This window comes from Aeromonas sp. YN13HZO-058, assembly GCF_001921245.1.
Lineage (GTDB): Bacteria > Pseudomonadota > Gammaproteobacteria > Enterobacterales > Aeromonadaceae > Aeromonas > Aeromonas allosaccharophila.
The window spans coordinates 57,064-114,002 of the sequence record NZ_MQSY01000020.1; the positions used below are offsets into that span (position 1 = coordinate 57,064).

Annotated in this window: 47 protein-coding genes, 4 tRNA genes and 1 pseudogene (2 of these 52 only partly in view); 23 read left to right on the top strand and 29 right to left on the bottom strand. The window is 59.5% G+C overall.

The features are described 5' to 3' along the window. Both BSP75_RS04015 and BSP75_RS04020 read right to left on the bottom strand, forming a co-directional pair. Positions 1-652, bottom strand: the 5' portion of a protein-coding gene (locus BSP75_RS04015) for an amino acid ABC transporter permease (RefSeq protein ID WP_148140609.1). 17 nt of this gene lie to the left of the window's left edge; the window shows 652 of its 669 coding nt (coding positions 1-652); its start codon is at positions 650-652; its stop codon lies off the left edge, out of view. Next, positions 653-1,411, bottom strand: a complete 759-nt coding sequence (locus BSP75_RS04020; protein WP_042656878.1) for an amino acid ABC transporter substrate-binding protein — start codon at positions 1,409-1,411, stop codon at positions 653-655. A 311-nt stretch (positions 1,412-1,722) separates the two neighbouring features. Between BSP75_RS04020 and dnaA the strand changes: the two genes are divergently transcribed. The 4 genes from dnaA to gyrB all read left to right on the top strand — a co-directional run bounded on the left by dnaA (position 1,723) and on the right by gyrB (position 7,794). Beyond that, positions 1,723-3,093: a chromosomal replication initiator protein DnaA gene (gene dnaA / locus BSP75_RS04025; RefSeq protein WP_042063291.1), complete on the top strand. Its 1,371-nt coding sequence runs from the start codon at positions 1,723-1,725 to the stop codon at positions 3,091-3,093. 83 nt (positions 3,094-3,176) lie between these two features. Continuing rightward, positions 3,177-4,280 carry a DNA polymerase III subunit beta gene (gene dnaN, locus BSP75_RS04030; RefSeq protein WP_005339306.1) on the top strand — a complete coding sequence of 368 codons (1,104 nt, stop codon included), beginning with the start codon at positions 3,177-3,179 and terminating at the stop codon, positions 4,278-4,280. A gap of 2 nt (positions 4,281-4,282) precedes the next feature. Next, complete coding sequence (recF, locus tag BSP75_RS04035; RefSeq protein WP_005339305.1) at positions 4,283-5,386, top strand: DNA replication/repair protein RecF; 1,104 nt, start codon at positions 4,283-4,285, stop codon at positions 5,384-5,386. Beyond that, complete coding sequence (gene gyrB / locus BSP75_RS04040; RefSeq protein ID WP_075112301.1) at positions 5,383-7,794, top strand: DNA topoisomerase (ATP-hydrolyzing) subunit B; 2,412 nt, start codon at positions 5,383-5,385, stop codon at positions 7,792-7,794. Before recF ends, gyrB begins: the two co-directional genes overlap by 4 nt. A gap of 67 nt (positions 7,795-7,861) precedes the next feature. Here gyrB and BSP75_RS04045 read toward each other — a convergent pair whose 3' ends face one another. The 3 genes from BSP75_RS04045 to BSP75_RS04055 all read right to left on the bottom strand — a co-directional run bounded on the left by BSP75_RS04045 (position 7,862) and on the right by BSP75_RS04055 (position 10,601). Next, on the bottom strand, positions 7,862-8,626 hold the full coding sequence (locus BSP75_RS04045) for a GNAT family N-acetyltransferase (RefSeq protein WP_075112302.1): 765 nt from the start codon (positions 8,624-8,626) through the stop codon (positions 7,862-7,864). Positions 8,627-8,775: 149 nt separating this feature from the next. Next, positions 8,776-9,735, bottom strand: coding sequence for a helix-turn-helix domain-containing protein (locus tag BSP75_RS04050; protein WP_075112303.1), 960 nt, complete (start codon positions 9,733-9,735; stop codon positions 8,776-8,778). Between the two features lie 95 nt (positions 9,736-9,830). Continuing rightward, entirely contained in the window at positions 9,831-10,601 is a 771-nt protein-coding gene (locus BSP75_RS04055) for an MBL fold metallo-hydrolase (protein ID WP_075112304.1), read from the bottom strand. A gap of 279 nt (positions 10,602-10,880) precedes the next feature. Between BSP75_RS04055 and BSP75_RS04060 the strand changes: the two genes are divergently transcribed. Further along, the gene (locus tag BSP75_RS04060) at positions 10,881-11,294 is read left to right on the top strand and encodes an Hsp20 family protein (protein ID WP_005339298.1); all 414 of its coding nucleotides are present in this window, start codon (positions 10,881-10,883) and stop codon (positions 11,292-11,294) included. 92 nt (positions 11,295-11,386) lie between these two features. After that, positions 11,387-11,827, top strand: coding sequence for an Hsp20 family protein (locus tag BSP75_RS04065; protein WP_075112305.1), 441 nt, complete (start codon positions 11,387-11,389; stop codon positions 11,825-11,827). A 72-nt stretch (positions 11,828-11,899) separates the two neighbouring features. Here the strand turns inward: BSP75_RS04065 and BSP75_RS04070 are convergent, their stop codons facing one another. Beyond that, complete coding sequence (locus BSP75_RS04070) at positions 11,900-13,150, bottom strand: valine--pyruvate transaminase (protein WP_075112306.1); 1,251 nt, start codon at positions 13,148-13,150, stop codon at positions 11,900-11,902. Positions 13,151-13,443: 293 nt separating this feature from the next. On the opposite strand from BSP75_RS04070, the gene BSP75_RS04075 reads away from it, so the two are divergent. Beyond that, positions 13,444-13,677, top strand: a complete 234-nt coding sequence (locus BSP75_RS04075) for a hypothetical protein (protein ID WP_075112307.1) — start codon at positions 13,444-13,446, stop codon at positions 13,675-13,677. Here BSP75_RS04075 and BSP75_RS04080 read toward each other — a convergent pair. Then, on the bottom strand, positions 13,607-14,431 hold the full coding sequence (locus BSP75_RS04080) for a helix-turn-helix transcriptional regulator (protein WP_075112308.1): 825 nt from the start codon (positions 14,429-14,431) through the stop codon (positions 13,607-13,609). The two genes, BSP75_RS04075 and BSP75_RS04080, sit on opposite strands and share 71 nt — an antisense overlap. 92 nt (positions 14,432-14,523) lie before the next feature. Here BSP75_RS04080 and BSP75_RS04085 point away from each other — a divergent pair. Further along, positions 14,524-15,638, top strand: a pseudogene (locus BSP75_RS04085) (MFS transporter). A gap of 4 nt (positions 15,639-15,642) precedes the next feature. Here BSP75_RS04085 and BSP75_RS04090 read toward each other — a convergent pair. The 6 genes from BSP75_RS04090 to BSP75_RS04120 form a co-directional block, all read right to left on the bottom strand. Further along, the gene (locus BSP75_RS04090) at positions 15,643-16,326 is read right to left on the bottom strand and encodes a response regulator (RefSeq protein ID WP_075112309.1); all 684 of its coding nucleotides are present in this window, start codon (positions 16,324-16,326) and stop codon (positions 15,643-15,645) included. A 58-nt stretch (positions 16,327-16,384) separates the two neighbouring features. Next, positions 16,385-18,973, bottom strand: a complete 2,589-nt coding sequence (locus BSP75_RS04095) for a sensor histidine kinase KdpD (protein ID WP_075112310.1) — start codon at positions 18,971-18,973, stop codon at positions 16,385-16,387. A gap of 126 nt (positions 18,974-19,099) precedes the next feature. Further along, positions 19,100-19,627 (bottom strand): potassium-transporting ATPase subunit C, encoded by a 528-nt coding sequence (locus tag BSP75_RS04100; protein ID WP_075112311.1) that lies wholly within the window; start codon positions 19,625-19,627, stop codon positions 19,100-19,102. Positions 19,628-19,689: 62 nt separating this feature from the next. After that, the gene (gene kdpB / locus BSP75_RS04105; protein ID WP_075112312.1) at positions 19,690-21,747 is read right to left on the bottom strand and encodes a potassium-transporting ATPase subunit KdpB; all 2,058 of its coding nucleotides are present in this window, start codon (positions 21,745-21,747) and stop codon (positions 19,690-19,692) included. Between the two features lie 67 nt (positions 21,748-21,814). Continuing rightward, positions 21,815-23,509: a potassium-transporting ATPase subunit KdpA gene (gene kdpA / locus BSP75_RS04110; protein ID WP_075112313.1), complete on the bottom strand. Its 1,695-nt coding sequence runs from the start codon at positions 23,507-23,509 to the stop codon at positions 21,815-21,817. Positions 23,510-23,836: 327 nt separating this feature from the next. Then, positions 23,837-24,274 (bottom strand): helix-turn-helix domain-containing protein, encoded by a 438-nt coding sequence (locus BSP75_RS04120; protein ID WP_232100221.1) that lies wholly within the window; start codon positions 24,272-24,274, stop codon positions 23,837-23,839. Between the two features lie 196 nt (positions 24,275-24,470). Between BSP75_RS04120 and BSP75_RS04125 the strand changes: the two genes are divergently transcribed. Genes BSP75_RS04125 through BSP75_RS04135 form a run of 3 tightly spaced genes read left to right on the top strand, consistent with a single transcriptional unit; the run spans position 24,471 to position 27,190 of the window. Then, positions 24,471-25,334 carry an alpha/beta hydrolase gene (locus BSP75_RS04125; RefSeq protein ID WP_075112315.1) on the top strand — a complete coding sequence of 288 codons (864 nt, stop codon included), beginning with the start codon at positions 24,471-24,473 and terminating at the stop codon, positions 25,332-25,334. Positions 25,335-25,345: 11 nt separating this feature from the next. Then, complete coding sequence (locus tag BSP75_RS04130) at positions 25,346-26,350, top strand: NADP-dependent oxidoreductase (protein WP_075112316.1); 1,005 nt, start codon at positions 25,346-25,348, stop codon at positions 26,348-26,350. Positions 26,351-26,401: 51 nt separating this feature from the next. Beyond that, positions 26,402-27,190, top strand: coding sequence for an SDR family oxidoreductase (locus BSP75_RS04135; RefSeq protein ID WP_075112317.1), 789 nt, complete (start codon positions 26,402-26,404; stop codon positions 27,188-27,190). A 370-nt stretch (positions 27,191-27,560) separates the two neighbouring features. On the opposite strand, the gene gorA is transcribed toward BSP75_RS04135, so the two are convergent. From gorA to BSP75_RS04160, 5 genes are all read right to left on the bottom strand, one after another. Further along, on the bottom strand, positions 27,561-28,910 hold the full coding sequence (gene gorA, locus BSP75_RS04140; protein WP_075112318.1) for a glutathione-disulfide reductase: 1,350 nt from the start codon (positions 28,908-28,910) through the stop codon (positions 27,561-27,563). 76 nt (positions 28,911-28,986) lie between these two features. Next, on the bottom strand, positions 28,987-30,954 hold the full coding sequence (locus BSP75_RS04145) for an ATP-binding protein (protein WP_075112319.1): 1,968 nt from the start codon (positions 30,952-30,954) through the stop codon (positions 28,987-28,989). Between the two features lie 117 nt (positions 30,955-31,071). Then, positions 31,072-34,152 carry a multidrug efflux RND transporter permease subunit gene (locus BSP75_RS04150; RefSeq protein ID WP_042656855.1) on the bottom strand — a complete coding sequence of 1,027 codons (3,081 nt, stop codon included), beginning with the start codon at positions 34,150-34,152 and terminating at the stop codon, positions 31,072-31,074. A 15-nt stretch (positions 34,153-34,167) separates the two neighbouring features. Continuing rightward, on the bottom strand, positions 34,168-35,301 hold the full coding sequence (locus tag BSP75_RS04155) for an efflux RND transporter periplasmic adaptor subunit (protein ID WP_042063327.1): 1,134 nt from the start codon (positions 35,299-35,301) through the stop codon (positions 34,168-34,170). Further along, complete coding sequence (locus BSP75_RS04160) at positions 35,298-35,894, bottom strand: TetR/AcrR family transcriptional regulator (protein ID WP_042063326.1); 597 nt, start codon at positions 35,892-35,894, stop codon at positions 35,298-35,300. Before BSP75_RS04160 ends, BSP75_RS04155 begins: the two co-directional genes overlap by 4 nt. A 231-nt stretch (positions 35,895-36,125) precedes the next feature. Here BSP75_RS04160 and BSP75_RS04165 point away from each other — a divergent pair. The 5 genes from BSP75_RS04165 (at position 36,126) to BSP75_RS04185 (ending at position 37,281) form a co-directional block, all read left to right on the top strand. Beyond that, positions 36,126-36,202: transfer RNA gene (locus BSP75_RS04165), tRNA-Arg, on the top strand. A 50-nt stretch (positions 36,203-36,252) separates the two neighbouring features. Then, positions 36,253-36,328 (top strand) — tRNA-His (locus BSP75_RS04170). 20 nt (positions 36,329-36,348) lie between these two features. Then, positions 36,349-36,434, top strand: a tRNA-Leu gene (locus BSP75_RS04175). Positions 36,435-36,509: 75 nt separating this feature from the next. Continuing rightward, a tRNA-Pro gene (locus BSP75_RS04180) sits at positions 36,510-36,586 on the top strand. A gap of 182 nt (positions 36,587-36,768) precedes the next feature. Continuing rightward, the gene (locus tag BSP75_RS04185; protein ID WP_075112320.1) at positions 36,769-37,281 is read left to right on the top strand and encodes a ricin-type beta-trefoil lectin domain protein; all 513 of its coding nucleotides are present in this window, start codon (positions 36,769-36,771) and stop codon (positions 37,279-37,281) included. A gap of 23 nt (positions 37,282-37,304) precedes the next feature. Here BSP75_RS04185 and pyk read toward each other — a convergent pair whose 3' ends face one another. Together pyk and BSP75_RS04195 are read right to left on the bottom strand one after the other, a co-directional pair. Then, positions 37,305-38,783, bottom strand: a complete 1,479-nt coding sequence (pyk, locus tag BSP75_RS04190; RefSeq protein WP_075112321.1) for a pyruvate kinase — start codon at positions 38,781-38,783, stop codon at positions 37,305-37,307. A gap of 72 nt (positions 38,784-38,855) precedes the next feature. Then, positions 38,856-40,193 (bottom strand): MFS transporter, encoded by a 1,338-nt coding sequence (locus BSP75_RS04195; protein ID WP_075112322.1) that lies wholly within the window; start codon positions 40,191-40,193, stop codon positions 38,856-38,858. 314 nt (positions 40,194-40,507) lie between these two features. Between BSP75_RS04195 and BSP75_RS04200 the strand changes: the two genes are divergently transcribed. From BSP75_RS04200 to BSP75_RS04215, 4 genes are all read left to right on the top strand, one after another. Further along, positions 40,508-41,767, top strand: coding sequence for an ABC transporter substrate-binding protein (locus tag BSP75_RS04200; RefSeq protein ID WP_075112323.1), 1,260 nt, complete (start codon positions 40,508-40,510; stop codon positions 41,765-41,767). Next, a complete protein-coding gene (locus BSP75_RS04205; protein ID WP_075112324.1) occupies positions 41,764-44,172 on the top strand; it encodes an ATP-binding protein in 2,409 nt (802 codons plus the stop codon). Before BSP75_RS04200 ends, BSP75_RS04205 begins: the two co-directional genes overlap by 4 nt. Further along, complete coding sequence (locus BSP75_RS04210; RefSeq protein ID WP_075112325.1) at positions 44,156-45,433, top strand: sigma-54 dependent transcriptional regulator; 1,278 nt, start codon at positions 44,156-44,158, stop codon at positions 45,431-45,433. The genes BSP75_RS04205 and BSP75_RS04210 overlap by 17 nt, the downstream gene beginning before the upstream one ends. Positions 45,434-45,505: 72 nt before the next feature. After that, the gene (locus BSP75_RS04215; RefSeq protein ID WP_075112347.1) at positions 45,506-45,820 is read left to right on the top strand and encodes a hypothetical protein; all 315 of its coding nucleotides are present in this window, start codon (positions 45,506-45,508) and stop codon (positions 45,818-45,820) included. 75 nt (positions 45,821-45,895) lie between these two features. On the opposite strand, the gene BSP75_RS04220 is transcribed toward BSP75_RS04215, so the two are convergent. The 8 genes from BSP75_RS04220 to BSP75_RS04260 form a co-directional block, all read right to left on the bottom strand. Then, positions 45,896-46,711 (bottom strand): Cof-type HAD-IIB family hydrolase, encoded by an 816-nt coding sequence (locus tag BSP75_RS04220; RefSeq protein WP_075112348.1) that lies wholly within the window; start codon positions 46,709-46,711, stop codon positions 45,896-45,898. An 89-nt stretch (positions 46,712-46,800) separates the two neighbouring features. Then, positions 46,801-47,841, bottom strand: coding sequence for an alpha/beta fold hydrolase (locus BSP75_RS04225; protein WP_075112326.1), 1,041 nt, complete (start codon positions 47,839-47,841; stop codon positions 46,801-46,803). Next, on the bottom strand, positions 47,838-48,491 hold the full coding sequence (locus BSP75_RS04230; RefSeq protein WP_075112327.1) for a CatB-related O-acetyltransferase: 654 nt from the start codon (positions 48,489-48,491) through the stop codon (positions 47,838-47,840). The genes BSP75_RS04225 and BSP75_RS04230 overlap by 4 nt, the downstream gene beginning before the upstream one ends. Further along, a complete protein-coding gene (trmH, locus tag BSP75_RS04235; protein WP_075112328.1) occupies positions 48,491-49,222 on the bottom strand; it encodes a tRNA (guanosine(18)-2'-O)-methyltransferase TrmH in 732 nt (243 codons plus the stop codon). The genes BSP75_RS04230 and trmH overlap by 1 nt, the downstream gene beginning before the upstream one ends. Positions 49,223-49,266: 44 nt before the next feature. Further along, positions 49,267-51,384, bottom strand: coding sequence for a bifunctional GTP diphosphokinase/guanosine-3',5'-bis pyrophosphate 3'-pyrophosphohydrolase (gene spoT, locus BSP75_RS04240; RefSeq protein WP_042063569.1), 2,118 nt, complete (start codon positions 51,382-51,384; stop codon positions 49,267-49,269). Positions 51,385-51,515: 131 nt separating this feature from the next. Then, complete coding sequence (gene rpoZ / locus BSP75_RS04245) at positions 51,516-51,791, bottom strand: DNA-directed RNA polymerase subunit omega (protein ID WP_005307060.1); 276 nt, start codon at positions 51,789-51,791, stop codon at positions 51,516-51,518. A 79-nt stretch (positions 51,792-51,870) separates the two neighbouring features. Beyond that, a complete protein-coding gene (gene gmk / locus BSP75_RS04250) occupies positions 51,871-52,497 on the bottom strand; it encodes a guanylate kinase (protein WP_042063568.1) in 627 nt (208 codons plus the stop codon). A gap of 300 nt (positions 52,498-52,797) precedes the next feature. Then, positions 52,798-53,853, bottom strand: coding sequence for a glycosyltransferase family 9 protein (locus BSP75_RS04260; RefSeq protein ID WP_075112349.1), 1,056 nt, complete (start codon positions 53,851-53,853; stop codon positions 52,798-52,800). Between the two features lie 200 nt (positions 53,854-54,053). Here BSP75_RS04260 and BSP75_RS04265 point away from each other — a divergent pair, with 200 nt between their 5' ends. Together BSP75_RS04265 and BSP75_RS04270 are read left to right on the top strand one after the other, a co-directional pair. Beyond that, positions 54,054-54,767, top strand: a complete 714-nt coding sequence (locus tag BSP75_RS04265; RefSeq protein WP_042656849.1) for a 3-deoxy-D-manno-octulosonic acid kinase — start codon at positions 54,054-54,056, stop codon at positions 54,765-54,767. 70 nt (positions 54,768-54,837) lie between these two features. Continuing rightward, entirely contained in the window at positions 54,838-55,701 is an 864-nt protein-coding gene (locus BSP75_RS04270) for a sensor domain-containing diguanylate cyclase (protein ID WP_075112330.1), read from the top strand. 6 nt (positions 55,702-55,707) lie between these two features. Here the strand turns inward: BSP75_RS04270 and BSP75_RS04275 are convergent, their stop codons facing one another. Beyond that, positions 55,708-56,562 (bottom strand): carboxylate/amino acid/amine transporter, encoded by an 855-nt coding sequence (locus BSP75_RS04275; RefSeq protein WP_075112331.1) that lies wholly within the window; start codon positions 56,560-56,562, stop codon positions 55,708-55,710. Between the two features lie 39 nt (positions 56,563-56,601). On the opposite strand from BSP75_RS04275, the gene BSP75_RS04280 reads away from it, so the two are divergent. Beyond that, a protein-coding gene (locus tag BSP75_RS04280) for a DUF6314 family protein (RefSeq protein ID WP_082628360.1) crosses the window boundary here: on the top strand, positions 56,602-56,939 show its 5' portion. Its footprint extends 124 nt past the window's final position; 338 of the gene's 462 nt are visible here — the first part of the coding sequence; its start codon is at positions 56,602-56,604; its stop codon lies off the right edge, out of view.

A 56,939-nucleotide genomic window follows, 5' to 3' on the forward strand; every position in this document is an offset into this window, starting at 1 on the left:
GACGGACTTCCAGCAGATGCTGCAAGCGGGTGAAGAAGATCACCACCACCCAGTAGACCAGCGCCACCGCCATGAAGCTCTCGAAGAACTTGAAGGAGGAGGAGGCTTCCATCTGCGCCTTGCCCATGATCTCGGCCACCCCCAGGGTGAAGGCCAGCGAGGTGCTCTTGATCATGTCGATGAAGTAGTTCATCAGCGACGGGGTGGCAATACGTGCCGCCTGCGGCAGGATGATCCGCTGCATCGCCTGATAACGGCTCATGCCGATACTGAGCGCTGCTTCCATCTGGCTTTTATGAATGCCGAGGATGGCTGCGCGGATCGACTCTGCCATGTAGGCGGCGAAGTGCAGGGTCAGACCGACGATGGCGGCGGTAAAGGCATCCATCCCCACGAATATCGGGAATAGTTGCGGCAGTCCGTAGTAGAGCAGAAACAGCTGAACGAGCAGCGGTGTACCCCGAAAGAACGAGATATAGAGCATCGCCAGCCAGTGAATCGCGGGGACGCGAAACACCCGTACTATCGCCAGGGCCAGCGAGAGTACGAGTGCCAGTGCGAATCCCCACAGGGCCATCTCCATCGTGGTGCCCAGATATTTGAGCAGGATGGGAAACAGCCCCAGCGTGTATTCGAGGTCAAATTCCATCATTTATTTGTCGGTGATGTCGGAAGCGAACCATTTTTCGGAGATCTGACGCAGGGAGCCATCCTTGCGCATGGCGGTCAGGGCCTCGTCGACCTTCTTCAGCAGCGCCTGTTTCTCCGGGGTCTTCAGGAAGGGCAGGGCGTTCTCGATAGTCTCGAACGGTGCGCCAGCCTGTTGCAGCGGCAGCTTGGACTCCTTGATCAGCTGGGCGGTGGAGACGCGGTCCATCACGAAGGCGTCGATGCGACCCAGGGCGACATCCTGCTCGAAGGCGGAGTCATAGGTGCGGATATCGATCTTCTTGTTCGGGTCGTTCTTGCGCAGCAGCTCTTCGAAGTTGGAACCCAGGTTCACGGCAACGCTCTTGCCTTCCAGATCCTTGATGCCGTGGATGGTGCTGTTGCCCTTGCGCACCACGATCTGGGCGCCGTCATAGACGTAAGGCTGGGAGAAGTCGTACTTCGCCTTGCGCTCGTCGGTGATGGTGATCTGGTTGGAGATGGTGTCGATGCGACCAGTTTCCAGCATGCCGAACAGGCCGGAGAAGCTGGCCGTCACGAACTCGACCTTGTAGCCGGTGCGCTCGCCGATCTGGTTCCACATATCCACCTCAAAGCCTTGCAGCTTGTCCTGCTTGACGAAGGTGAACGGGAAATATTTGCCAGACATGCCGACCTTGATGGTCTCCTGGGCGATGGCCTGACCGGACAGGGTGGCGAGCAGCATGGCAGCGCCGGAAATCAGTTTGATGGATGTTTTCATGGTGTTTCTCTCTCTCAATGTCTTGTATTTGTAGTTGTAATAACTGGTTTGGCCCTGATGTTATTGGAATAAAATTTAAAAAATAAATGACATTTGGTTATATGAAATAACAGGAGAGAGGGACGGGATCCGTTAATTCAGGCAGTGGATCAAGCTGTGGGTAACTTTGGGGATGAAATCCGATCCAAAGGCGCTGGATCCTTGAAAGTCAAGGATCTTATTTGCCGGATCCACCGGGCGACGGCTGGAGATCCGGCGGCTAAAAACGTAGAATAGCCGGTCTTTAGTTAATCAATCGACAGGAGTTTAGAGTGACTGCTTCGCTATGGCAGCAGTGCCTTAACCGGCTGCAAGATGAGTTGCCCTCGGCAGAATTCAGCATGTGGATCCGGCCGCTTCAAGCGGAGTTGAGTGACAATACTCTGACCCTGTATGCACCGAATCGCTTTGTTCTGGACTGGGTACGAGATAAGTATCTCATCCGGGTTAACGGCATCATCAATGAACTCTATGGGGTCGACGGCCCCACCCTGCGTTTTGATATAGGCAATCGTCCCCATCCCGTCGCTGTCGCCAGAGCGCCAGTGCAGGGGGCCGCGCCTGTGAATAACTTGCAGAAGAGCTGGGAACGCAAGGCTGAAACCAAGCCAGAGCCGAACCACAAGAGCAACACCAACGTGAACTATACCTTCGAGAATTTCGTCGAGGGTAAGTCCAACCAGTTGGCGCGTGCGGCTGCCCGTCAGGTAGCGGACAATCCGGGTGGTGCTTACAACCCGCTGTTCCTCTATGGCGGCACCGGCCTGGGTAAAACCCACCTGTTGCACGCCGTTGGCAATGCCATCAAGGAGAGTAAAAAAGATGCCAAAGTCATCTATATGCACTCCGAGCGATTTGTTCAGGACATGGTGAAAGCGCTGCAAAATAACGCCATTGAAGAGTTCAAGCGTTACTACCGCAGCGTCGATGCCCTGCTCATCGATGATATCCAGTTCTTCGCCAACAAGGAGCGCTCCCAGGAGGAGTTCTTCCATACCTTCAATGCCTTGCTGGAAGGTAACCAGCAGATCATCCTGACCTCGGATCGCTATCCGAAGGAGATCAACGGTGTCGAGGATCGTCTCAAGTCCCGCTTCGGCTGGGGTCTGACCGTGGCGATCGAACCACCGGAGCTCGAGACCCGCGTCGCGATCCTGATGCGCAAGGCCGACGAGAACCAGGTTCATCTGCCGGACGAAGTGGCCTTCTTCATCGCCAAACGTCTGCGATCCAACGTCCGTGAACTGGAAGGCGCCCTCAACCGGGTGATCGCCAACGCCAACTTTACCGGTCGTGCCATCAACATCGATTTCGTGCGCGAAGCGCTGCGCGATCTGTTGGCACTGCAGGAGAAGCTGGTCACCATCGACAATATCCAGAAGACGGTGGCGGAGTACTACAAAATCAAACTGGCGGATCTGCTCTCCAAGCGGCGTTCCCGCTCCGTTGCCCGTCCGCGTCAGCTGGCGATGGCACTGGCCAAGGAGCTGACCAACCACAGTTTGCCGGAGATAGGTGATGCCTTTGGTGGCCGTGACCACACTACCGTTCTTCATGCCTGCCGCAAGATCGAGCAGCTGAAGGAGGAGAGTCACGACATCAAGGAGGACTATTCCAACCTGATCCGTACTCTTTCTTCCTGATAACGGAACGGAGTGGACAGATGCAGCGCGAATATTCCAACCTGATCCGAACCCTTTCCTCCTGATAACAACGGAGAGCACAGATGCAGCTCGAAATTAGCCGTGAGGCCCTGTTACGTCCTCTGCAACTGGTGTCCGGCGCCCTCGGCGGCCGACCGACCCTGCCGATCCTCGGCAACGTGCTGCTTGATGTCAGCAACGGTTTGCTGTCGCTGACCGGTACCGATCTCGAAGTAGAGATGATCGGTCAGGTCTATCTGAACGGGGCCAGTGAAGATGGCCGCACCACAGTACCGGCGCGCAAGCTGCTGGATATCTGCCGTGGTCTGCCGGAAGGCGCCGAGATCCGTCTCAATACCGAAGGTGAGCGCCTGATCATCCGGTCCGGTCGCTCCCGCTTCAACCTCTCGACCCTGCCAGCGACCGAGTATCCGAACATCGAGGATTGGGAATCCGTGCTCGAGTTCGATATCAGCCAGCTGGAGCTGAAGAAGCTGATCGATGCGACCCAGTTCTCCATGGCCAGCCAGGACGTGCGCTACTACCTGAACGGCATGCTGTTCGAGAGCGAAGGTCACGGTCTGCGTACCGTGGCGACCGACGGTCACCGTCTGGCCACCTGCCGCCGCGAGGTTGTCGGGGAATCGCTGCCCGATCATCAGGTTATCCTGCCCCGCAAGGGCGTGCTGGAGCTGGTGCGTTTGCTGGAAGCAGAAGACAAGCCGGTACGGCTGCAGATCGGTCGCAGCAACCTGCGTGCTGCGCTGGACGGCTTCATCTTCACCTCCAAGCTGGTGGATGGCCGCTTCCCGGACTGGCGCCGCGTCATTCCGCGCAACAGCGACAAGGCCCTGATCGCCGGCCGCGAGGATCTGCGTCAGGCGTTTGCCCGTGCCGCCATCCTCTCCAACGAGAAATTCCGTGGGGTGCGTCTCAATCTGCAGGAAAACCTGCTGCGCATCACCGCCAACAACCCGGAACAGGAAGAAGCCGAAGAGCTGCTTGACGTACAATATGCCGCTGGCGAGATGGAGATCGGCTTTAACGTCTCTTATGTGCTCGACGTGCTGAATACGTTAAAATGTGACCAAATTCGGATTAGCCTGAGCGATTCCATCAGCAGTGCCATTATTGAGGATTTTGAACATCAGGATGCTCAGTACGTGGTGATGCCGATGCGGATCTAGTCGTGTCCCTGGTCAAACTCCAGCTCAGCGACTTTCGCAATATCCAGCAAGCCAGTCTCAAGCTGTCGCCCGGCCTCAACATTCTGGTCGGGTGCAATGGCAGCGGCAAGACCAGCGTGCTGGAAGCCATTCACTACCTTGGTCTGGGGCGCTCCTTTCGCACTCATTTGACCGGGCGGGTCATCCGCCAGGGGGAGCGGGCGTTTACCCTGTTTGCCCAGTGCGAACTGGAGGGGCGTCAGGTCCCGATCGGTCTTGCCAAAGACAAGAGTGGCGAGACCCAGCTCAAGATTGCCGGGGCGCAGGCCCAGCGGCTGGCCGATTTGGCGGAGCTGTTGCCGGTGCAGTTGATCCATCCCGATGGTTTCAACCTGCTGACGGGCGGGCCTCAGGCTCGCCGCGCCTGGCTCGATTGGGGCGTTTTCCATCAGGAGCCGACCTTCTTTGCACTGTGGGGGCGAGTGCGGCGGCTGCTGAAACAGCGCAATGCGCTGCTGCGTCAGAGCACCCAATATCGCCAGTTGGCGTTCTGGGATCAGGAGCTGGTGCGGCTCGGGGGTGAGCTGGCCGAGTTTCGCGCCAGTTATTGTCAGGCCATTACGCCCCTGATCAAGGAGATGACGGCGGATTTTCTGCCGGAATTCGATATCAGTCTCGGCTTTTACCGGGGCTGGGAGAAAGATACTCCCCTCGGCGATCTGCTGGAGGCGGGGTTTGAGCGGGATCGGGCGCTGGGCTATACCGGTGTCGGTCCACAGAAAGCCGATGTGCGCCTCAAGGCGAACGGGGTCCCCGCTCAGGATATTTTGTCCCGGGGTCAGCTGAAGTTGCTGGTCTGCGCCATGCGACTGGCCCAAGGGCTCTATTTGAATCAACATAGCAGCCGTGGCTGTATTTTTTTAATTGACGATTTTGCCTCTGAACTGGATGTCGACAAGCGCCGCTTGCTGGCCGCAAGGCTGAAGCAGTGTGCGTCCCAGGTGTTTATCACCGCCATCGACACTGGTCAGCTCGCAGACATGATGGATGCGAATGACTGCAAGTTGTTCCACGTGGAACAGGGTAAAATCTCCGAAACGTTAGAGAAGGCAGAGAGTAAGCTATGAGTGAAAATACTTACGACTCCTCGAATATCAAGGTGCTGAAGGGCCTGGATGCGGTCCGCAAGCGCCCGGGGATGTATATCGGCGATACGGATGATGGCTCGGGTCTGCACCACATGGTGTTCGAAGTCGTCGATAACTCCATTGACGAGGCGCTCGCTGGCTACTGCTCCGATATTCTGGTCAAGATCCATTCCGACGGTTCTGTTTCTGTGCGTGACAACGGCCGGGGTATCCCGGTAGACATGCACGAGGAGGAGGGCCGCTCCGCCGCAGAGGTCATCATGACCGTGCTGCACGCTGGCGGTAAGTTTGATGACAACTCCTACAAGGTATCCGGCGGCCTGCACGGCGTGGGTGTCTCGGTAGTTAACGCCCTCTCTGACAAGCTGCTGCTGACCATTCGTCGTAACGGCCACGTCTACGAGCAGACCTATCATCTGGGGGAGCCGCAAGCGCCGCTCAAGCAGATTGGCGACAGCACCGGCACCGGTACCGAGGTTCGCTTCTGGCCGAGCCCGACTATCTTTACCGATACCCTGTATCACTACGAGATCCTGGCCAAGCGCCTGCGTGAGCTCTCCTTCCTCAACTCCGGTGTTTCCATTCGTCTGCTGGACGAGCGTGATGGCCGCGAGGCGCATTTCTGCTATGAGGGTGGTATCAAGGCGTTCGTTGAATACCTGAACCAGAACAAAACCCCGATCCACCCGAAGGTGTTCCATTTCACTACCGAGCAGGATGGCATCGGCGTTGAAGTGGCGATGCAGTGGAACGACGCCTATCAGGAAGGGGTCTACTGCTTCACCAACAACATCCCGCAGCGGGATGGTGGTACTCACCTGGTTGGTTTCCGTACCGCGCTGACCCGTACTCTGAACTCCTACATGGACAAAGAGGACTACAGCAAGAAGGCCAAGTCTGCCGCCAGTGGCGACGACGTTCGTGAAGGTCTGATTGCCGTTATCTCCGTCAAGGTGCCGGATCCCAAGTTCTCCTCCCAGACCAAAGACAAGCTGGTCTCTTCCGAAGTGAAGACCGCCGTTGAACAGGCGATGGGTGAGAAGCTGGCCGACTTCCTGCTGGAAAACCCGGGCGATGCCAAGATCGTGGTCAACAAGATCATCGATGCGGCCCGTGCCCGTGAAGCGGCCCGCAAGGCTCGCGAACTGACTCGCCGCAAAGGCGCGCTGGATATCGCCGGTCTGCCCGGCAAGCTGGCTGACTGTCAGGAAAAAGACCCGGCGCTGTCCGAACTCTACATAGTGGAAGGGGACTCTGCTGGCGGTTCCGCCAAGCAGGGTCGCAACCGTAAGAACCAGGCCATCCTGCCGCTCAAGGGCAAGATCCTGAACGTAGAGAAGGCCCGTTTCGACAAGATGATCTCCTCGCAAGAGGTGGGCACCCTGATCACCGCACTGGGCTGCGGTATCGGTCGCGACGAGTACAACCCGGACAAGCTGCGCTACCACAACATCATCATCATGACCGATGCGGACGTCGATGGTGCGCACATCCGTACCCTGCTGCTGACCTTCTTCTATCGTCAGATGCCGGAAATCATCGAACGTGGCTACGTCTACATCGCCCAGCCGCCGCTCTACAAGGTGAAGAAGGGCAAGCAGGAGCAGTATCTGAAAGACGAAGATGCGCTGCTGCAGTACCAGACCGCCATGGCGCTGGATGGTGCAACCCTGCACGTCAACGAATCTGCTCCGGCCATCGGTGGCGAGGCGCTGGAGCGTCTGGTCAATCAGCACCGTGCCGTGTCTCACCTGATCACCCGCATGTCCCGCCGCGCGCCGGATGCCGTCCTGACCCAGCTGATCTATCAGCCGGAGCTGAACGAAGCGCTGCTGGCCTGCGAGAGCGATCTGCTGGCCTGGTGTCAGGGTATGGAAGCCGTGCTCAACGAGAGCAACCACGGTATCCAGTACCAGATCCAGGTTCGTCGTGACGAAGAGCGCAGCCTGTACGTGCCGCACGCCGTGGTACGTCAGCACGGTGTCGACCGCGAATACCCGCTCAGCTACGACTTCCTGCAATCCTCCGAGTACCGTCAACTGGTCTCGCTGGGCAAGGAGATCGCCAACCTGATCGAGGAAGGTGGTTACATCAAGCGTGGCGAGAAGGTCAAACCGGTTGCCAGCTTCGTGGAAGCGGTCGACTGGCTGATGAGCGAAGGCAAGCGTGGCATCTACATCCAGCGCTATAAAGGGCTGGGTGAGATGAACCCGGACCAGCTGTGGGAAACTACTATGGATCCGGAAGCCCGTCGCATGCTGCGCGTCACCATCGACGACGCCGTCGGTGCTGACCAGCTCTTCTCCACCCTGATGGGTGATGCCGTTGAGCCCCGTCGTGACTTTATCGAGACTAACGCCCTGCGCGTGGCCAACCTCGACGTCTAATCGACGCAGTCAGACAGCAAAAAGCCGCTCCTTGTGAGCGGCTTTTTTACATCTGCAATCTGCCCGATCAGAGCAGTTTGCTCATGATGACCAGATTGTGGGGGGGCTCGGTGCCATCGCTAGCCATGCGGTGACGCAAGGCTGGCACTATGTGGTGAATGGTCTGGAAGCCCAGTTTGGTATAGAAGGGCTCGGCGGTCTGGGTACCGAGATTGACCTCGCAAACCCCTTGCCGGGTCAGGTACTCCAGCACAGCATTGGCGAGCCGAGTGCCGCTTCCCGTGGGTTGTCCCGGTCGGATCACCACTGTGCCGATATAGGCGTAACGTCGCTCATCCTGGTTCCAGATTGATCCTGACATGCCACCCTGCAATTCACCATTTTCATCGCGCAGCATCAACACAAAGGTTGGCCGGATCTTGGGATCCTGCTCGTTGACGGCCTCGATATAGAGCGTCTTGCCTGCCACATGAGTGCCAGATTGCATCCTGAAGATCGCCGTATGGTCGGGGCCTGCGGGCATATGAACCGCTTCATGCCGATAACCGTGATCGACAAGCGGGGCCTGTACCTGAGGATAAGTGGTGAGTATCACCACCTCATTGATGAGATGACCCTGTTGCTGCTGCGCCGCGATCAGTTGCGCCAGATAATCGAGCGGTGCATTGAGAAAACGGGTTTCCGGGTAGTGGACGATGACGTTTGGATTGAAACCAAACTCCTGTTCACGCAGTTGCAGCAGGGCAAATAGCGCCAGCTGTCGCTCGCTCAGTTCATCGGGGGGGCTGTTGTCCGGCTGGAACAGTTCGAGCGGGTTATGTCGAGTGGTCATTGTTTCTCCAGAGAGTAAGGCGCGGGGATGATAGCACAGACAATGTAGTCAGCCTCCCGACGTTCCACGTGAAACACTTGCAGGAAAAACTTAAGTGGATGCTAGGTTGGTTGGTCAGCTAGCCGGTGGTCGTGCAACTGCGGGCATCATCAGGAGTTATGGCCGCGAAAAGAGCGTCGCCACTCGCTGGGGGAGATGGCAAAGCGGGCGCGGAAGTGATTGCGCAGGGAAGTGGCACTCTTGAAGCCGACCAGTTCGGCGATGCGGTCGATGGAATGGCCGCTTACCTCCAGCAGCTCCTGACTGCGCCTGAGCCGCTCCGCCAATAGCCATTCACCCACCGAGAGACCGGTAGCCTGATGAAAACGGCGGGTAAAGGTGCGTCGGCTCATCAGGGTGTGGGCCGCCAGAGAATCCAGGGTATGGGGTTCGGCCAGATGGGCACGCAGGTGATCGAGCAACTGGTTCATCCGGACATCGCGGGTGGAGGTGGGCACCGGCTGCTCGATAAACTGGGCCTGACCCCCTTCGCGGTGGGGCGGGATCACCAGTCGCCGTGCCACCTTGTTGGCGATGGCCGAGCCGTGGTACTGACGCACCAGATAGAGGCAGCAGTCCAGTCCGGCGGCGGTGCCTGCCGAGGTGACCAGCCCATCGTCATCCACGTAGAGGGCATTGGTATCGAGCTGCACGCAGGGAAAGCGGCGGCAGAAATCCTGTTCGTACTCCCAGTGGGTCGATGCCTTGCGACCATTGAGCAGTCCGGCATAGGCGAGCACATAGGTGCCGAGACAGAGCCCGACCAGCCGGGCACCTCTGGCTCTGGCGGCGATCAGGGCATCGAGCAGCGCCGCCGGTGGCCGTGCTGCCGGGTCGTGCCAGAAGGGGATAACGATGATCTCCGCCTCGGCCAGCACCTCCAGCCCATAGGAGGCCTGAATGGTGAAGCCTTGTGCCGAGTGTGCGTGGCGGTTGCCATCGCCGCAGCAGATCTTGAGCTCGAACAGCGGCTGGCCCGGCAGAATATCGCCGAAGATGAGGCAGGGGACGGCGCAGTGAAAAGGGCTGAAGTGATCAAAGGTAACCACGGCAACGATCGGGGTGGTCATGGTGTTGGCTCCTCTCTGCGCGCAGACCTCTCATCATAAGCGTTCTGCAGTGAAAGCCGAAGGGCCATGCGCGCTGTTCGGCATGGCCCAGTCAGTTACAGCGAGAGAGCCTCGCCATCCGCCGGTATCCGCACCCGATCCGTCATGCCCCATACCGCCAGATAGTCGCGCAGCTCCTGGCGTGACAGCACTGCGTGGTTGACCGCCTCCATATGGCTGGCGATCAGCGTGGCTTGCGGTGCGGCCTGATAAACGGCGGCGACATCCTCCTTGCCCATGATGATGGAACCGAGCCCGGGCACCTGTGCATCGCCACAGTTGAGGATGATGACCTCGGGTTGATGCTGTTGCAGGGCTTGCTCGACCCGGGGATGCCAGATGGTATCACCGGCCAGATAGAGGCACTGTTCATCGGGGTGGGAGAAGACCACGCCGCACACTTCTCCCATGCGCTCGCCCAGTACCGCCATCAACTGGTCGCTGCCGTGCTGGCCACCGGTCTGCTGCAGGCGAATGCCGGCAAACTCGGGCTGGTCGCTCAGCAGGCGCACATCCTCAAAGCCACTGGCACGAATGGCATCGGCATCTTTCTGATGTTGCACCAAGAGCGGCAGATGTTTGGGGATCAGGGCTCTGGCGGCGTCATCCCAGTGGTCGGGATGGTCGTGGGTGACAATAACGGCGTCCACATCGACCAGCGCATCGATCGGCAGTGGCAGCTCGACCAGCGGATTGCGCAGCTGGCTGTTGGCGGTGCCCTCAAAGCCGGGGAAGGCACCCTTGGCCGAGAGCATGGGGTCGATCAGAAAGCGGGTGCCAGCATAGTCGAGCAGCAGGGTGGCGTTGCGAACCTGGGTAATCTTCATGGGAGACTCCATATTGGCTGGTGGATATGCAACCCATTATGGGGGGCGGAGCGAGTTGCCATCAGTGGCCCACGGGTCGATTATCAGCATAATCGGGCCAACAGGTTGATGTGCCAAAGGTAGGCACGGCCATTTAAAAAATTTGAAAAAATCCCCTTGAAAGGAAAAAGTGAGCCCCTATATAGGTAACAAGGCCGGAACGCTCGGCAGAGGTTTCGACCAGGCGCCCGTCCAGAAGGAGGGCAAACAATCCGTTATCGCTCACAAGAGGGTAATACTATGCGTTCTATCGACTTTTCTCCGCTCTATCGTTCTGCCATCGGTTTCGATCGTCTGGCCAATCTCATCGAATCTGCGGCCAGCAATGGCAATGCCGGTTATCCCCCCTACAACATCGAGCAACTGGGTGACAACGACTACCGCATCAGCATGGCGGTGGCGGGCTTTACCCAGGAAGAGCTGGAGCTGAGCTTCCAGGAAAATCTGCTGACGGTGAAGGGCAACAAGCAGGCCGACACCGGGCGCAACTATCTCTATCAGGGGATCGCCGAACGTGGTTTCGAGCGCCGCTTCCAGCTGGCCGACTATGTGCGGGTGAAAGGGGCCGATCTGAAAAACGGCTTGTTGCACATCGAGCTGGTGCGTGAAGTGCCCGAGGCGATGAAGCCGCGCAAGATTGAGATCAACGGCTGATAGCCTGAATTCACTGAAATTTTAAAATTTCCCGGGTGCCGATGACGGGCCTGTGGAGAGTTGAACCTGTTGCTTATTAGAAGGATAGGATTATGCGTAACCTCGATTTTTCTCATCTCTATTCCAATGCCGTCGGCTTCGAGCGGATGGCCCGTGAGCTGGAAGGTCTGTTCGATCAGAAGACCGCCGCTTACCCCCCGTACAACATTGAGAAGCGCGATCAGGATGGCTATCGCATCACGGTCGCCGTGGCTGGTTACGAGCGCGAAGAGCTGGAGCTGGAGACCGAAAACGGCACTCTCAAGGTGAAGGGGCGCAAAGGGGCTGCGGCCGGTGAGCGCCAGTTCCTCCATCAGGGGATTGCCGAACGTGACTTTGAGCTCGCCTTCAAGCTGAGCCAGCACGTGGAGGTGCAGGGCGCCAAGCTGGAGCATGGTCTGCTGACCATCGACCTGGCCCGCGAACTGCCGGAGGCGCTCAAGCCCCGCGCTATCCCCATCGGTAAACCCGACCAGCTGGCGCTGCCCGGTTAAGCAAACCGGATCGCGATAAACGACAAAGGCCTGCATCTGCAGGCCTTTCTGTTTTTGCATCGCCGAACTGGATTAGCTGGCGTAGAGGCGGTTGATCTCCTCTGCCAGAATGGCGATGCCACGGCGCACCAGCTCCTCGCTCTGGGAGTAGTTAAGGCGGATGCACTCCTGACTGTGGCGCCACTCGGGGTCGTCGATGCCGGGGAAGAAGTAGTGACCCGGCACAATCAGCAGGTTCTTCGCCTTCAGTCGCTCGTAAAGCTCCTGACAGTGGATCGGCAAGCCTTCAAACCAGAGCCAGAGGAAGAGGGCCCCTTCCGGCTTGTGGATATGGAAGCGCGGGTCGGGGATCGCTTCGCGCAGCAGCTGCACCGCCAGCTCCACCTTCTGCTGATAGAAGGGTTTCACTACCTGTTCGCTGAGGGCGATGATCTCGCCGCTCTCGATCATCGGGATGGTGATGGCGGGGCCCAGACTGCCCGGCGCCAGATTGATGATGCCGCTCAGGTTGGTGATGGCCTGAATGATCTTCTCGTCAGCGATGACGATGCCGCAGCGGGTGCCCGGCAAGCCGAGCTTGGAGAGGCTCATGCAGAGGATGGTGTTGGCGTTCCAGAACGGCTTGGCTTCGCTGAAGATGATGCCCGGGAAGGGGACGCCGTAGGCGTTGTCGATCAGCAGCGGGATTCCCTTGTCGCGGGCGATCTGGTCGAGGTGTTCGATCTCTTCGTCGGTCAACACGTTACCGGTGGGATTGGTCGGGCGGGAGACACAGATCACCCCGATATCGTCACCCACCTGCAGGCTCTCGAAATCCACATGGTACTTGAACTGGCCATCGGGCAGCTTCTCGATGGTGGGCTTGTAGGCCACGAAGTAGTCGTCGGCCAGCGCCGAGTCGGCATAGCCGATGTATTCGGGGGCGAGCGGGAACAGCACCTTCTTCTTGCGGCCATCGGCAAATTCGCCGGCCAGCAGGTTGAAGAGGTAGAAGAAGGCATTCTGGCTGCCGTTGGTCAGGGCGATATTGCGAGCCGAGATATCCCACCCCAGCTCCTTGCTGAGCAGGGCTGCCAGCGCTTTGGTGAACCTGTCTTTGCCCTGTGGGCCGTCGTAGTTGGCCATCGCTTTGACCAGCTCGCCGTTGTCGAGCAGGCTCTTGGCCTCGGCCTGAAAGCGTTCCAGCATGGCGGGGATGGGGGCCGGATTGCCGCCACCCAGCATGATGGCGTCCGGATTGGTCAGCCCCTGATTGAGGTCATCCATGAGTTGGGTAATACCGGCGTGGCGAGTGAACTTCTCGCCGAACAAGGAAAATTCCATTCAGTGACAGATCCAGATTTGAGTTACGGGGATGTAGCACCATAGCTCAGTTTAAAAGCGGGTGTCGATCAAAAAGATGGGACGTTCCACGTGGAACATGGTGCAAAAATCAAGCGTGGTTAAAAGCACCAACAGTTGGTTTAAAAATGACCGAGCGGAATGCATTTTGCGACTCAATTTGGTATCGCAAGATGGTTAATTTAAACAAAATCATCATGTTATGAATTGCATGAGGATTGGCACAACTATTGGAATAGCTATCTGGTCATCTCAACCATACCGGAGCAAACCAGATGAAAAGCCTGATCGCTACCCTGATTGTGAGTGCCCTGAGCCTGAACGTGATGGCCAACGAAAACCCGCGGCCCGAGCTGGAGAGTGCCCGGCTGGAGCAAGATGTGCAGAGCGAGTTGCAACAGGCATCCCATGCCGTGGTGCAGGATGCGCTGCACAATCTCAAACCGCTGGCGCTGGATACCCTGGTGGTGGAGGCGAGTCAGGCAGTGGCGACTCACCCCGAGAGCTGAGGTAGCGTAAGGGAGTCTGCCCCGTATGTTGTTTGAAGAAGCTGATGAAGGCGCTGTCGCTGGAGAACTCCAGCGCAGCGGCAATCCGGCTGATGGACTCGCTTTCGGCCAGCAGCTCCATGGCGCGCAACAGCCGCCACTGCTGACGCCACGCCTGATAGCTCATGCCGGTCTCCCGCATGAAGATGCGGCCAATGGTCTTGTCACTGGCTCCCACCCGTTCGGCCAGCCGGTTGAGCCGATCGGGCAGGGCATCCCCCTGTTTCAACTGCTGTAGCCAATCGCCCAGTCTGGGATCGGTCGGTAACGGCAACTGCCATGACTCCCGCGGTGCCAGTCCCAACTCCTCCATAAACAGTGTCACCGTTCGCTGCTGTTCCTGTTGTGGTTTGTTCCACGGCCAGAGGGCCATTCGTTCGATCAGTTCGTGTAGCAGCGGATTGACCGCCAGCACCTCCACCGTGCCGGGCAATTCAGGGTGCGGCTGGAAGTAGAGAGAGCGATAGGCCACCACCCCACGCATCAGCACTCGATGAGGTGTACCTGCAGGTAGCCAGGCGGCGCGGGTAGGTGGCAGCAGGCAGACTCTATCTGCTAGCTCCATGGTCATGCAGCCGGATTGGGCGAACAGCAGCTGATGGCGCCGATGCTGATGCAGGCCCGAGTCGTGCCAACCGAGGGCGGAGGCGATGCCGATCACGCTGCCCGTCAGCTGGTCGGGGTCAAAAGGGTGATCGGGAAGAATAAAGGCCATATGTCCGATTTTTGATGTTTACAGTCCTGCTTATTGTAATCAGACAATCGGCATCTCTCTAGAATGGCGACCTCTTGTGAAGGAGGTTTGTCATGAACAACAAGTTGCCACCGCTCTGGCTGGTGGTGGGATTGATGATGTTTCCCCAGATTGTGGAGACCATCTACAGCCCGGTACTGACCCACATCGCCAGCCAGTTTCGGGTGAGCGAGGGGCAGGCATCCCAGACCCTGTCGGTCTATTTTCTGGCGTTTGCGGTGGGCGTGGTCTGCTGGGGACGGCTCTGCGATCTGATCGGGCGGCGTCCCGCCTGCTCACCTATGGCGTCGGCACCCTGCTGGCATTGCTGGCCAATCAGTTTGAGACCCTGTTGTTGGCCCGGATCATCTCGGCTTTTGGCGCCGCCGTGGGTTCCGTGGTGACCCAGACCATGCTGCGCGACAGCTATCAGGGCAGCGATCTGGCACGGGTCTTCTCGGTGATGGGCATTGCACTCTCCCTGAGCCCGGTGCTGGGGCTGCTCAGTGGCGGCCAGCTGGCGAGCGGGTTTGGCTATCTCGGAGTGTTCAGCGGTCTGCTGGTGCTGGCGGCTCTCTTGCTGCTGGTGGCCTGCTGGCAGTTGCCGGAAACCCGTCCGGCCACCACCTTGCGAGTCGCACTCTGGCCGCTGGCGTGCCGGATGATGAAGGATGGCGGGCTCTGGCGCAGCGCTGTGCTGGTCGCCCTGTTCAACACCATGCTGTTTGGCTACTACAGTCTGGCCCCGTTCCTGTTTGCCGGGCTGGGGTTGAGCACTGGCGAGTTTGGTTACTCGGGGATCTTGCTGGCGCTGGCGACCCTGCTCGGCAGCCTGCTCAACAAGCATCTGCTGGGGAAGGGTTGGCAGTCGTCATCCCTGGTCAGACTGGCTTGCGCTCTGGCGCTGGTTGCCGGGCTGCTGGTCTGGGCGAGTCAGGCCAGCCTCTGGTTCCTGTTGCCCATGATGGGCGTGGTGGTGGCTTTCGGGCTGGCGATCCCCAATGTGCTGAGTCAGGCGCTGTTGGCCTATCGCGAGGTGGCAGGCAGTGCTGGCGCTCTGTTCGGGCTTGGCTACTACCTGCTGCTCAGTCTGGGATTGGCGGTGGCGGCCGGATTGCAGGATCTCGGCCTGTTGCTCAGTGGCTGCGGTCTGCTGGCACTGCTGTGCAGCGGGCGCCGTTCCACGTGAAACATCAGTTGCCGATAAAGCGGTAGCCGATACCGGATTCGGTCTCGATAAGCATCGGTTGCTGGGGGTTATCCCCCAGCTTTTTGCGCAGGCTGGCGATGACGATGCGCAGGTAGTGGGTGTCTTCCTTGTGGCTCGGCCCCCAGATGTCGTTGAGCAGCTGGGTCTGCATCACCAGCTTGCCGGGGTGGCACACCAGTGCCTGCAGCAGGGCGAACTCCTTGCGAGAGAGGGGGATCTCCTCCTCCTTCATGGTCACCTTGTGGCTGCTGATATCGAGCGTCAGGCCGCATTGGGGGAAGTGGCGCTGCTCGCCACTGCTGACCCCGGCCCGCTGGCGCAAGAGCACACGGATACGGGCCATCATCTCGCCGATGCCGAACGGCTTGCTCATGTAGTCGTTGGCGCCGGCATCCAGCAGCCGCACCTTCTCCTGCTCCGAATCGCGGGCCGACAACACCAGCACCGGATTGGGGTGGTGCTCGCGAATGGCCTGCAACACCTGAATGCCATCGCCATCCGGCAGACCGAGATCGAGGATCACCAGATCGGGATTGAGGTGGCGATACTGCTCCAGCCCTTCATTGACCCCCACCGCCTCACTCACCTGATGCCCCTCGGCAATCAGGCTGATCCGCAGAAAGCGACGGATCGCCGCTTCATCATCTATGACCAGAATGTGTGCCATCGAACCTCCAGAGGCGAATGGTGGGAGGGGCTGATTGACCCGATCTGGCGGTCAGCCATCAGACCTCCGGTGAATTGAGGGCGAGCGGCAGGGAGATGCGCATGCAGGTGCCGTTGCCATTGGGGCCGGAGAAGGCCCAAATCTTGCCGCCGTGGGCCTCTATCATAGCGCGGGAAATGGCGAGGCCAAGCCCGGTGCCACGGCTGCCGCAATCGCCCACCGGCTGGGTGTAGAAGAGGTTGAAGATCTTCTCCCGATCCGACTCGGCGATACCGACCCCGATATCGATGATGTCGATGATGAGATCGGGCTCGGCCAGCATCACCTTGAACTCGATGGGGGTGCCTGCCGGCGAGTAGCGGGAGGCGTTGTCGAGAATATTGACCAGCACCTGCTCGATCAGAGCGCCGTGCACATAGAGCTGGGGCACATGCTGATCGAAATGGACCAGCAGCTTGTGCTGGCGCCAGGAGGAGTCGAGCCGCTTGCGGGCGCTCTCCACCAGATCCGCCAGATCGACCCAGTCCCGTTTCAGCTGGAAATCGGGGGAGCCGATGCGGGTCATATCCAGCAGATTCTGCACATAGCTGTGGAGGCGGCGCGCCTCTTCCTGTACCGAGTGGAGCAGTTCGTCGCGGTCTTCAGCGGGGATCCGGTCACCATATTCCAGCAGGGTACTGCCAGCCCCCATGATGGTCGCCAGCGGGGTTTTCAAATCGTGGGAGACCGAGGAGAGCAGGGCCGCCCGCATCCGGTCGGTCTCCGCCTGCAACTGGCTGTCGGCCAGCCGTTCGTTGAGGTCGATCCGGGCCAGTGCGGCGCGAATGTCGGTGAGCAGTGCCTGCAGTTGGTGCTCGGCGGAGGAGGAGAGCGGATTGGTCAGAGCTATGCCGATCACCAGATCGTCGCTGAGGTGGTGATACTGCGCCTCAGCGGCATTGAGGGTTGCGGTGTGGGCCCCGGCGCTCTGTTTCTGGGCCAGACACCAGTCGATGGCCGCCTTGTCGGTCTGTCCCGGTCTGTGCTTCTCGTTGCCGAGCCGGTCGTTGAACTCCTTGTCGATCACCACGGTCGGCTGGCCGAGTGCCAGCGAAATGGCCTGGGCACCTTGTCTCAAAACTTCCTCCGGACTGCTGGCGGTGGCCAGCCCCTGGCTGAGGGAGAGCAGGGCATTGCCCAGCTGCTGGGTCTCGCGCAGGCCGATCAGCTGTTGCCGCTGGCGGGAGGCGAGCCGTCCCGCCGTCATGCCGACGATAAGCAGCACGAACAGGGTGAGCAGGTCGCTGTGGTTGGCGACGCTCAGGGAGAAGTAGGGGGCGGTGAACAGCAGATTGTGGGCGATAAAGCCCAGCACCGCCGCCAGCGTCGCAGGCACCAGACTGGTGGTGAGGGCGGTCGCCAGCACCCCCAGCACGAACAGCAGCGGCAGGGCGGCAGGTGGTAGCCAGTAGGAGAGCCCCCAGGCGGCAGCCGAGGTGATCCCCATGATGGCCACCGCCAGCAGGCTGTGGTGGATATCCTTCGGCGTTGCGGAGCGCATCCCCACTCCGGGCTGGTGCTTCCCGGTATCGACCAGGGTGATTTCGAGCCCCTGTGCCTGCTTGAGCAGGTGTTGCACCAGCGAGCGGCGCCATGGCGCCTTGTGGGGTTTGCCGAGCAGCAACTGGGAGACCTGCTGCTGCTCGGCGGTTTCCAGCAGAGTGTTGGCGACCGCCGGGCTGGAGAGGGTCAGCACCTTGGCACCGAGGTGGGAGGCGAGCGCCAGCGCCTGCTCCACATCGGCAGAGCGGCGGCCATTGCTGTCGATATGCACCACCAGCCAGGGCAGCTGGCGGCGCTGGGCAAAGCGGTGGCCATAGCGCACCAGTGCCGAGCCGTGCTGATCGCCGAGGCAGACCATCAGTTTGCCCCGCAGCGGCAGCGTGGTCTTGCCCGCCGCCTGCCACTGCAGTTGCAGATCCCCCTCCACGTGGCTGGCGGCAGTCTGCATCGCCAGCTCGCGCAGGGCGGTCAGGTTGTTGAGGGAGAAGAAGGATTGCAGGGCGGCCTTGGCCTGATGGGGCACATAGACCTTGCCCTCCTTGAGGCGGCCGAGCAGCTCCTTGGGGGGCAGGTCGATCAGCACCAGACTGTCGGCTTCCAGCAGCACCTGATCGGGCAGGGTTTCTTTCACCCTGACCCCGGTCAACTGCCACACCAGATCGTTGAGGCTCTCCAGATGCTGCACGTTGAGGGTGGTGTAGACGTCGATCCCGGCGTTGAGCAGCTCCTCCACATCCTGCCAGCGCTTCTCGTGGCGACTGCCGGGGGCGTTGCTGTGGGCCAGTTCGTCCACCACGGCGATGGCCGGTTTGCGGGCGAGCAGGCCGTCGAGATCCATCTCCTCCAGCCGTTGCTGGCGGTGCATGTGGATCTTGCGCGGCATGATGGCGAGCTTGTCGAGCAGGGCCAGGGTCTCCTGACGGCCGTGGGTCTCCACCACGCCGATCAGGATGTCGACCTCCTCTTTAGCCTGTTCCCGCACCGCCTGCAGCATGGCGTAGGTCTTGCCCACGCCGGGAGCGGCCCCGAGAAACACCTTCAGCTTGCCCTTGTGCTCCTGTTCCAGACTCGCCAGCAGGGCGTCGGCCCTTGCTTCATCACGCATCCCCATGCTCCTGCATCAGACTCGTCAGCAGGGCATCAGCGCTTGCTACATCAGCCATTGTTATCCCTATCGAGCCAACTGCCCGTTTCGAAAATCGAGGTCATCACCAAACCGGAAGGGGCGCCATCAGGCGCCCTTTTTATGATCCAGTTGCAGATTCAGCTGGAGAATGTTGACCACCTGCGGGCCAAGGATACCAGCTTGTGTGGCCGACTTGACCTGCTCCGTCAGTTGGGCGGGATCCAGCCCACGTTCTTTGGCGACGCGGTCCACCTGAGCCAGCACCGCATCGAGCGGCAGGTGTGGATCGAGGCCGGAGGCGGAGCGGGTCAGCATGGCAGGAGGGCGGGTTCCAGGCTGTGCCTTGGCTGCCTGTGCGGCAAACTCTGCCCGCAGCGGTGAGCTCATCCCCAGATTGCTGGCGCTGCCGCCTATGGTGTTGAAATCGCTGGCGGAGGGGCGGGGATGGAAGTAGTCAGCCCGCTCGAATTTCTGCCCCAGCAGGGCGCTGCCGATGAGCTGTTGTTTGCTGTCGGTGAGCTGGCTACCGTTGGCCTGCCAGGGGAACAGCAGTTGGGCCAGCCCGGTGACCACCAGCGGGTAGGCGACCCCCAGCAGCAGGGTCAGGGTCAACAGGGTTCTGATTGCTATCATGATTCTCTTGCTCCAAAAGGATGGCTGGGGATGCGGGTCTGCCCCGCATCCCGGTTACGTCGTTACACCAGACCGAGGCCGGTAATGACCAGGTCGATCAGCTTGATGCCAATGAAAGGCACCAGCAGGCCGCCGACACCGTAGATCAGCAGATTGCGGCGCAGCAGACTGGCGGCCGAGCCTTTCAGATCGACACCGCGCAGGGCCAGCGGCACCAGCGCCACAATGATCAGGGCGTTGAAGATGATGGCCGACAGGATGGCGCTCTGCGGGCTGCCCAGCTGCATCAGGTTCAGTACCCCCAGTTGCGGGTAGGCGGCGATGAACAGGGCTGGCAGGATGGCGAAATACTTGGCCACATCGTTGGCGATGGAGAAGGTGGTCAGGGCGCCACGGGTCACCAGCAGCTGTTTACCGACCAGCACCACGTCCAGCAGCTTGGTGGGGTTGGAGTCGAGATCCACCAGATTGCCCGCCTCCTTGGCGGCCTGGGTACCCTCGTTCATGGCCAGCCCCACGTCAGCCTGCGCCAGCGCGGGCGCATCGTTGGCACCGTCACCGCACATGGCAACCAGACGACCATCGGCCTGCTCCTGTCGGATATAGGCGAGCTTCTTCTCCGGCGTCGCTTCGGCGATGAAGTCATCCACCCCGGCTTCGGCGGCGATGGCGGCAGCGGTTTTCGGGTTGTCGCCGGTGATCATCACGGTGCGGATCCCCATGTGGCGCAGGATCTGGAAGCGAGCCTTGATACCGGGCTTGATGATGTCCTTGAGGTAGACCACCCCCAGCAGTTTCTCCTGAGTGCAGACCAGCAGCGGAGTCCCACCCTGACGGGCGATGCTGTCGACTGACTTGAGCACCAGCTCAGGCACCGCCTTGCGGTCGAGGCTGAGGTAGTTCAGCACGGCATCGACCGCCCCCTTGCGGTATTGATGACCGTTGCGATCCAGTCCGCTCAGGCGGGTCTCGGCGCTGAAGGGGATCACCTTGTCATCATCCAGCTGGCTCGGCTTGGCGATGCTCTTGCTGGCCAGAGTCAGGATGGATTTACCCTCAGGTGTATTGTCACCCAGCGAGGCCAGCATGGCGGCTTGCGCCAGCAGGGAGGGATCTACGCCCGGTGCCGGGATCAGTTCGTCTGCCATCCGGTTGCCGAAGGTGATGGTGCCGGTCTTGTCCAGCAGCAGGGTGCGCACGTCACCGGCAGCCTCGACGGCGCGGCCAGACTTGGCGATGACGTTCAGCTTCACCAGCCGGTCCATTCCGGCGATGCCGATGGCGGAGAGCAGGCCGCCGATGGTGGTCGGGATCAGGGTGATGAAGAGAGCGATCAGGTAGAGGCGCGGTACCTGAGTGCCGTTGTAGTCGAGGAACCAGGGCAGGGTCGCGACCACCAGCAGGAAGATCAGGGTCAGCCCCACCAGCAGGGCGTCGAGCGCCATCTCGTTGGGGGTCTTCTGGCGCTTAGCCCCTTCCACCAGTGCGATCATCCGATCCAGCGTGCTCTCGCCCGGATTGTTGCTGACGCGCACCCAGATCTCGTCAGAGACGACGGTGGTGTTGCCGGTCACACCGCTGCGGTCGGTGCCCGACTCGCGGATGACGGGGGCGGATTCACCTGTGATGGCGGCCTCGTTGACCGAGGCGATACCGGCGATCACTTCACCGTCGGCCGGGATCATCTCGCCGCTGCGTACCAGCACCAGATCCCCCTTCATCAGGCTGGTGGCGGGCACCCACTCGCCCTGACCATCTTTGGCATTAGCCACACGACGGGCCTTGAGCTGGCTCATGCCCGCTTTCAGGCTGTCGGCGCGGGCCTTGCCGCGCCCCTCGGCCAGAGTTTCCGCGAAGTTGGCAAACCAGAGGGTCAGCCAGAGCCAGGCGGTCAGCTGCCAGGCCAGCGAGGGAGCCACACCCGAGAAGGGCTGCCCCAGCAGGGACTCCACGGTCGCCATCACGGCGGCCAGCCAGAGGGTGAACAGAATAGGGCTGCCAAACAGCGCCTTGGGATTGAAGCGATAGAGGGCCTCAACCATGGCTTGCAGGACCTGTGATTTCTGTTTTTTGCCCTTCACCTTAATGGTGTCGGTACTCATTGCAGTGGACTTGCTCATTGGAAAGCTCCCAGCATCAGATAGTTGGCCATTGGCATCCGGATGGTGATCGACAGGGTCAGGTTCATCAGAACGCCCCTCCGATCAGGCTCAGATGTTCGGCCACCGGGCCCAGTGCCAGCACCGGCAGGAAGGAGAGGCCACCTATCAGCAGGACAGTGATGATCAGCAGGGTAACGAACAGCGGGCCGCTGATGGGGAAGTCCCCTTCGCTCGTCTCCTGACGGGGTGCGCGGGCCAGCTGACCGGCGATGGCCAGTACCGGAATGATGTAGCCGAAGCGACCGAGCAACATGGCCAGACCGATGGCGATGCACTGCCAGTTGTCACCGGCTGCAAAACCAGCGAAGGCGGAGCCGTTGTTACCGGCAGCCGAGGCGTAGGCATAGATGAGGCGTGACAGACCGTGTGGGCCATCATGGCCGATGATGGTGCTGGCATCCGGCATCAGCAGGGTGATACCACCGATCACCAACACCCCCACCGGCATCACCAGCATGCTGGCGACCACCCACTTCATCTCGGTGATACCGAGGCGTTTGCCCAGATAGGTCGGGGTGCGCCCCACCATCAGGCCGCACAGGAACACGGTCAGCAGCACGAACAGCATCATGCCGTAGATACCGGCACCCACGCCGCCGAACACCACTTCACCCAGCAGCATGTTGATCATGCCCACCATTCCGGCGAGGGGGGCAAAGCTGTCGTGCATGGCGTTGACCGAGCCGTTGGAGGCGGCGGTGGTTGCCACTTCCCAGATGCTGGAGAGCACAGGGCCGAAGCGGCTCTCCTTGCCTTCCCAGTTGCCAGCCATATTGCTGGCGTCAGTGGTGAGGTGGGCGAGGGCTGGATCCAGTTTCAGCTCCTGAGTGATGGAGACGAAGAGCCCCAGCACCAGCATGAGGGTCATGGCACCGAGAATGGCACGGCTGTGGGCCATGTCTTTCACGTAGCGGCCCAGAGTAAAGACCATGGCGGCGGCGATGGTGAGCAGAGTCACCATCTCCAGCCAGTTGGAGAGGGCTGTCGGGTTCTCGAACGGATGTGCCGAGTTGATGCCGAAGAAGCCGCCGCCGTTGGAGCCAAGCTGCTTGATGGCGATCTGCGAGGCCGCTGGACCGAGCGGCAGCAGCTGCGCCTGACCTTCGATACCATGGAACGGCAGGTAGGCGGAGAGGCTTTGCGGCACCCCTTGCCACACCAGTACCAGCGCCATAATCAGCGCGATTGGCAGCAGCACGTAGAGGCAGAAACGCACCAGATCCTGCCAGAAGTTGCCAAGATTGATGGTCTGCTGGCGGGCGATACCGCGGAACAGGGCAATGGCTACAGCGGCGCCCGTCCCTGCGGAGACGAAGTTCTGGGTGGTCAGGCCCACCATCTGGCTGAAGTAGGAGAGGCTGGCCTCACCGGAATAGGCTTGCCAGTTGGTGTTGGTCATAAAGCTGACCGCGGTGTTGAAGGCGAGTTGCCAGCTCAGACCCGGCAGTTGTTGCGGGTTGAGGGGCAGCAACCCCTGCGCCATCAGGATCAGGAACAGCAGGCCGAAACCGGCGCCGTTGAAGGCCAGCAGGCTGAGGGCGTAGGACTTCCAGTCCTGCTCCCGTCCATCGGTGCCGCAACAGGCCAGCGTGGCGCGCTCGACCGGTGCCAGCCAGCGGGTTTTGCCTTCAAATACCCGGTAGATGTAGTTGCCCAGCAGCGGTGCCGGCAGCAGAACCAGCAGCACGAAGGCCACCGGATAGATCACTTCTTGCCACATATCAGGTCCCTCACTCGTGACTGCGCGTGAGTGCACGCAGCAGGTAGACCATCAAGGCGAGGACGAGCAGCAGATATAGCCAATTCATATCGACTCCATTGAGATAATTAGCTGCGAGAGTCGATGTAAAACCCTATCGACTCTGTTGGTGTCATTGACACTGAAAGGGTATGTAAAACAGGCGTAAAGGCGCCATAAAGCGCCATGGGGCAGGCGTAAAATCGGCGTAAAGAACGGCGGTTTTGCGAGAGAAAGGGCGAGGAGGGATCAAAAAACCCGGCCTGAGCCGGGTTTGGGTGAAAGACGATGCGATTGCCAAATCACCTGTCAGTTTTCATCAGGCATCACCACGCGCAGCGGGCGGGTCCCAATCTTTGCCCCGGTCACTCCATCGACCACGATGGCCTTGATTTCTGTGCCGGCCTCCATATCGAAGAAACGGATCATGTTGTCGTCGCCCCGATATTGGCGACCCCACTCACCAATCATGAAGAGTATCGGTAGAAAATCGCGACCGGCGGCGGTCAGCAGATACTCCTCACGGGGTGGATGTTCAGAATAAAGCCTTTTTTCCAGCAAACCCTCTTCGGTCAACGTCGCCAGTCGGCGGGTCAACATCGTGGGTGCTATCCCCAGACTTTTCCTGAATTGGTCAAAGCGAGTGAGACCGGCATGGGCATCGCGCAAGATCAATATGCTCCATGCATCACCAGCAATCGCCATGCTGCGCGCGATTGGGCATGGGGTATCGTAACTTTTTTTCATGTTCATACTGTTTTGATAGTGACTTGGTTGTGAATTGATAGTAAGTTGATATCAATTTGATAGTAACACTGCAACCACAAACAATCCACCCAACACGGAGATCTCGGACATGGTTACAAAGAAGATGGGGATCGCCTCGATAACCGGGAGATCTGCCAGTCACCGCCCGGTGACCACACTACGTCAGACAGGGCATATGGATTGGAAAGATGTGCCGACCCGTACCCTTGATGTGAACGGAACATCTTTTGCCTATCGGGCGCTGGGCCCCGACACCGGTGTGCCGGTGATCTTTTTGCACCATCTGATGGCGGTACTCGATGACTGGGATCCCGGTGTTATCGATGGCATCGCCGCGAAGCGGCGGGTTATCGCTTTCGATAATCGCGGCGTCGGCGCCTCGGAGGGATCGGTGCCACATACCATTGAGGAGATGGGACGTGATGCCATCGCCTTTATTCGCGCCATGGGATTGCAGCAGGTCGATCTGCTCGGGTTTTCGTTAGGCGGTGGTGTGGCGCAAATGGTGGCGTTGCAGGCGCCGGATCTGGTGCGCCGGATTGTGCTTGCCGGAACCGGCCCGCGGGGTGGTGGCGGTATCGACGAGATCAACAAGGTTGCCGCCACCGCCTACCTCAAAGCGGCATTGACGCTGAACGATCCGCGGCACTTCCTGTTTTTTCCCCGCACACCGGATGGCAAGCGCGCGGCAAAAGAGTACTTCTCTCGCCTGAAAGCTCGCACGACTGACCGTGACCAGCCCATCTCCCTGCAGGCCAGATATGCCCAGCTCAAGGCGATCCGGAGTGCGGGATTGAGTGCGCCGGATGATCTCTCGGTCATCACGCAACCGGTGTTCGTGGCCAATGGTGACCATGATCTGATGGTCGATAGCCGACTGTCAGCGGACATGGCTCGCCGGCTGCCGAATGCTCGACTGACGATTTACCCGGACTCGGGGCACGGTGGCATTTTTCAGCACTATCGGGCCTTTGTGCCCGAGGTGCTGGCCTTCCTCGCGGATGACGCAGACCTGACCCCGATGCACAGCCAAGGATGAATGACCGAACCATGAAAGCACTCACATTCAAACGTTACGGCAAGTCGCCGGAGATTGGGCTCACGGATATCCCGCGTCCCGCACTGAAGGCGGACGAAATACTGGTTCAGGTTTATGCCGCTGGCCTGAACCCGATCGACAACATGATTCCGACCGGCATGTTCAAACCGGTGCTTCACTTTCAGCTTCCCGCCACATTGGGCAGCGATCTGGCCGGTGTCGTGACCGAGGTTGGCAGTCAGGTGATCCGTTTCAAACCGGGCGATGCCGTCTTCGCCAGTATTTTCGATTTCGGAACCGGATCGCTGGCTGAATTTGCGGTGGTGCCTGAGCGCGCTGCGGCGTTGAAACCTGCCAATCTGGATTTCGTGCAAGCTGCCTCGATCCCGATGGTCGGGCTCACCTCATGGCAAGCGCTGAAGGAGCGCGCCAATCTGCAGGCTGGTCAAAAGGTGTTTATCCCTGCCGGATCCGGAGGCATCGGCACCTTTGCTATCCAGCTTGCCAAGCTGCTGGGGGCCAGGGTGGGCACCACCGTCAGCACCGGTAACATCGAGCTGGTGCGCGAGCTGGGGGCCGATGAGGTGGTCGATTACAAGCAACAGGCATTCGAGCACCAACTGCACGGCTACGACGCCGTGCTGGGGACAGTCAGGGGCGATGCGATCGAAAAAGCCATCGATATCCTCAAACCGGGCAGCAAGATTATCTCCCTCACCGGCCCGCTGGATGCTGCCTTCGCGCGTGCCCGGGGGCTGAACGTATTGCTCCGCCTCCTGTTCGGGCTGATGAGCCGAAAAATCAGGTCGCGGGCGAACAAGCGGAACGTCGCCTACTCGTTCCTGTTTGTGCGTCCCGATGGCGAGCAACTCACCGAAATCGGCGAGTTGCTCGATGCTCAACGCATCAAGCCGGTCATCGACAAGGTATTCCCGTTCGACCAGGCCAAAGAAGCGCTGGAGTACCTCGCCAAGGGCCACGCCAGGGGCAAGGTCGTCGTCAGCATCAAGCAGTGATCACTGCCGCATTGGCTCGTTCACCCACACCACCCATATCAAGGAAATAACATGACCACACTTCCTACCGTCTTTATCACCGGCGCCTCCAGCGGTATCGGTGCCACCTATGCCGAACGTTTTGCTCGTCGCGGCCACGATCTTGTTCTTGTTGCGCGCAACAAGTCACGGCTGGATGCGCTGGCCATGCGCCTGCGTGAGCAACACCAGATAGCCGTTGAGGTGCTGCAGGCTGACCTGACCAATTCGGCAGAACTGCCGGCACTGGAAACTCGCCTGCGGCATGACGCACGTATCGGCATCCTCATTAACAATGCCGGTATGCCGCAATCCGGGCATTTTCTGGAGCAATCTCCCGAGGCCATCGAATCTCAGATCGCGCTGAACATAACCGCATTGACGCGGCTCGCCGCAGCGATCGCACCGCGCCTTGCGCAATCCGGCACGGGGAGCATCGTCAACATTGGTTCGGTGGTGGGATTTTCGCCCGAGTTCGGTATCGCTCTCTACGGTGCGACCAAAGCCTACGTGCTGTTTTTGTCGCAGGGGCTGGCTCATGAACTGTCACCCAAAGGGGTCTACGTGCAAGCCGTGTTGCCGGCCACAACCCGCACCGAAATCTGGGCGCATGCAGGTGTGGATGTCAACACTCTCCCCGAGGTGATGGAAGTGGGTGAGCTGGTTGATGCCGCATTGGTCGGGTTCGATCGCCGCGAGTTGGTGACGATTCCGCCGCTTCATGTCGCCGAACGCTGGACCGCTCTGGATGAGGCACGTCAAGGGCTGATGTCGGATCTTCGCCAAGCCCATGCGGCCGAACGATATCAGCCGCAAGCCTGAGCACCTCAATCTGCCAGATTGGACTTGGATGCAATGCGAGGAGATACGATCGTCATGCCATTCAACCTGACAGCCACTGCGTAAGAACCGCAGTGTGATGGCGGTACTGATGCGCAGACCGTGGTCGAATCTCGCCGTGTGGTGATAGCGCTGCTACAGGAAGTGGTTGGCGTGTGGTGGCCCACTCTGTCATGCAGTCGTGAGTAGGGAAGGGAAGCGGAACTGAGTTGTCGAAGCCGGCCTGATGGTGATCAGGCCGGCTTCGACGTGCTTAGCGCATGGTTACAAACTCTTCTGCGCTGGTGGGATGAGGCGTGGGAACGCAGTTGTTGAAGCTGGCCAGATAGTGACAGGCCAGCTTCCAACGTGCCTATCGCATGGTGACAAACTCTTCCGCACTGGTCGGATGGATAGCGACACAGTTGTCAAAGTCCGCCTTGGTGGCACCCATCTTCATGGCGACGCCGAAACCTTGCAGGACCTCGTCCATCGCAAAGCCGATACCGTGCAGACCGACCACCTTCTCTTCCGGGCCGACACAGACCAGCTTCATCCTGGTGGGCTGGCGATGCTGGGTCAGCGCCGAGTACATGGCGGTGAACTGGCTGCGGTAGACCTTCACCTGATCTTCACCGTATTCGGCGATGGCTTCCGGCTCGGTCAGGCCAATGGTACCGATGGGCGGGTGGCTGAACACCACGGTCGGTACCAGATCGTAGTTGAGGTGCTCGTTCGGCTTGTTGTTGAACAGCCGCTCGGAGAGACGACGGCCCGCCGCGACGGCTACCGGGGTGAGCTGGATGCGGCCGGTGTTGTCACCCACCGCATAGATGTTGGCGACGGCGGTGTTCTGGAACTTGTCGGTCGGGATAAAGCCCTTCTCGTCCAGCGTGATGCCTGCGGCAGCCAGATTGAGGTTGTCGGTAGCCGGTACGCGGCCGATGGCCCAAATCAGGCAGTCAACGGTGAGGTGGCGACCATCTTCCAGTTGCAGGGTCAGGCTCTCATCGGCGTTCTTGAGCACGGCTTTGGGAATGGCGTGGGTGTGCAACTTGGGCCCTTCCTGCGCCATGATTTCCACCAGTGTCTCGTGGATCATGGGGTCGAAGTTGCGCAGCGGGGCGTGCTTGCGCACCACCAGATGGGTCTCGGAGCCGAGCGCCTGCATCACGCCAGCGATCTCCACCGCGATGTAGCCCGCACCGACCACGGCAACCCGCTTGGGTTGGTTTTGCAGGTCAAAGAAACCGTCGGAGTCGATACCCAGCTCGGCGCCCGGAATGGCAGGTACTTCGGGACGGCCACCGGTGGCGATCAGAATATGATCGGCAGTGTAGTGCTCGCCATTGACCTCGATGGTGTTGCTGCTGACGAAGCGGGCGAAGCCCTTGATGACGGTGATCTGGTTCTTGCCCAGTACGTTCTGATAGGACTGGTGGATGCGGCCGATGTAGGCCTGGCGGGACTCGACCAGCTTGGCCCAGCTGAATTGATTGAGGGTGGTGTCGAAACCGTAGTCGGCGCCATATTTCAGGGCATCGGCGATCTGGCCGGCATACCACATGGCCTTCTTCGGTACGCAGCCGACGTTGACGCAGGTTCCACCCAACTCTTTGGCTTCAATCAGGGCGACTTTCTTGCCATACATGGCAGCCCGGTTGGCCGAGGCGATGCCGCCGCTGCCGCCACCGATGGCGATATAGTCAAAATGCTGTGCCATTGCGAGGTTCTCCGCTCATTAAGAATGCAATCACAGCATGATGGGGATAAAGCGGCTGGCTCACAAGAGCCAGCGCTCAGTTATGTTGGATCGGCAGGCGAATATGGAACTGGGCACCGTTGCCCGGTTCGCTGGCACAGCTGATACGGCCTTTCAGCAGTTGTACCACCAGGTTATAGATGATGTGAGTGCCGAGCCCGCTGCCACCCTGGCCCCGTTTGGAGGTGACGAAGGGATCGAAGATGCGCGGCAATATTTCGGGCGGGATGCCGCGACCGTTGTCCGAGTAGTCGATAAACAGCTCCTCTCCCTGCTGCTCCACCTTGATGGTGATCTTCTTCGGCTTGTCCCAGTTGTCGAAACCGTGGTTGATGGAGTTGAGGATCAGGTTCGAGTAGATCTGGGTAAAGCTGCCCGGGAAGGAGAAGATCGACAGCTTGGGATCGCACTGGATATCCACTTCGCACTGGCTCTTCTTCAGTTTGTGACCGAGGGAGACCACTACCTGATGCAGGTTGTCGGCGAGGCTGAAGTTGTAACGTGCTTCCGATGACTGATCGACCGCCACCTGCTTGAAGCTGGCGATAAGCTCGGAAGCGCGGCGCAGGTTGCTCTGCAGCAGCTGCATCGATTCGTCGAGGTTGACGGTGAACTCGTTGAGATAGGAGCGCGACAACTGCTTGGAGTCGATATGGGACTTGAAGTCGGCGACCCGCTCCTGCAGATAGGAGGAGGCGGTCACGCTGATGCCGATCGGGGTGTTGATCTCGTGTGCTACCCCGGCTACCAGTGAGCCGAGGGAGGCCATCTTCTCCGACTCCACCAGAGTCTGCTGGGCCTGTTTCAGATCGTCGTAGGCCTTGCCCAGCTGGTTGTTGGCCTCGCTCAGGCTGCGGGTACGCTCCTCCACCTTGCCCTCCAGCTGTTCGTTAAGCTGGATAATCTCCCGCTCGACTGTTTTCAGCTGGGTGATGTCGTAGCCAAACCCGATCTGGTATTTGAGGTTGGGGCCATCGTAGAAGGGAACGAAGGTCCATTGCAGCACCAGCTCGTGGGCCTGCTGGTCATGCATGATGACCTCCTGATCTGCCAGCGAACCCTCTGCGGCCAGGATGTTGTTCAGCTCTTCCCGCTGGGTCGGGCTGACAAACAGATCCAGCCAGTTGTGCTGCAGCAGCTCCTGCTGGTGGTAGCCGGTCAGCAGGATGGCGGCCGGGTTGATGCTGGCAATGGTCAGATCCGGCTCCATGCAGCAGATGACCATGTTGGCCGAGTTGATCAGGGTGGCGGAGAAGTCCCGCTCCTGCTGCAACTGTTCCGCCGCCTGATGGCGGGCAACCAGTTCGTCACGCAGTCGGGTGCGCATCTGGTTGAGGGTGGCGACCAGGGTATCCAGTTCATCGGGTTTCTTGCGCGGTTGCGGGCGCCCCTCCAGCTCCAGCTCCATATCGAGCCGGTCCAGATTGAACTTCTGGGCGTAGCTGGCGATGCGATTGAGGTGCCGCACCACCAGATAGTAAATGATGATCAGGATACAAAATGAGACCACCAGGGTCTTGATGGTCTGGCTGACCATGATCAGCACCGATTTTTCGATCAGGCGCTGGTAAATCTGCTCGAGAGAGGCTGCAACGAACAGCTTGCCGACGATTTCACCCTGATAGGTGAGGTTGAATTCGCGGGAGATATCGTAGCTTTCCCGTTCGGTCCCCTGGGTCAACAGCGGGACTTCGGAGTTGCCGAGCATCTCCTTGACCATCACGAACTGCATGTTGGGCAGGTTCATGATCCCTTCGATCTGCACCTTGACCTGCTCTTCATCGAGGTTCCACAAGCTGGCGGCGATGGGTTGCAGGAAAGAGGCCTCGATCTGGCCGATGCTGTCTTCGATAACGGCCACATCCTTGCGGTAATCCCAGGCGAGTTGCAACACCGTAATGATCATCGCCAATACGGTACTGCACACCAGAATGTAGGAGAGCAGGCGGTATGAGAGTCCGTTGCGGCCTACGGCCTCGGCGGTCTTGGAGATAAGTCCTGACATGGCGTCCTTGCGGTCTGGATGTGATGTTTTTTAGTTTAACTGCTTCATGCACTTATGTCGTCTTTCCTGCGAAGCATAAAAAAGGCCCCGTGTCGGGGCCTTGGCGTGTCGTGATGATCAGTGTCCGCTGTTTGCCTTGGGCGGAATGGTTTCATCGAATACCGGCAACGGTTTGTGCTCGGACGCCAGATAGGTGTAGATCACCGGCAGCACGAACAGAGTGAACAGGGTACCGATGGCGAGACCGGCCACGATGACGATACCGATGCTGAAACGCTGGGCTGCACCGGCGCCAGTGGCGTAGAGCAGCGGGATCAGACCGGCAATCATGGCGGCGGTGGTCATCAGGATCGGACGCAGACGCACCTTGGCGGCTTGCATCACGGCTTCCATCCGGTTCATGCCGCGCAGTAGCTGCTCTTCCTTGGCCACTTCACAGATCAGGATGCCGTGCTTGGTAATCAAGCCAACGAGCGTGATCAGGCCCACCTGTGAGTAGATGTTCATGGTCGCCAGTCCCCATGCCAGGGCAATCAACGCCCCGCTGATGGCGAGCGGTACCGAGACCATGATGACCAGCGGGTCACGCACCGATTCGAACTGGATCGCCAGCACCAGGAAGATGATCGCCAGTGCCAGCGCGAAGGTGGCATAGAGTGCATTGCCTTCGGTGACGAACTGACGGGCTTCCCCCATGAAGTCGTAACGATAGCCTTGTGGCAGCTTCTCGTCGGCGACGGTCTGGAACCAGTTGATCGCATCACCCATGGCCACGCCCGGCGCCGGCACGGCGCCGATGGTGGCGGAGTTCAGCTGGTTGAAGTGGGGCAGGGCGCGAGGCTCGCCAACCACTTCAATGGTGATCAGGCTGCCGAGCGGGATCGACTTGCCGTCTGCGGCCCGCACGTAATAGCCCTTGATGGACTCCGGATTGAGACGGTATTTGCGCTCGACCTGCGGGATCACCTCGTAGGAGCGGCCATCCAGGTCGATACGGTTGACGTAACCGTCCGCCATCATGGTGCCCATGGTGATACCTATGTCCTGCATGGTGATGCCGTAGGCACCCGCCTTGTCCTTGTCGATGCGGATCTTCATGGTGGCGGAGTCGTAGTTCAGATCGAGATCCGAATAGACGAACTGACCGTTACCCTGAGCGGCAGCCAGAATTTCACCGGCCACCAGGAACAGGCTTTCGAAGCTGTTCGGGGTGGTGATGACGAACTGGATCGGCAGACCACTGGAGGCACCTGGCAGTTCCGGGAACTGGAAGGTGGTGATGGCCATACCCGGAATGTCTTTCACCAGATTGGCGACCCGATCCAGCACCTCTTTCTGGCTCGCTTCACGCTGACTCCAGGGCACCATGGAGGCGATACCGAACGCCTGGTTGGCGTTGAATACCCCCGAGAAGACCTGGGAGAAGGCGATTTCCGGCTGCTCATCCAGGATCTTGTTCACATCCGCCATGGTGTTTTCGATGTAGTCCAGGTTGGCGTTGGACGGTGCGGTACCCAGCACCGCCATGACCCCCTTGTCCTCTGACGGGGCCAGTTCACTCGGGATGAACTTGAACAGCAGCGGCAGGCTGCCGAACACGATGACGGCGAACGCCACGATGACGATGCGCTTCTTCATCACCGCATGCAGCATGCTGTCGTAGCGATCGGTCATCCGTTCCAGCAGGTGGTGGACAGTGCTCTCGAATTTACCCGGCGTTTCATTGGCCTTGAGCATCTTGGAACACATCATCGGCGACAGAGTCAGCGCGATGATGCCCGAGACGAACACGGCGCCCGCCAAGGTCAGGGCAAACTCCTTGAACAGGGAACCGGTGATGCCGCCCATCAGGGCGATAGGGGCGTATACCGCCGCCAGCGTGACCGTCATGGCGATGACCGGCACCGCAATTTCACGGGTACCGATGATGGCGGCCCGGAACGGCTCTTCCCCCTCCTTGATATGGCGGTCGACGTTCTCCAGCACCACGATGGCGTCATCCACCACCAGACCGATCGCCAGCACCATCGCCAGCAGGGTCATCAGGTTTATCGAGAAGCCGAACATATCCATCATCATCACCACGCCGATAAGGCTGAGCGGAATGGTAATGATCGGGATGATGACCGCGCGGAATGAACCGAGGAACAGGGTGATGACCACCAGTACGATGGCAGCCGCCTCCAGGATGGTCTTGATAACCTCGTGAATGGACTCGTTGATCGCCACGGTGGAGTCATACATCACGTTGAGATGCATGGTGCTTGGCATGTTGCGCTCAAGGCTCGGCAGCAGATCCAGCACATCGCGGGCGATGTTGATGGGGTTGGCTGTCGGTGCGGCGTTGACCGCCATGACTACCGCTTCGCGGCCGTTGGCGCTGGCACGATAGATGTCGTGGCTCTTCTCCAGGCTCACCTTGGCAATGTCGGAGAGGCGGATCACCTTGCCGTCACGGGTGGCAACCACCAGACGCTTCAGCTCGTCGACATCCTTGACCTGGGTCTCGGCGTTGCCGTTGAACAGGGTGAAGTAACCGGTCGCCTGACCTGTCGCGGACTGATAGTTGTTGCTGTTGAGCACCGTCATCACGTCGCTGGCGGTCAGGTTGAAGGCCGCCATCTTGGCCGGATCCAGCCATACCCGCAGGGCAAACTCGACACCGCCGTAGAGGTCAACCTTGGAGACCCCGCCGACAGTAAAGAGCTGCGGCTTGATAACCCGCTCCAGATAGTCGGTGATCTGGCTGGAGTTGAGCTCCGGGCTGGTAAAGCCAAGGTAGAGCACCGCCGTGGTTGAACCGGTGGAGGAGGTGACCGACGGGTCTTCCGCCTCTTTCGGCAACTGGGAGCGCACCGAGTTCACCTTCGCCAGGATGTCGGACAGCGCGGCGTTGGGGTCGGTGTTGAGCTTCATGTACGCGGTGATGGTGGAGCTGCCCAGCTGGCTGGATGAGGTCATGAAGTCGATGTTGTCGGCTTGCGCGACCGCCTGCTCCAGCGGTTGGGTGATGAACCCCTGGATCAGGTCAGAACTGGCGCCATAGTAGCCAGTACTGACGGTGATCACCGTGTTGGTCACCTCGGGGTATTCCCGTACCTGCATCTTGAAGATGGCCTGAAAGCCCAGCAAGGCGATCAGGAAGCTGAGCGAGATCGCCAGCACAGGCCGTTTTATAAATATGTCAGTAAATCGCATCGCAGATCTCCGCGCTTACAGCATCGGGGTTTGTGCCGGGACGGCCAGGGCATCGTTCTCGACCACATGCACCTTGGTGTCGTTGCTCAGGCGAACCTGACCCGACAGTACGATCTGGTCACCGGCCTGGATGCCGGAGAGCACATGCACATCGTTGCCACGGCGCTCACCTGCCTTGACCACCACCTGCTTGGCCCGCAGCACTTTCACCTTGTTGCCTTCCTTGTCAGTCTCTTCGCCCTCTTTGAGCACGTAGACGTTCTGACCGTAAAGGGTGAAGGAGATGGCGGTTTGCGGGATCACAATCTGATCTTTCACCGTCGGCAGAATGATGCTGGCGCGGGCGAACATACCGGAACGGAGCTGACCGTCGTTGTTCGGGATGTCAGCCTGCACCTGGATCAGGCCGCTCTGGTAGTTGACCGCTGGTTCGATGGCGGTGATGTGACCGTCAAACTGGGTTTGCGGATAGGCATCCACATTGATCTTGATGGTCTGGCCCAGGGTGATTTTGGAGATATCGGTCTGGGGCACAGTGAAGCGCAGACGCATCACGCTGGTATCTTCCAGCCGCACGATATCGGTGCCCGGCTGCAGATACTGGCCGAGGAAGACGTTACGCAGGCCAACGACACCACTGAACGGCGCGCGCACTTCACGGCGGGTAATGGTCGCCTTCAGGCTCTCGATATCCGCTTCCAGCGAGCGATAGGCCGCTTCCGCCTCATCCAGCTGCTCTTTGGAGATGGAGCTGGTCTTGTAGAGGTTCTGGAAACGCTCGAACTTGGCCTTTGCCGCCGGCAGCTTGGCCTGGGAGGCGCGCAGATTGGCCCGCTCCACGGTGGAGTCCAGACTCAGCAGCAGCTGTTCGGCCTTGACCGGTTTGCCCGATTCGAAGGTGATGGCATCGATGGTGCCCGCCAGCTCGGTGGAGAGGGTCACCCCCTGATTCGGCTCGATGAAGCCGATCGCTTCGATGGTCGGTACCCAATCCTGCGCCTTGGTCACCATGGCGGTGACTGGGAACTCGGGTTCCGGCCGGTTGGCCATGTATTGGGCAATCATCTTCTGTTTGAACAAATTGAAGCCGATGACGCTGCCAAACAGGGCGATCGCTATCAGCAACATAATGGCCATCCATTTTTTCATGAACAGGCTCCTGAGGTGGAAATGTGGGGGAGTAAAATGGCATTCCAGCTGGCGCGGATCGCGGTTTCCAACTGCGATTCGGTCAACGTGATGTTGTGTACCCTGCACTGCAGGGCAAGATGCATGACACTGTCCAGACTCAACACCTGGAGTGCCCGTATCGGTAAATCAATAAACAGTCCTTGTGCCACGCCCTGTGCAAAAAAGCGGTCCAGAGGTTCCCATGCCGCCAGGATGACCGGATTGGTTTCCAGGTCTGCCCCCAATGGCGAGCTCTCGTACTGCAATTTGCACTTGATGGCGTTTGGTTCGTTAACAAAAATGGTATGAATATTGAGCCATAGTTGGCGAAATTGTTGAAATGAAACTTTATCGACATCTACACCGGCCATGACCATGGGGACACACTGCAAGATAGTGTGTTGATGCAGCTGCCGGATCAGGTCATCCTTGTCGCCGAAGTAGCGATAGATGGTGCCGGTAGCCACGTTGGCCTTTTTGGCGACTTCCGCAATCGACAGACCATGAAAACCCCGCTCACCCAGCACCTCATGGGCTGCGTTGAAGATGCTCTCTTTCTTATCCGGAATCATCAGTGTGTCTTTCAATTGAATGAACGTTCATTCATTTTAGGTGGGTGTCAAATCAAGTCAAGGTTGCAAGACAATTTGACATGGGAATTACCCCTTTTCGGGGGCAGGCGGGGGATAAGTGGAAGAAAAATGCACGATATGCTTGAAAAAACAACGGTCAGTGCATTGGTGGCAGAAAAGTGTAGACAAACCCCCGTCCATCATCAATAATGCGCCCCGTTCGACAGCGTAGCGCCCGTAGCTCAGCTGGATAGAGCGCTGCCCTCCGGAGGCAGAGGTCACAGGTTCGAATCCTGTCGGGCGCACCATCAAACGTGCGCCGGTTAAACGGGCGTGTTGTGGAACGAAAACAGCTGTGGTGGCTGTAGCTCAGTTGGTAGAGTCCCGGATTGTGATTCCGGTTGTCGTGGGTTCGAGCCCCATCAGCCACCCCATTTTACAGCTTGTCAGGTATGCGAAGGTGGCGGAATTGGTAGACGCGCTAGCTTCAGGTGTTAGTGCCCCCCGGGTGTGAGGGTTCGAGTCCCTCTCTTCGCACCATACTTGCTGTATGATGAGGATGAGCATCAGGTCGTCTTTGTTTTTTGAAGTAAACTATTTTGAAAGAAATAGCCTCGGTGATTAGCGCAGTCCGGTAGCGCATCTGGTTTGGGACCAGAGGGTCAAAGGTTCGAATCCTTTATCACCGACCACATTTAGAAAAACCCCGCTTCGGCGGGGTTTTTTGCTTTCTGGCCTTTTCTGCGCCAGCTCTCCTCTATCTCTGTTACGTCTGTTTACACTCTATCCGGGCTGCGCGCCCCGGCTTTCGGTTATGCTGCTGCCTCGAGTCACTGACAACCGGATGTCATCGGCCCACTTCAGGCGTTTTTCCATGACTAATAAAATTTCCGTTGCTTGCACTCCTGCCATACTGGCCGCCTTGCTGCTGGGGGGGTGTACCATCAAGCCGCCATCAACCGATGTGATGATGGGCTCCATTACTTCACAACCGCAGGAGCGGGCGCTCTCTCCCTTGCTGACCAGCGGCGACTTTTGCGTCGCGGTGTCGCAACAGAAGGTGCTGGCCCTCTCCTGCAGCGGCAAAGACGATCAGCTATTCGAGTGGGATCTGGGGGAGTTACGCCTGCAGGATCGTTGTCTGCAAGCCAAAAACGACAGCGAGCTGATGCTGGCCCCCTGTGACGGTCAGCCGCAGTGGGAGTGGCAGAAGGACCGGCTGTTCAACAGCAAGGTCTCCCGTTGCCTCGATGTGGCCGGGCGACGCCATACTCCCGGTACGCCACTGCGGCTGGCCGAATGTTACGGTGGCGCGAACCAGAGCTTCAGCTGGCAGCGGCCCAATCCCTGGCTGGAGACCCTGAAAAAACAAAGCCTCACATGGTGAGGCTTTGCTGTTTCCATTCGGCGTTAGAGGAAAGATGAGCTCAGGCTGGACTGAACGTCGCGGTGCTTGCTGCCGAGCGGGATCAGGCGGCAGACATCCTCACTACCCGCACCCTCCAGCGAATCGAGCCGGTTGATCAGCAGAGATTGAATGCCGTGTAGTTGATTGGCTTGCTCCAGCGTTGCTATCAGCTGCCGTGAGTCTCTCTCATCTTCCACCTCCTCTTCATAAAAGAGGGGGGTGACACCGCGCAGAATCGTCATCTGGTTGAGTAACATGGGTTTGTTGGACAGTGCCCAGATTGGATTGTTCAGGTTGCTGCGAGAGATAGCGGTGACTGCATCTCCCTGTGAGGTCAGCACCGCGATACCACAGGATTGATCGTGACTGAACGCAGCCGTCATTGCTGCCAGTGCCATGCAGTGGCTGGATTGATCGCTGTGATGGGACGCTTTCTGCCAGCGTGGTTGAATCGGGTCTATTTCACGTTCTGCTCCGTGTGCGATGCGAGCCATGGCTTCCACTGCCTCGACCGGATAGAGACCCGCCGCCGATTCGGCCGACAACATGACGGCATCCGTGCCGTCTATCACCGCATTTGCGATATCCAGCACCTCGGCTCGGGTTGGCATTGGGCTACTGATCATGGACTCCATCATCTGGGTGGCCGTGATGACCGGTCGGCCGAGCTGATGGCAACGTTTGATCAGCTTCTTTTGTACGCCGGGCAGTCTGGCATCGCCAATCTCTACCCCCAGATCTCCGCGCGCCACCATGACGATGTCTGCGGCGCGAATAACCTCGTCCATCGCCTCGACTGAGGCCACCACTTCTGCTCGTTCCACCTTGGCGACGATGGCGGCATGACTGCCTGCGGCCCGGATCAGCGTTCTGGCCTCAGCAAGGTCGGCAGCACAACGAGGGAAGGAGACGGCGATAAAGTCGGCCTCGATCTGGCTGGCGGTCAATATATCGGCTCTGTCTTTGTCGGTGAGTGCCGGGGCGCTGAGCCCTCCACCCAGTACATTGATCCCCTTGCGGTCGGAGAGGGGGCCACCGATCTGCACCCGGGTGAAGATGCTGCTTCCTTCGATATGCAGGACCTCAAGCTGGATCCGGCCATCATCCAGCAGCAGGATGTTGCCGCTGCGTACGTCGTTGATCAGCTCCGGGTAGTCGAGGCTGACGCGATTCTGATCGCCCGGTTGGTCACCTGGCGCCGCATCAAGGATAAAAGAGGCGCCAGGGGTCAGAGTGATGCTCCCTGCGGCAAAGCGGGCAATACGGATTTTTGGGCCTTGCAGGTCGGCCAGGATCCCAATATGGAGCCCCAGCCGGGCGGCGGTCGTGCGGATTAGGCTGGCGGTGGCAATATGTTGCTCACCGCTGCCATGGGAGAAGTTCAGGCGAAACACATTGGCGCCAGCCTCCATCAGTTTTTCCACCATGTCGGCCGTTGAGCTCGCAGGGCCCAGAGTGGCAATGATTTTGGTTTTACGCATCGGAAACATCCCTTCTCGGATTGGGCAATGAAAAAAGGGTGGTCAATTGACCACCCTTTGTCTGTTACAAGATCAATAATCGACAACTTTTTTGGCGTTCCATACCGTCAAGGCGAGCAGCATGGAGACCACGGATGCACCGAGCCAGAAATACTGGGCACTGCTGAAGTCATAGTGAGTGACACCATCGACCACGCTGGTTTTGATCAGGGCGGCGGAGACCAGCTCCTGACAGGAGGCTGCGATGTAGGAGCAGAGGCCGATAAAGCCCTTCACGGCGCCCACGGCAGTTTTTGGCATCAGGTCACAGGCTGTCAGGCCCGCCAGGAACACGACCAGTCCCCCGATGGCATAACCGATCAGCGCCAGTGCGACGGCATCCATCATGCGGCTCTGCGGGCCCCAGAACATCAGGCACATACCGGCAATGTTGGCCAACCCGTAGAGCAGGGTCGGGATGTGGCGGTTGGCGTTGAAGATTTTGTCAGAGATGATGCCCGCCAGAATGGCGCCGAGGAAACCGGCGATGGGGTAGGCAGACATGGCAAAGCCCGCATCGATCAGGTTGTACCCTTTCTGCTCTTGCAGATAGAGCACGGCCCAGGAGCTCATGGCGTAGCGAGACATGTACATGCAGGCACAGGCTGCCGCGATCAGCCATACGGTCGGCTGTTTAAGCACAAACAGCTGGGCGCGACGGATCTCGGCTGGCTCGACCTTCTTGGTGATCTCCGCTTGTTCGCCAAAGGCAACGGCAGGTTCTGGCAGGGCATAGGTCTGCGGGCGATCTTTCAGCACCAGATACATGCACAGCGCGGCAGCCAGAGAGGCAAGACCGGCACCGATAAAGCCTGCTTTCCAGCCGAAGAAGCTGACGATGCTGGCGGTCAGGATCCAGGAGATGCCTTCACCGATGTTGCGGGAGCCGCCCCAGATGGAATAGACGGAGCCCCGCTGTTTGGGGGAGAACCACTGGAAGATGGAGACGCAGGATGGTGCAGAACCGACCGACTGGAACCAGCCATTCAGACCCCACATCAGCACCAGGAAGAAGGTCGCGGTATTCATGCCCATCAGGATGGTACAGATGGAGGAGAGACCGAGCGAAACCGACATGAAGCGGCCAATGTTGGCGTAGTCGGAGAGGAAGCCGTTCGAGAACTTGCCTACGGCATAGGTAAACAGGAAGGCGGAGCCAATGATCCCCAGCTCTTCCAGCGTCACTATGCCGGCGTCCAGCATGGGTTTCTTGACCACGTTCAAACTCATTCGGACGACGTAGAACATGGCGTAGCCGAGTACCAGACCGAGGAACACCTGCCATTGGTACTTGCGGTAAATCGAGCGGATTTTATCGGGCGAGGCATCCATGACCGGAAGGTCTGCTCGCGTTTTGAAAAAGTTGAACATATTGTTCTCCGTGTATGTTGGGCTGCAAGGTTTCAGAGGAAGCTCTGTTAGCTGGAGCCATCATATGAAAGGAGAAAACGGGGCGGCAAAATGGCCGAAATGAGTCAAACTTGACTCAATCGTGTGGGTTTCATGGGGCGAAAATGACTTCTTTTGACTGTCCCGGTAACTAGCGATGAATAACAATAGGCTCCTGTAACAGGGAGGTGAGTCAAAACTGGCTCACCCCTGATGAAATGATTTTTACACCTTGTGTTGAATATTGGATGTACCGCACATAATCCGATAATTGCCAGCGAGCCGACAGAGAGACCATGCCCATATTTTGCCGACAGCTCCCGTTTTTGCTGGTCGCGATCCTGCTGCCTTTTACCCCTCTCCATGCCTCGACCCTGACGGTATTGACCTCCTTTTCGGAGGCGCCGGTCAAGGCGGTGATCGAGGGGTTCTCCCGGCAATATCCGGCGATCCGCGTTGAGGTCATCTATCGCCGGACGCTGCCCGCCTTGCGGCTGCTGACTGCGGATGATGCTCCCGGGGTCGACATCATCATGTCTTCATCCCCGACTTTTTTTCACACGTTGGATCAGGCTGGTTTGCTGGCCGGTTTATCGGCTGAAACAGTGCCTCCCGATTGGCTGACCCCCCATATGTTGGGGCTGGGCAACAAGGTGGCCGTGGTTGGATACTCGGGCAGCGGCATCATGTATAACCGCCGCTATCTGGACAAGTACCACCTGCCGGTACCGACCACCTGGCAGCAGCTGGCTTCGCCACAGTTCATGGGGCATGTGATGATGAGCTCCCCCTCCCAGTCAGGTACGACCCATATGATGGTGGAGAGTGTCTTGCAGCAGTATGGCTGGGAGCAGGGATGGGCACTCCTGATGAGGCTCGGCAGCAACCTGTCGGCCATTACGGCCCGCAGTTTCGGGGTTAGCGATGGAGTGACTCGCGGTCTGGCCGGTGCCGGTCTGGTGATCGACAGCTATGCCCGCAACAGTCAGGCTCGTTTCGATCACGTTGGCTTCAATATCCTGCCTGATGCGGTGATCCTGCCTACCTATCTTGGCGTTGCTCGCAGCAGCGAGCATCCGGCCAATGCGGCCCACTTCATCAAGTATCTGTTATCAGCCAAGGGGCAGGCCATTATCGCCACCCCGGGTATGGCCAAGGTGACGCTGAATCAACCCCGCCTTGCCAGCGAGGCCAAATATGTCACCGACAAAGATCTGCTGTACCGGCGCGCCGGTCTGCTCAAGGCGTTGTTCGAGCAGACCATTACCCAGCAGTTACCGCGGTTGAAGCTCACCTGGCAGGAGATCAACGGCGCGGATACCCGCGGTGATCCTGCCCGTGAACGTCTGCTGGAACAGGCAAGAGCCAAAGCCAGCACTCCCCCTTTGAGTGAGCTGGAGGCTAGTGACCCGGCCCTGCTGGCGCAGTTTGACGGACTGTATGAACGAGATCAGAGTAATCCGCAAACCGAGAAGGTGATGCACCAGTGGCGCCAGACTATGGAAGCTCGTCTTGGCGAGGCTCGCCTGCTGGTCGATCAGGCGGTCAAGCCATGATGGGCCGGGGTCGCTTGTTGCGCTTGCCGAGAAGTCTGGGCCGTCGTCTTATTCTCGCGTTTGTTTCTATTACGGTCCTGACCTGTGTCATGGGGATGGCGGCTTACATGGTGTGGGGTCGACTGGGGCAGCAGGTAAACCGGATTGTTGAAGAGAGTCTGCCGGCCATCGGCAGCGCCTATCAGCTGGAGCGGGCCAGCTCCCGTCTGTTGCTGCTATTGGCACAGTTGCGTGATACCCGGGATCCGGTGAAATATAGCCAGCTTTCTGTGGCGGTCTCCAGCACCCTGCTTGATATCCGCAACGCATATCCTCGGGGCAGTGAGGATGATCGCTCACAGCAGCAGGCGTTCACCGAACTGAACTTGCTGGTGGAAAATCATGGTACTTACCTCAAGCGCCAGATCGATCATCTTGAGTCGTTGCAACAGTTACAGAAGCGGATCAACTGGCTGCATCAGGATTTGGTGGACGATGTGGCGCCGCTGTTGCAAGAGGTAGAGTGGCATCTCACCGGTATGGTTGGTAACCCGAATGACATGGGGGAGTTTGGCTCCGTCATCAAGGAGTTCTCTGCCTTGCAAGACCTTACGTTCAAGGAGAATGAGCTGCTGGCGCTGGTCAACGAGGTGATTGCCCAGCGCAATCAGCAGGATCTGGAGAGTGCATTTCTGTTTATCGGCTACAAGATCGACGAGATGGATGAGCTGATCTCCCGCCTGGCCGAGTATCCTTCGACCGTGAGCTATCGCCAGATCCTGCAGGATATCGTGACGCTGGTTAAGCCGAACGGGCACCTTTACCTGTTGTTGCAAGCCGATGCGCAAACCCACCAACAGCTAACAGCACTGCGGCCACAGCTTGATAGCGCAGTCTCTCGCTACCATCAGCGGGTCTCTCTGATCGTGACCGAGGCTAACCGCTCTCTGAGTGCGCTCGGTCGCAACAGTAGCCAGATGGTGGCAACGGGCAAGCTGGTGATCCTGGTGGTGCTTGGACTATCCATCTTGATCAGTATTTTCGTGCTGGTGGTGCTGATTGGGCGCAGGTTGATTGGCCGGCTCGATACCCTGGGGCAGGATCTCGCCCGGGTTGCGGAAGGTCAGATGGATGCGGTGGTCAGAACGCAAGGCCGGGACGAGATCGGTCAACTGGGGGAGAGCCTGCGCCACTTCTGTCAGCAGCTGCAACAAATGGAGAAGACCAATGCCCTCAACCTCATCAATAACACCCAGGCCTGCTTAATTACCTGTCATCCCGATGGCACCATCGAATCGGTCAACCCCAGTGCCTTGACCCTGTTTCAGCAGACGGTGATCAAACCTGAACAACCTCTGTGGCAGGTATTCCCCGATGATGCCAAGGCCATGCTGGCTGCCCAGTTCGAGCCCGGGCAGCAACTGCTCACGCTGGGCTACAGTGAGTGCACCATTGCCACCGGCGCTGACAGTCAGCCCCGTTTCCTGCACTTCAACCTGCGTCGGTTCGAGCAGGGGCGCGGACACAGGTTCATTATCACCATCACGGATGTGACCCGGCAGGAGATAACGGCCCGAGAGTTGGGGTCGCTGGTGGCTGAGCGTACCCGGGAGCTGACAGAAAAAAACCGGCTGCTTGCCGCAGAGGTGGTGCAGCGACAACAGGCAGAACACAACTTGCTGCAGACGCAGGATGAGCTGATCCAGGCGGCCAAGATGGCAGTGGTGGGGCAGGCAATGACCAGTCTGGCCCATGAACTCAATCAGCCGCTATCAGCCATGATGACCTACCTCTATACCAGCCGTGCGGCGCTGGATGCCGGTCACTACCACTCTCTGGGCAGCGATCTTGGCAAGATCGAGAAACTGAGCCAGCGCATGCATCGCATCATTACCGCCTTGCGCAATTTTGCCCGTAAATCGCCCACCCCCGATACCCGCATCCGGCTCGATCCGAAAGAGTTGGCCGATCAGGCGCTGTTGCTGCTAGAAACCCGTGCGAAGCGCGATAGCTGCCAGTTGCAAAACGAACTGCCGGATGGGCTGTGGATTGAGGCTGATCCCGTGCTGGTTGAACAGGTGTTGGTCAATCTGCTGGTTAACGGGATGGATGCTATCGCCGGACGGGAGCTGCGCCAGATCCGTCTGCTGTGTCTCGCACAGGAGGGCGGGTCGCTGTGCATCGGAATTGCCGACAGTGGACCCGGATTTGGTGAGGCCATCCTGCCCAAACTTTTTACCCCCTTCACTACCTCCAAAGAGGTGGGCTTGGGGCTGGGACTGACCATCTGTCGCTCCCTGCTGGCGCGCTGCGGGGCGGATATCTTGCTGGGCTCCACGTTGGAGAGGGGGGCCATGGTTATAGTGGAATTTGCCGGGGGGCGTAAGCCACCGAAGGAGATGAAAAGCGATGCTGTTACCCCATAATCGTCAGGCCAATGTGTTGCTGGTGGACGACGATGAGGACGTGTTGGAGTCCTATTGCCACCTGTTGCGCCTCTCCGGCTACCAGCCCAGGGCAACCACCTCTCCCCATGAGGCGTTGGCATTGTTGTCACAGCAGTGGCCGGGGGTGGTCGTGTCCGATATCTATATGCCCGCCATGAACGGCATGGAGCTGCTGGACCGGGTGCTGGAGATCGATGGCGAGCTGCCGGTCATCATGATCACCGGGCACGGCGATATCCCTTTGGCGGTGCGGGCAGTCAAGCTGGGTGCCTTCGATTTCCTGGAAAAACCGCTTAATCCCCAGTCGTTGCTCGATCTGCTGGAGCGGGCCTGCGCGCAACGCAGCACGATCATGGTCCAGCGCAGCGAGATCCGGGCGACGGTAGAGGATGAGCTGATCGGCACCAGTCCGCAACTGGTCGCGATCCGTCAACAGATCAACCAGTTGGCGCAGACCGACAAGGATCTGATGCTGGAAGGGGCACCGGGTTCCGGACGCTACACGCTGGCGCAGTTGCTGCACAAGATCAGTGCACGCAAGGCGCATCCGTTCCACCTTCATGATTGTGCGTCAGCGTGCTCCCTGAGCGAGATCCAGGCCAGTCTGGTCAAGGCAGAGCAGGGGACGCTGGTGCTGCAATCTCCGGCAAGGCTGACGGCAGAGTGCCAGCGCTGGCTGGGAAACCATCTGCTGGAGCAGGAGCGGCGGGGAGAGAAGTCACTGCGTACCATCGCCCTGTTTGAGGAGTCTCCCGAGGCGCTGGTTGAGCAACAACTACTGATGCCCCAGCTCTACTACTTTCTTTCCCAGGTGAGACTCAAACTGCCGAGGCTGGTTGAGCGAAGCTGTGACATCATTCCCCTTTTTCGCCATTTTTTGCGAGAAGGGTGCAAGCGGATAGGCAAGACGGTGCCCGCAGTGGATCGTGCCTATCTGGAGACCCTCAAGCGCCACCAGTGGCCCGGCAATATTCGCGAGTTGAGAAACGTGGCCGAACTCTATGCGGTCGGGATCATCAAGCTGGCGGGCTCTGAGCGAGCCATCCCCGGCGCGAATGCCAAGGAGCCGCTGGACGATCTGGTCGACGAGTTTGAACGGCGGGTGATTGAGGACACCCTGTTCCTCTTTTCTGGCCGGGTGACCGAGGCGGCCAGCTACCTTGGCATTCCCCGCAAGAAGCTCTATCTGCGGATGAAGAAGCACGGGCTCGACAAGGAGCAGTTCAAGCCTGGTAGCTGATGGCGGTTGCAGGTGACGCATTCATCGATCCTGACCGATAATGATGCAGTCCTGATTGAGCGGGAGTGGATCATGAGATGTCCAAGTTGCATGAGTGAGGCGGTGGACAAGGTTGAGGATGAACGGGTCGGCAAGGCCTGTGCAATGGGGTGTGGTGCTGCGGGTGGCTACGCTTGTGCCGCCACCTTTGCCAAGCTGGGTGCCGGTTGGGGAGCCTCTTTGGGCAGTCTTGGCACGCCGGTCGGCGCTATCGCAGGCGCAGTGGGGGGCGCCTTGCTGGGTGGGGCGACCGGAGGCGGGTTGGGTCTTTTGCTGGGCCGTTCCATCGATCGGCAGATTTCACGGGAATATTGCTGCACGGCCTGTGATTACCGTTTCAAGCGGTGAGCATGCCAACTTCGGCACAGTGACAGTCATGGATACCACACCGGGTATCCATGTTGATCTGCTTCTGGCCTGAAATCAGGCTGCGCTGACGCTCTCCAGTTCGAACAGTTTTTCCAGATAGACGGCAACGCCATCTTCATCGGAGGTGAGGGTCTGCTCATACTCCGGCAGCGCTATTTTCAGGCGATCGTGGGCGTTGCCCATCACAATTCCGCGTCCCACCATGGTCAGCATCTCGAAGTCGTTCATGCCATCCCCGAAGGCGATCGCCTCGGACATGTCGAAACCGTTCTGTTCCAGCACGGCACGCACCGCGTTGCCCTTGTGAACCCCGGCGTGCATCACTTCGAGGCAGTCCGGCAATGAGAAGGTGACGTTGAGCTGATCGCCGTAGCGCTGGTTGAGGTGCGCCTCGATCTTCAGCAGCTTCTCGTGGTCGCCGATGTAGAACACCTTGTTGATCTTCTCTTTCGGCTCCTTGGTCAGGTCATCGACCAGCCGATAGGTGAAGCCGGACTCGTCGTGGAAGCTCAGCAGCCAGGGCAGCTCCTCTTCGACCACCCAGTCATCGCCCTGATAGACGTTGAGGTGGATGGAGGGGTCGCGCTCCAGCGCGATCAGCTCGGCGGCGATTTCGGCTGGCAGCGGCTGGTTGAACACCAGCTGGTCCTGCTTGTCATGAACCACGGCACCGTTGGAGGTAATGAGGTAGATGTCCATCCCCAACGCATCGCGGAAGCTGCGCACGTCCACGTGGTGACGGCCGGTGGCGACCACAAATTTCACACCTTGTTCTACCAGGCGGTGCAGGGTATCCCGGGTGCGGGAAGAGATCTGGTGCTGCTTGTTGAGCAGGGTGCCATCGAGATCGGATACAACTACCTTGAACATCATTACCTCGGCATCAATTGAAAACAGGGGCAGTTTACCTTAGCCCGCACTGTCACCCCATTTATTTAGGGTTACAAAAAATAGCCAGCTCAGAAGCGGGCGAAAAATTCAGCCATCGCGTTCAGGGCGGGCTGGCGCTTGTCATCCGTCTCCATCAGCAGTTCATGCCAGGCACCCTCGATCCGCAGCGGCTTGCCCCCTTCGCACTTTGCCAGGGTGCAGAAGCGATCCTGGGCGGCATTGTCCACGATCTTGTCGTCGCCTGCCTGCAGGACCAACAGGGGGGTCTTGATGGCACCCGCCTCGGCGATAGCGGCATCGGCACCGGTGATACCCTGATAAATCCAGTGGGCAGTGGCGCCACCCAGCTTGATCTGCGGGTACTGCTCGTAGAGCTGGCGGAAGGCCTGATAACGGGAGTGGCTGTGGGTCAGCCCGTTATCGGCAAAGCCGTCATCCTGATAGGGGCCCTGACCGGGGCCGTAGGGGGGCTCGCCGATCCAGCCGCCGACCGTCCCCAGGGTGGCTGCCAGCCCCTTGGCCAGCCACTTGGGCAGGCCGCCGAGATTGATGCCCAGCATGGGGGAGGAGAGCACGGCTGCCTTGATATCGCCTGGCCAGCGCTCCAGATAGCGGGCTGAGATGGCACCGCCCATGGAGTGGGCCAGCAGGAACAGCTTGGCGGGCTGGTCAGCCATGATTATCTGGTCGTGAAGCTGCTTGAGATCGACCACATAATCGTCGAACTGATCGACATATCCCTTCTGCGGATCATCCAGCATCCGGCCGGACATCCCCTGACCACGGTGATCGATGAGATAGAGGCTGTAGCCCTGACGCCAGAGATCCCACGCCAGCTCCTGATACTTGAGGTAGCTCTCGACCCGGCCATTGACGATGAGGATGGCGCGATCGACCTTGGCTTGCCGCAGGGCGGCATAGCGGATGGTGACGCCATCCTTGCCCTTGAACTCCCCTTCGACGGCATGCTGGCGCCAGAAGTCGGGCAGGGTTTGCCGGTAGAGAGTGGGCACATCGGCTTCGCTGGTGAGCGGATAGGTATTGGTCACGGCAAGGGCTCCGGCAGAAAACAGGGTCAAGGCCAACAGGGAAAGAGCGAGGGGGTTCATAAAGCACACTCCTGCTGCCAATGGTGATAAAGGGCGGCGATATCTCCCGAGCAGAGCAGCGCCATGCTGGCTTGCAAGCGGGGCAGGGGCCAGTGCCACCACTGCATCTCTTGCAGCATGGCGCTCTGCTCATCGCTGAAGCGACGGCGGATCGGCTGGGCCGGGTTGCCGCCGACGATGGTGTAAGGGGCCACATCTCTGGTCACCACGGCGCGGGTGGCAATGACGGCACCATCACCAATGGTGATGCCGGGCATGATCATCGCCTCCGAGCCGATCCAGACATCGTTGCCAATCCGGGTGTCCCCCTTGCGCAGAAAGCCGCTGCGAGCCCCCTCGCCAAAGGTATCGGGGTTGAACGGGAAGGTGGAGACCCAATCCAGCCGGTGGCCCTGATTGCCCGCCAGCATGAAGGTGGCACCCGAGGCGATGGAGCAGAACTTGCCGATGATCAGGCGGTCTACTTCCGTGCCCCACTGGCCGCTCTCCCAGCTTGCACGGGTCGAGCCATCCCCCAGCAGATAGCGTACGCAGTGATCCTCGAACGGCTTGCCGTGGTAGTAGCTATAGTCGCCGGCCTCTATGTTCGGGTTGGTCAGGTGATCCCTGATGATTTGCGATTCCAGCCAGCTGCCAAAAGGGTTCTCCATCACTCCTCCTGCGGATCGTCCAGCTCGCTCTGCTGCGCCCAGCCTTTGCGGGTCAGCTGCATCCGTTGCCACCACTCTTCGTCCGCCAGAATTTCACCGGCCGGGCCGAGCTGGGGATAGGGCATCTCTTTCTCTTTGCAGAGCTGGGCATAGATGGGGTAACCCCCCTCGAACAGGATACTGTTCTGCTCTTCCAGCGTGAGCGGGCAGCCGCGCTGATAGCAACCGGCCAGCTCGCGCTGGCGCTGCGCTTCGTAGAGGATGGCGGCAGCCGCTACCGAGACGTTGAGGGATTGCACCATGCCGACCATGGGGATGACGATATGGTGATCGGCCAGCGCCAGCGCCTCTTCACCGATGCCGTGCTTCTCCTGACCCACCAGAATGGCGGTCGGTTTGGTGTAGTCGATGGCGCGAAAATCGACCGAACTGTCGGAGAGGTGGGTCGCCAGGATCTGCATGCCGGAGGCTTTCAGCTCGGCAACCGCGCTGCCGATATCCGGGTGCAGTTTTACATCGACCCAGTTCTGGCTGCCGCGGGCGGTGCCCTTGCGCTTGTGGATCCAGGTTTTGGGCCAGACGGCGTGTACTCGGTGGATGCCGATGGCATCGGCGGTGCGCACGATGGCGGCCAGATTGTGAGGTTTATGGACCTCTTCCATACAGACGGTCAAATCGAGCTGACGCTGGGCCAGCATGTCAGAAATGCGCTTGAAGCGTTCGGGGGTCATGGCTTGTCTCTATAAAAGCAGCAGGCGGCTTGCGCCGCCTGTATTCAGTTCTTCTGTCGGCTCACCTTGAGCACGTTGGGCATCACACGGATCTTGCGCATGATGTTGGCTAGGTGGATGCGGCTCTTGGTAGTGATGAGCAGGCTGACCTGATAGACCCGGCCATCCTTCTCTTCGGTGCTGATGGCGTGAATGTTGGCGCCAGTGGCGGCAATCACGTTGGCCAGCTCGGCCAGCGCACCCTGATGATTGATGATCTCGATGCTGATGCCGGTGCGGAACTCCTGTTCCTGCTCCTTGTCCACTTCCCACTGCACGGGCAGGTACTTGTCTGGCTCCTTGCTGTAGCCCTTGATGTTGCGACAGGTTTCCTGATGGATCACCAGCCCCTTGCCTGGGCTGATGTGGGCGATGATGGCATCCCCCGGGATCGGGCGGCAGCAGTTGGCGAAGGTGACCAGCATGCCATCGGCACCCTTGATCGGCATCTTCTTGCTGCTGGACTTGGGTTGCTCTTCCGGCGGCAGTTCATCCCCCAGCATGCGGCGCGCCACCATGACGCTCATGGCGTTGCCAAGGCCCACATCGGCCAGCAGCCCCTGCAGGTTCTCGTGCTTGGTGTCGGCCAACACCTGCTTGATGCGTGGCTCGGGAATATCTTCGATATTCTTGGCGCCCAGCGCGTGGTTGAGCAGGCGACGACCCAGCACCACCGACTCTTCGGTGCGCAGGTTCTTGAGGAACTGGCGGATCTTGGAGCGTGCCTTGGTGGTCACCACGAAGTTGAGCCAGGCCGCGTTGGGGCGGGCGCCCGGTGCCGTGATGATCTCCACCGTCTGACCCGAATGCAGCGGGCTGCTGAGCGGGTAGGGGTGGCGGTCGACCCGGGAGCCGACACAGGCATGGCCGATATCGGTGTGCACCGTGTAGGCGAAGTCCACCGGCGTGGCGCCAGCGGGCAGCTCCATGATGCGCCCTTCGGGGGTAAAGACGTAGATCTCGTCGGGGAACAGGTCGGTTTTGACCCCTTCGATAAATTCAAAGGAGCTGCCGGCGCTCTGCTGCAATTCCAGCAGGCTCTGCATCCAGCGCTGGGCGCGGATCTGGGCGGTGGTGCCCGAGCTGTCGCCATCCTGCTTGTAGGCCCAGTGGGCGGCAACCCCCTTGTCGGCCATCTGATCCATGAATTCGGTGCGGATCTGCACCTCGACCGGTACCCCGTGCGGCCCCACCAGCGAGGTGTGCAGCGACTGGTAGCCGTTGGTCTTGGGGATGGCGATGTAATCCTTGAAGCGGCCGGGGCGCGGCTTGTAGAGGCTGTGCATCTGCCCCAGCACCCGGTAACAGGTATCTATGTCCTTCACCTTGACCCGAAAGGCGTAGATATCCATTACCTCATGAAATTGCAGCTCTTTTTTCTCCATCTTGTTGTAGATGGAGAAGAGGTTCTTCTCGCGACCACTGACTTGATGCTCTATGCCTGCCTCTTTCAGGCGACCGCTGATTTCGCTCTGGATGGAGTCGATGATCTCTCGGCGATTGCCACGGGCGCGGCGAACCGATTCGCGCAGCACACGGGATCGCATCGGATAGAGCGCCTCGAAACCCAGCTCTTCCAGCTCGTTCTTCATGGTGTGAATACCGAGGCGGTTAGCGATGGGGGCGAAGATTTCGAGGGTTTCCCGGGCGATGCGGCGGCGTTTGTCCGGTCGCAGGGAGCCCAGGGTACGCATATTGTGGGTGCGGTCGGCCAGCTTGATCAGAATGACCCGGATATCCTGGGTCATTGCCATCACCATCTTGCGAAAGTTCTCGGCCTGCGCCTCTTTGCGATCGCGAAATTTCAGCTTGTCGAGCTTGGAGACCCCGGCCACCAGTTCTGCAACCGCATTGCCAAACTGTTCGGCCAGATCGGCCTTGGTCACCGAGGTGTCTTCAATGACGTCGTGCAGCACGGCGGCCATCAGGGTTTCATGATCGAGGCGCATGTCACCCAGGATCCGGGCAACGGCAACAGGGTGGGTGATATAGGGTTCGCCACTGGAACGCATCTGTCCCTGGTGGGCATCGCGGGCCACCACATAGGCTTGCTTGAGCTTCTCAACCTGCTCTGGCGGCAGGTAGGAACTGGCTATTTCTTTAAGGTTTTCAAATAAATACAAGACAGTCCCCGCAGCGGTGAAACGGCAATTCGTAGAATTGAGGGTAGAGCCCTGAGTTTGCGAGGTTTTCGAGCGGTTGTAAATGGGGATGAACAGTCGGCACCCGGGCGGGTGCCAACCGGGGGAATTACTTAACCGCGGCCTTCGGCGATGGCAGCAACGGCAGCCAGCTCGGCGGCTTCCTGCTCTTGCTGCTCGTAGCGGTCCTGGGTGTCCATCACTTGATTGTTCACCAGACCCAGCTCGATCTCACGCAGGGCGATCACAGTCGGCTTGTCGTTCTCTTCGTCGACCAGGGGATCTTTGCCTTGTACCGCGATTTGACGAGCGCGGCGCGCGGCGACCAGCACCAGGTCAAAACGGTTACCTACCTGTTTTACAGCATCTTCTACAGTAACGCGTGCCATGCAGGACTCCAGTGTTTGGGCTTTCTGTATTTAGAAAAGCAGTGTTTAAAAATGACGCAAAAGTTTACTTGTTTTTGGCTTACTCTGCCAGTAGCTGTTGCAGCAAGTTTTTTTGAGCCTGTTGCTGGTGACGCATCTCCAGCCGTTGGCACTCAATAATGGACCTGAGCTGGAACAGCGCCTGCTCGAAGTCTTCATTGATAATGACATAGTCATACTCGTCGTAGTGCACCATTTCGGCAATGGCTTTCGCCATCCGGCCGGCGATCACCTCGCTGCTGTCCTGACCGCGCCCAATCAGGCGGCGTTCCAGCTCTTCGCGGCTGGGGGGCAAGATGAAAATGGATTTGGTCGGCATCTGCTCGCGGATCTGGCGGGCACCCTGCCAGTCGATATCGAGGAATACGTCGATCCCTTTGGCCAGACAGGCTTCGATGGCGGCGCGTGAGGTGCCGTAGTAGTTGCCGAATACTTCGGCCCACTCCAGAAAATCACCGCGTTCGATCAGCGCCTTGAACTCTTCCACCTGTACGAAGTGGTAGTGCACGCCGTGCTCTTCGCCAGGACGGGTGGCACGCGTGGTGTGGGACACCGACAGCTGCATCTTGCCCGCAGCGTTATGTTGGGTCAGCAAGGCATTGAGCAGACTGGATTTACCCGCGCCGCTCGGAGAAGAGATGATATAGAGAGTGCCTTGTTGCGCCATGTTATTACCTTTAATCGAAACCGTTGTTTTGGTTGTAGCAGAGGCCGCCGTCTTGTGCCCGAAAGGGAGACAGCCAAACGCAAAACGCGGAAAATTATTGAGTCAGGAGGATGTAAAGGCGGCGAATTTTACCAGAATGCGGCGAATAAAAAAACGGCCGGAATCATATTCCAGCCGATCAAAGTATTCGTAGCTTGCTGCGGGAGCGTAACCCACATCAGCCTTGATTGTGCCTTTTGGGGCGGGCTGGGGCCATCAGGTTATCCCTGCCTGATGGCTCGGAATTCCCGAGTTGCCCTGTCAGTACGGCAGCTGGCGATCGGCGCAGAGCCGATCGAAGGCGGCGATCACCTGCTCATGGGTGATCTTGGCCATGGCCTCCGGGTCCTTGAGGCGGGTGCGCCAGCTCAATTCGGCCAGCGGCTTGCCGGTCTCCTGCTCGACCAGCTCCTGATAGACGCTGACCACGTAGTCGCGGCACAGATAGGGGCCGGTGCGAGCGGGATTGTGGTGGGCATAGAGGCCGATCACCGGCGTGCCCACTATGGTGGCCATATGGGTGGGGCCGGTATCGGGGGCCAGTACCAGACTCGCCTCGCCAATCAGCGCCAGCAGTTGCTTGAGGTTGGTCTGCCCCACCAGATCGACCGGCTTGCTCTGGCTTAAGCGCCGGATCTCGGTGGCCAGATCCCGCTCCAGTTTGGCTGGCCCGCCACAGAGATAGACCTGAAAGCCCTTGCTGGTGGCGTGATCCGCCAGCGCGGCATAGCCTGCGGCAGTCCAGTTCTTGAACGCCTTGCTGGCGGCGGCGCAGATCAGCAGGGTCGGTTTGCCGCCAATCTTCTCTTTTGCCCACGCCTGATGTTCGGCGCTGATGGGCAGTTGCCAGTCCGGGGTCAGATCCTTGATGCCGAGCTCTTTGGCGAAGGCGAGGAAACCGTCCAGCACGTGGGGGGAGGCGGGGGATGGCACCTTGTGGTTGGTGAACAGCCACTGACCGTCGTTGGCCCGCGCCTTGTCGAAGCCCAGTTTGACCTTGGCCCGGATGCCGAGGGTGGCAATGCTGGCCCGCATCGCCGCCTGCAGGTGGAGCAGGGCATCGAATTTGCGTCCCTTGAGGGTCTGCCAGAGATCGCGATAGCCGCGCCACCCCTTGCTCTTGTCGAAGGGGATCACCTCGACCCCGGGCAGATCGGCGAACAGGGTTGCCTCGATTTTGCCGGTGATCCAGGTGATGCGGGTCTGTGGCCACTCCCGCTGGATGACGCGCACCAGCGCCAGTGCGTGGCAGCAATCCCCGATGGCGGAGAGCCGCAGGATGCAGATGGAGGAGGGTGGCGTTTGAAATAGCGGCATGTTGTGGCGCACGGCTGGCAAAAAGGGTGGATGGCATTATGCAAACTCCCCTCTGGATTGTAAAATTGCGCACAATCGTCAGCCGGGCTTTGCCACCCGAATAGCTGCCATGGCTGGCACATGTTGCGGGCATGCCACAGTCGCAGCCTCATCGCCCATAAACAGGGGCGATCAACGACCCACCGAGCGGGATCTCCACGATGCGAATACAGACCGAACACAACCAGATCTGCTGGTACGCCGAAGGGGCCTTTCGTGACCCCTCTCCCCAGTTATTCGATCCTGCCTGGTGGCAGAACAACCGTCAGGTGGTGGGTACGTCCATCGGGCGGGGGGTGACCTGGTTCGTCAAGGATGAGTCCCGCCATCTGGTGCTGCGCCACTACTATCGCGGCGGCATGGTGGGCAAGGTGGTGCGGGATCGCTTCTGGTTCGAAGGGGTCGAGTCGAGTCGCGCCATGGCCGAATACACCCTGCTGGCCAGGTTGTGCGAACTGGGGTTGCCGGTGCCGCGTCCGTTTGGTGCCCGCATGGTCAAGCATGGCCCCTTCTATCGCGCCGATATCCTGATCGAGCGGATTCGTGGTGCCAAGGATATGGTGGCGCTGCTCAAACAGGGGCCGGTGGCGACCGAGGTGTGGCACAAGATAGGTCAGACGGTGCGTCAGCTGCACGATGCCGGGGTCTATCACGCCGATCTCAACAGCCACAACCTGCTGCTCGATAAAGCGGACAAGGTGTGGGTGATCGACTTTGACAAGGGGGCGATCCGCTCTCCCGGTGAGTGGCAAAAGGCCAATCTGGAGCGCTTGCTCCGTTCATTCAATAAAGAGTCCCAACTGCATACCAGTTTCCACTTCGTACCGGAGAACTGGCAGACGTTGATGAACGGGTATCACACAAAAGCGAGCTGACCCTGTTGCTCGGCGCGAGAGCCAATGTTACTTATTGAGCAGGTATTCAGATCCGGTTTCGAGGCGCCCCATGGAAATGCTCAAGACACCTTTGGTCGATGTGACTGCCCGGCTTGATCCGGGTCTGCTGTCTGATGCCATGACGCTGCTGGAGGCGGGCATCTGGACCTGGTCTGCACAACAGGGGTTGCGCCGTGATCCCTCCTGCCTGCGCCTGCTGGGGTTGGGAGAGAGCTGGCCGGATGATCTCGGCTGGCTGGATCGGGTTCATCCCGACGATGTTGCCCGGCTGGAAGATGCCCTGCTCGCCTGTCAGAGCGGCCGCAGCAGCGGTCTGCGCCTCGAATACCGCATTCTGCATCATCATGGTCACTACATCCGGCTGGAAGAGCGGATGCGTCGCGATGAGCGGGGCTATCTGCTGGGGGTGGTGCGTCACCTCGATCCTGCCGTGGTGCTGGTGGAGGAGCGGCATGGCACCGATCCGCTGACCGGTCTGGAGAGCCGTGGCCGCTTCGAGCAACTGCTTGAGGAGCGGCTGGCGACCGAGAGCGGCAGCTTCAGCCTGCTGCAGTTCTCGGTTGATCACATGGCCAAAATCCAGCAACTGTTTGGCGAAGCGGCTTGCGACGCCATGCTGGCCAAGCTGGCGCGCATCGTGCGCCACGAGCTACGGCGGGAAGATCCCTTTGCCCGCTGGGATGAGGATGGTTTTATCCTGATGCTCTCCCAGACCGAGCGGATGAGCGCGCTGGAGATCGCCGAGCGGCTGCGCCTCGAGATTGCCGATGCCAGCCTGCTGTCACAGCGGCCGGTCACCGTCAGTATCGGGCTGGTGCAGAGCCAGACCGGCGAGCAGCTCGATCATCTGCTGGCCCGGCTGGCCACCTGTCACGGTCAGGCCAGACGGAAGCACAACACCGTCGTCGGCTGAGTGCGGTCAGGGCTGGCCGTGCTGGTCGCGCTGGCAGACCCAGAGCGAGGCCAGCATCAGCAGGCCGCCGATGGTCAGCCGGGTCAGGTCGGTATCCTTGCCCCAGAGCAGCAGATTGACCAGCAAGCCGGCCGGAATGAGCGCATTGTTCATGATCGCCAGCACTCCGCTACTGACCAGCGTCGCCCCCTTGTTCCACAGGAAGTAGCCGAGGCCGGAGGCTCCCACTCCCAGCCAGAGCAGAATGCCCCACTGCAACCCTGATGTCGGATATTGCGGTTTGCCCAGCAGCCACCAGGCGGGCAGGGCGATCACCAGCGCCCCCAGATAGAAACAGCCAAATACTGCTAGTTGCGGTGGTTGCTCCGCCTCCCGCGCCAGCAGTACCTTGTAGCCCACCTGACCGAGCGCGAAACAGAGGTTGGCCCCCTGCACCACCAGAAATCCCAGCACATAGCTTTCGGTCAGACCGTCGAAGCGGATAACGGCCGCCCCGAGTACCGCCAGCAGGGCGCCCCACAGATAGGTGGGCTTGAAGCGTCCCTCCAGCAGATCGTGCAGCAGGGTGACGTAGAGGGGGGTGAAGATGGTAAAGACCAGCACTTCCGGTACCGTCAGCAGCAGGAAGGAGTGGTAGTAGAAGAGATACATGATGCCGAGCTGGATGGCGCCGAGGGCCATCAGCTTGGCCACCAGATCGGGGCGCAGCCAGCGGCGGCGCAGGAAGGGGAGAAACACCAGACTGGCGAGGGCGATGCGGGTCAGCACCGAGAAGTAGGCATCCACCTGGCCAGCGAGGTAGACCCCGATCAGGCTGAAGGAGAATGACCAGAGCAGGGTGACCCCTATCAAGTAGTTCATGTGTTTGATTTATCGTCAGTTGTCAATTTTAAGGGGGCTATGATGGCCGAGATGGAAGCGGCAATCCAGCGTTTATGGGCGCGATTGCCACAGGTCGGAGCATTTAGCTTTACCGCCAGTAATGGCGAGGGGTCGGCGACCGACTGGAATGGTCGGGGCGAGGGGCGTGTGCAGGTGACCGATCATCAGGGTGGCTGGCTGTTTAGCGAGCAGGGCCGCTACACCACGCCCCATGGACGGGAACTCGCCATGCACAACCGCTTCTGGTGGCAGCGCGGTGCGCGGGGGATCCGTCTCTCCCATCTGCGTTATGAGGCGCCGGTCGAGCTGTTCGAACTGCTGCCGCAAGGGGATAGCCGCTGGCTGACCGCCGAGCC

Bases quoted from the DNA above. Each gene is read 5' to 3' on its own strand.
- BSP75_RS04260 (WP_075112349.1), bottom strand. From the start codon at position 53,853: ATGCCGCTATTTCAAACGCCACCCTCCTCCATCTGCATCCTGCGGCTC.
- BSP75_RS04060 (WP_005339298.1), top strand. From the start codon at position 10,881: ATGCGTTCTATCGACTTTTCTCCGCTCTATCGTTCTGCCATCGGTTTC.
- gmk (WP_042063568.1), bottom strand. From the start codon at position 52,497: ATGGCGCAACAAGGCACTCTCTATATCATCTCTTCTCCGAGCGGCGCG.
- trmH (WP_075112328.1), bottom strand. From the start codon at position 49,222: ATGACCCCCGAACGCTTCAAGCGCATTTCTGACATGCTGGCCCAGCGT.
- BSP75_RS04205 (WP_075112324.1), top strand. From the start codon at position 41,764: ATGATGGGCCGGGGTCGCTTGTTGCGCTTGCCGAGAAGTCTGGGCCGT.
- kdpB (WP_075112312.1), bottom strand. From the start codon at position 21,747: ATGAGCAAGTCCACTGCAATGAGTACCGACACCATTAAGGTGAAGGGC.
- BSP75_RS04055 (WP_075112304.1), bottom strand. From the start codon at position 10,601: ATGAAGATTACCCAGGTTCGCAACGCCACCCTGCTGCTCGACTATGCT.
- BSP75_RS04200 (WP_075112323.1), top strand. From the start codon at position 40,508: ATGCCCATATTTTGCCGACAGCTCCCGTTTTTGCTGGTCGCGATCCTG.
- BSP75_RS04125 (WP_075112315.1), top strand. From the start codon at position 24,471: ATGGATTGGAAAGATGTGCCGACCCGTACCCTTGATGTGAACGGAACA.
- BSP75_RS04275 (WP_075112331.1), bottom strand. From the start codon at position 56,562: ATGAACTACTTGATAGGGGTCACCCTGCTCTGGTCATTCTCCTTCAGC.
- BSP75_RS04075 (WP_075112307.1), top strand. From the start codon at position 13,444: ATGAAAAGCCTGATCGCTACCCTGATTGTGAGTGCCCTGAGCCTGAAC.
- BSP75_RS04020 (WP_042656878.1), bottom strand. From the start codon at position 1,411: ATGAAAACATCCATCAAACTGATTTCCGGCGCTGCCATGCTGCTCGCC.
- BSP75_RS04145 (WP_075112319.1), bottom strand. From the start codon at position 30,954: ATGTCAGGACTTATCTCCAAGACCGCCGAGGCCGTAGGCCGCAACGGA.
- rpoZ (WP_005307060.1), bottom strand. From the start codon at position 51,791: ATGGCACGCGTTACTGTAGAAGATGCTGTAAAACAGGTAGGTAACCGT.
- BSP75_RS04225 (WP_075112326.1), bottom strand. From the start codon at position 47,841: ATGAACCCCCTCGCTCTTTCCCTGTTGGCCTTGACCCTGTTTTCTGCC.
- BSP75_RS04220 (WP_075112348.1), bottom strand. From the start codon at position 46,711: ATGTTCAAGGTAGTTGTATCCGATCTCGATGGCACCCTGCTCAACAAG.
- BSP75_RS04065 (WP_075112305.1), top strand. From the start codon at position 11,387: ATGCGTAACCTCGATTTTTCTCATCTCTATTCCAATGCCGTCGGCTTC.
- BSP75_RS04215 (WP_075112347.1), top strand. From the start codon at position 45,506: ATGAGATGTCCAAGTTGCATGAGTGAGGCGGTGGACAAGGTTGAGGAT.
- BSP75_RS04270 (WP_075112330.1), top strand. From the start codon at position 54,838: ATGGAAATGCTCAAGACACCTTTGGTCGATGTGACTGCCCGGCTTGAT.
- BSP75_RS04050 (WP_075112303.1), bottom strand. From the start codon at position 9,735: ATGACCACCCCGATCGTTGCCGTGGTTACCTTTGATCACTTCAGCCCT.
- BSP75_RS04095 (WP_075112310.1), bottom strand. From the start codon at position 18,973: ATGCGTGATGAAGCAAGGGCCGACGCCCTGCTGGCGAGTCTGGAACAG.
- BSP75_RS04130 (WP_075112316.1), top strand. From the start codon at position 25,346: ATGAAAGCACTCACATTCAAACGTTACGGCAAGTCGCCGGAGATTGGG.
- gyrB (WP_075112301.1), top strand. From the start codon at position 5,383: ATGAGTGAAAATACTTACGACTCCTCGAATATCAAGGTGCTGAAGGGC.
- BSP75_RS04135 (WP_075112317.1), top strand. From the start codon at position 26,402: ATGACCACACTTCCTACCGTCTTTATCACCGGCGCCTCCAGCGGTATC.
- BSP75_RS04195 (WP_075112322.1), bottom strand. From the start codon at position 40,193: ATGTTCAACTTTTTCAAAACGCGAGCAGACCTTCCGGTCATGGATGCC.
- BSP75_RS04265 (WP_042656849.1), top strand. From the start codon at position 54,054: ATGCGAATACAGACCGAACACAACCAGATCTGCTGGTACGCCGAAGGG.
- BSP75_RS04185 (WP_075112320.1), top strand. From the start codon at position 36,769: ATGACTAATAAAATTTCCGTTGCTTGCACTCCTGCCATACTGGCCGCC.
- BSP75_RS04230 (WP_075112327.1), bottom strand. From the start codon at position 48,491: ATGGAGAACCCTTTTGGCAGCTGGCTGGAATCGCAAATCATCAGGGAT.
- BSP75_RS04120 (WP_232100221.1), bottom strand. From the start codon at position 24,274: ATGAAAAAAAGTTACGATACCCCATGCCCAATCGCGCGCAGCATGGCG.
- BSP75_RS04150 (WP_042656855.1), bottom strand. From the start codon at position 34,152: ATGCGATTTACTGACATATTTATAAAACGGCCTGTGCTGGCGATCTCG.
- BSP75_RS04100 (WP_075112311.1), bottom strand. From the start codon at position 19,627: ATGATAGCAATCAGAACCCTGTTGACCCTGACCCTGCTGCTGGGGGTC.
- kdpA (WP_075112313.1), bottom strand. From the start codon at position 23,509: ATGTGGCAAGAAGTGATCTATCCGGTGGCCTTCGTGCTGCTGGTTCTG.
- BSP75_RS04070 (WP_075112306.1), bottom strand. From the start codon at position 13,150: ATGGAATTTTCCTTGTTCGGCGAGAAGTTCACTCGCCACGCCGGTATT.
- BSP75_RS04080 (WP_075112308.1), bottom strand. From the start codon at position 14,431: ATGGCCTTTATTCTTCCCGATCACCCTTTTGACCCCGACCAGCTGACG.
- dnaN (WP_005339306.1), top strand. From the start codon at position 3,177: ATGCAGCTCGAAATTAGCCGTGAGGCCCTGTTACGTCCTCTGCAACTG.
- BSP75_RS04210 (WP_075112325.1), top strand. From the start codon at position 44,156: ATGCTGTTACCCCATAATCGTCAGGCCAATGTGTTGCTGGTGGACGAC.
- gorA (WP_075112318.1), bottom strand. From the start codon at position 28,910: ATGGCACAGCATTTTGACTATATCGCCATCGGTGGCGGCAGCGGCGGC.
- pyk (WP_075112321.1), bottom strand. From the start codon at position 38,783: ATGCGTAAAACCAAAATCATTGCCACTCTGGGCCCTGCGAGCTCAACG.
- BSP75_RS04155 (WP_042063327.1), bottom strand. From the start codon at position 35,301: ATGAAAAAATGGATGGCCATTATGTTGCTGATAGCGATCGCCCTGTTT.
- BSP75_RS04160 (WP_042063326.1), bottom strand. From the start codon at position 35,894: ATGATTCCGGATAAGAAAGAGAGCATCTTCAACGCAGCCCATGAGGTG.
- BSP75_RS04045 (WP_075112302.1), bottom strand. From the start codon at position 8,626: ATGACCACTCGACATAACCCGCTCGAACTGTTCCAGCCGGACAACAGC.
- BSP75_RS04090 (WP_075112309.1), bottom strand. From the start codon at position 16,326: ATGGCACACATTCTGGTCATAGATGATGAAGCGGCGATCCGTCGCTTT.